Genomic DNA, 57,671 nt, shown 5'->3' with positions numbered 1-57,671 from the left:
ATTATCGCTGTTCCATTACACACGCCCGCAGCAAGCATCTGGTTCCAGCGCTTGAATATGCGCGCAAGGCGGTTGAACTGTCGCCAGGAACAGAAGAGTATATTTTGCATCTGCAGACGTTGGAAGCAAAAGAATTGACCTCCAGAGCGAAGTTGCTGTTGGAGCAGGCGGGTATTGCAACACAGGAGCGTTACGTGGAAGCGTCTACGCTTCTGCAAGAAGCGGTCAAACTTGATCCGCTCTCAGTGGAGGCTCATGTTATGCTTGCGCTGGCTTACAGTGATTTGAATGAATTTGACTATGCAATTCAGGCGCTGCGTGAGGCAATTTTGCTGGACCCGCAGAATGGGCAACTGCATCAGATGTTACAGGAAATCAAGCAACGTATGAAATCCATTCAATAAAGAATTCATTTTGCAAAGATTTCTTTCGAGTTGAAATGGATTCTACGATATGATCCAACATAGTGAGGAGATGCAGTCAATATGAGTGAAGTAATCAGAGTTGCCGTGATCGGAGCGGCTGGCCGTATGGGCCGTGAAGTTGTGAAATTGGTACTTCAGGACCCGGAATTGGAGCTTGCAGCGGCTGTCAACCGCTCCGGAGCAGGCACGGATGCAGGAACCCTTGTTGGTTTGCCAGCGTGCGGGGTGCTGGTGACTGATGATATCGAAATGGCTTTTGCCGAAACAAAACCTCAGGTTATGGTTGATTTTACAGTGCCGCAATATGCTTTTACACATACCGAAATCGCAATCCGTCATGGAGTCAGACCTGTCATGGGTGTTACCGGCTTTACGCCGGAGCAGATTGAACAGTTGGACAAGCAATGCCAGGACAAAGGAATTGGAGGGCTTATTGCCCCTAACTTCTCGATTGGTGCCATTCTGATGATGCGATTCGCAGCACAGGCTGCCAAACATATGCCAAATGTGGAGATTATCGAATATCACGGGGATCAGAAGCTGGATGCTCCTTCCGGAACTGCGATCAAAACTGCCGAACTGATTGCTGCCAATCGGGAAGAACTTCGTCAGGGTAATCCGAATGAGGAAGAAACGATTGAAGGATCACGCGGCGGTTATTACAACGGCTTCCGAATTCACAGTGTACGATTGCCTGGCGTATTCGCGCAGCAGGAAGTTGTTTTCGGAGACTATGGACAGTCTCTCAAAATTCGGCATGACTCCTATGAGCGCGCAGGTTATATGCCTGGTGTTAAGATTGGTGTGCAAAAGGTTATGGAATATACAGGAATGATCTACGGATTTGACCACTTTATCGACTAAAGGAGATTGTCATGTTGAAAATAGCATTTATCGCCCATGATCGTAAAAAAGAAGAGATGGTTAACTTCGTGACGGCATATGAGCCTGTTTTTACGGACCATCAATTATATTCTACAGGAACAACAGGCCTTCGTATTATGGAAGGAACGTCTCTGAAGATTCATCGATTCGAATCAGGCCCACTGGGCGGAGATCAGCAGATTGGAGCTTTGGTTGCGCAAAATGAGATGGATCTGATTATTTTCCTGCGCGATCCACTGATGGCACAACCTCACGAGCCGGATATTAATGCGTTGCTGCGTCTTTGTGATGTGCAGGGAATTCCACTTGCCACCAATATCGCAACCGCTGAGATTCTGGTTAAGGCTCTGGATCGTGGCGATTTTGCCTGGAGAGAGCTGGTACATAAATACAAGCCGGAGGCTGGATTGAATTCGGGTGATTCCGAATGAGTCTGGATATTCTCATCTTTGGAGCACATGCAGACGATGCGGAGATTGGTATGGGTGGAACGATTGCCAAACATACCGCTGCTGGCTTGAAAGTAGGCGTGTGTGATCTGACTCGTGCTGAGATGTCTTCCAACGGAACAGTAGAGCGCAGAACCGAGGAAGCGGAGCAAGCCTCCCGCATCCTCGGTCTTTCGTGTCGAACGAATCTGGGGCTTCCTGATCGTGGCTTGTATCTTACTCCTGAACATGTAGAGGCGGTAACGGCTGAGATACGGCGTCATGCCCCTCGGATGGTGTTTGCTCCGTATTGGGAAGATCGTCATCCGGATCATGTCAATTGCAGTAAGCTTGTGCAGGAGGCTGTATTTAACGCCAAGCTTCGGAACTACATGCCGGACATGCCTGCCGTGCAGGTGAAGGAACTTTATTTTTACTTTATTAATGACATCGGCCCTACGGATTTGATTGTCGATATTACGGAACACTATGGGCAAAAAGAAACATCATTGCTCTCTTATCGTTCCCAATTCGAACTGGGAGACGGAGCGGTCTCGACGCCATTGAATCAAGGGTATATCGAACGTGTAAGAGCCCGTGATTCCTTGCTCGGACAACGCAGTCTTATCCCGTTTGCAGAAGGTTTTGCTACAATTACGCCTTACGTGGTTCATCAATTTGGGCCGGGTGCCCAATGAACGATTTCACATTTTACGTTTAATGAAACGAAGGGTTTCATTATTCTGTTGTATTATATCAACCTGCATGAAGCGGGAGATCAAAGGAGCGTCCACAGGATGGATAAAAAGCTAAAAATCGGCATCACCTGTTATCCGTCCCTCGGCGGGTCTGGCGTTGTCGCAACGGAGCTGGGCAAATTACTTGCCGAACAGGGGCATCAGGTTCATTTTATTGCCAACAGTATCCCGTTCAGACTGGGTACGTTCCAGAAAAATATTTTTTATCATGAAGTTGAAGTAAATGATTATTATGTTTTCCGTTACCCTCCGTATGACCTGTCACTGGCAACAAAGATGGCTCAGGTGGCTAAGTCACAGCAGCTGGATCTGCTGCATGTTCATTATGCCGTGCCGCACGCAGTATGTGCTTTTCTTGCGAAACAGATGGTAGGAGACGGTCTTAAAGTGGTTACCACCTTGCACGGAACGGATATTACGGTTCTGGCTCAGGATGAATCTCTGAAGGATCTGATCCGTCTAGCCATTAATGAAAGTGACGCGGTTACTGCCGTATCACAAGATTTGATTCGGGAAACGGTCGAATTGCTGGATATTCAGCGCCCAATCGATCTAACCTATAATTTCATTGACAAACGAATATATTATCCGCGGGATGCTGCCAGTCTGCGAAGAGACTTTGCTGCGCCCGACGAAAAAATATTAATGCACATCTCCAATTTCCGACCGGTGAAGAGAACTCAAGATGTGGTAGAGGTCTTCCGTCAGGTCCAGGAGCAGGTTCCTGCCAAACTGTTATTTGTTGGTGAAGGACCAGATTTGCCGAAGATGCAATGGAAAATTAATGATCTCGGCTTGAATGATAAAGTTCATTTCCTTGGCAAACAGGATGACATTGCTCAGGTCATTTCCATGGCAGACGTGTTGATGCTTCCATCGGAGAAGGAGAGTTTCGGACTTGTGGCGCTCGAAGCAATGGCTTGTGGCGTACCGACGATCGGTTCACAGGCCGGGGGAATTCCGGAACTGGTCTTACATGGTAAAACGGGGTATTTATCCGCGATCGGGGATACACAATCCATGGCCGAGAACACCATCCGTTTGTTGACGGACGATCGTTTGGCTGCGGAGTTCAGGGAAGCATGTCTTCAGCGTGCGCATCACGACTTTTGCAATGATGCTATCCGGCATGAATACGAACAGATTTATTACCGGGTGTTGGGAAGGGAAGTTCCGAATCTGAAGCCGGTTTGTGGTTAATCATTTCTTTGACGAAATCATACTGTGCATACCACAACAGGCAAGAGAAGAGGTGATATGTGGTGGTTCAATGGACACAGGTAGATCATGAAATGGCAATGCAAAGTGAGAATGTACTCACAACATTAAACAAACATGGCTACAAGGCATATTGGGTAGGTGGTTGCGTTCGTGACGAATTGCTGGGACGAGTTGTAGACGATATGGATATCACGACATCTGCTTCTCCTGAGCAAGTCATGGAACTGTTTGACGATTGTATTCCTACAGGTCTGCAACACGGTACGGTTACCGTTCGTTCAGGCGGTTATTACTTTGAAGTGACCACATTTCGAACAGAATCCGAATATCAGGATAACCGCAGACCTGCTACGGTTCAATTTGTTCAGGATATCAAGGAAGATTTACAGCGGCGCGACTTCACGATGAACGCTCTAGCCATGGACGTCACTGGGACAATCGTTGACCCTTTCGGTGGGCAGGCAGATATCAAGGAAGAGCGAGTCAGATGTGTAGGTTCTGCGATGGAACGATTTGGTGAAGATGCACTGCGCATGCTCCGCTGTGTTCGGTTTGCTTCCGTATTTGATTTCAAAATTGCCCATAACACGTGGAAAGGTCTTGTAAGGCAGAAAGACCTGCTTCAACATATAGCAATGGAACGGGTACGTACCGAGATGGTAAAAATGATGTCTGGACCGCATCCTTTAAGAGGGTTGGAGCTGTTATACAGAAGTGATTCCCTTGCGCATATCAAAGCGCCGGTAAGCTCGACCCGATTTAACAAGATGTTGTTATCCAATCTGGAACAATTGTCAGGTCAGCATGTGTTGCTTCGTTGGTCACTCATCCTGATTGCTGGCGGTTATAGCAAGGATGAAGCAGATGTATTATTACGTCAGTGGACATTCTCCAATGAACATCGTTCTCGAATAACAGGGGTTCTTCAGGTGGAACAGTTGATTCATACTTCCGTTCAGGAGCAGAAGGATATGGTCAGTCTTCGTTCCGATTGGATCGTTACTGTTCTGGCTTGTGGCGTTCAGGCGGCGGATGATTGGCTTCGAATACAGTCTACATTGCCAGCAGGATGGCGGAATCAGTCCGAACAGGCAGAAATGCAGGTTGTTTTGGTTCAAGAGCTTGCAGGCGAATGGAGTCAATCGATCCCTGTGCATGACTTGAAAGAGCTGGATATCACAGGGGAACAAGTGTTACAAATGGTACAGCGCAAAGGCGGACCTTGGCTGGGTCAACTGATGAAACATTTGTTACGAGAAACAGCGATTGGAACGATAGAGAATCAGCATGCAGCACTAAGTGCAGAAGTGAAGCGGGTGGTTCAAGATGACCAAACATGAAGATCTGTTACATATGTTATTAAATGCAGAAGGACGATTCGTATCGGGTGAAGAGATCAGCCGTAATCTGTCCATCAGTCGGACCGCTGTGTGGAAACATGTGAACAAGTTGCGAGACATGGGTTATGAGTTTGAAGCCGTATCCCGCAAAGGATACCGTCTGGTAACGAAGCCGGATAGCATTGACGCTACTGCCCTCCAATTGGCACTGGATACAACCGTATTTGGCCGTAAGGCTGTTTTGTTGACTTCGACCCTGACTACGCAAGGGGATGTTCTCAAGCTAGCTGAGCAAGGGCAGGCAGAAGGTGCTGTGGTCGTTGCGGAAGAACAAACAGGAGGAAGAGGACGTTTTGGTCGACAGTGGTTCTCTCCTCCGGGTAAAGGAATCTGGATGAGTGTTCTGTTACGCCCTGATCTACCACTTCAGCACACGCCGCAGCTAACTTTATTAACAGGAGTGGCTGTATGTCGTGCCGTTCGAGCTTGTTCAGGAGCTGATGCAGGCATCAAATGGCCAAATGATCTGTTGATTGATGGACGCAAGGTATGTGGCATATTGCTTGAATCCACGGTGGAAGATCATGAAGTCAGATACTGTATTGCAGGTATAGGTGTTGACGTGAATTTTGATCCAGAGGATTATCCGGAAGATCTTACAACTATAGCTACTTCGCTCAAGATGGAGACGGGTCAACCCGTTGATCGCACCAAACTAACGGCTGCCATTTTGACGGAGCTTGAACAGTTGTATTATTTGTATCAAAAAGAAGGATTCGGCGTGATCTCAGCACTATGGGAGGCCCTGTCCGTATCGATGAATCGAGAGATTACTGTGACGAATCCTCATGGTGTCATTGAAGGGAAGGCCATCGGTCTTGACCCTTCTGGAGCACTTATCGTGGAGAAGCGCGATGGAGAACATACACTAATCATCTCTGGTGAGATTTCCTGGAAATCATAAACAATTTGTCGAATTTTCACTGGTAAAATGAACATAAGACGTGAAGTTTGAGCAGAACTTTGGTATACTGTGTTCGTGAGGCGATATCGGCTAATGCAGACCGAATTGCACTCCCGTAACAGTAACCTTTGTTCTGCTTGAATGGTTTTATATAAGCAGACCGCAGTGCAAGAATGAAATACGTTTAAGTGAGTTGTTGGATTCTGCTCTGAGCCGAAGAGGACCGAGACAGAAGGGACGATCGCAAGTGACTCTTTTTTGACTTTTCGGGACTTTTTAGTGGAAAACTAAAAGGTTTTTTTTGTTGCGTTTATTTGAAAAGAAGAAAGGAGCCATGAGAGAAAATGGCGAACAAACAAGCGTTGAATATTGTGAAAATGAAAAAATATAAGCAGGATGGCGTGCCACTTACCATGATCACGGCTTATGATTATCCAACAGCGCTCCTCGCAGAGGAAGCAGGTATCGATCTGATCCTGGTTGGTGACTCACTTGGTAATGTAGTACTGGGTTATAATTCGACGCTTCCGGTAACCATCGACGACATGGTGTACCACACACGTTCCGTAGTGCGCGGTGCTGAGAAGACGTTTATTGTGGCTGATATGCCTTTTATGACTTATCATGGCAGCGTGGATGAGACGCTTAAGGGTGTACGTCGACTGATGCAAGAGGGGCATGCCCATGCGGTTAAAATGGAAGGCGGAGTTGAGATAGCAGACACCGTCAGAGCAGTCGTGCAAGCAGGCGTGCCTGTTCTTGGACATATAGGACTTACACCTCAATCGGTTAATCAGATTGGTGGTTACCGTATTCAGGGCAAGGATGCAGCGGATGCAAAACGTCTGATGGACGAAGCCAAAGCCTTGGAAGCTGCAGGCGCGTTTGGCATTGTGCTTGAACTGGTTACGGAAGAAGTTGCACGGGCGATCTCGGAGGAACTGTCCATCCCTACTATAGGAATTGGAGCAGGACGAGGCTGTGATGGTCAGGTACTGGTATTCCATGATGTTGTTCAATACGCCTCTCCGTATACGCCCAAACGTTTTGTCAAAACCTATGGAGATGTGGGTACATTAATCAGAACCAGTATCGAAGCTTACGTAAAAGAAGTGAAAGATCGTTCGTTCCCGGCCGAAGAGCATGTATTCAATGCTGCGGATGGTGTTCTGGATCAACTGTACGGCGGACAACGCAAGGAAAAGGTGGGGAATAACTCATGAAAGTATTACGGACAATCGCAGAGTTAAGACAGGAACTAAGCTTGAAGCGTCAAGCGATTCGGTCCAGTGCGTCCGTTGTAGGTCTGGTACCAACAATGGGTTATCTTCATCAAGGTCATGCAAGCTTGATGCAGGCAGCCAGACAACAGAGCGATATCGTGGTATTAACCATATTTGTTAATCCAATTCAATTTGGACCTAATGAAGATTTTGACAGCTATCCGCGGGATGAAGCCAGAGATGTGGAGACAGCACGTTCACAAGGAGTGGATATCGTATTTATTCCCTCTGTTGAAGAGATGTATCCACAGGCAACGCAAACGACGGTATCTGTCTCCAAACTGACGGAGCGCCTATGTGGCGCTTCCCGTCCGGGGCATTTTGACGGGGTAACGACCGTAGTCTCCAAACTGTTTAACATTGTACAGCCACAGCGTGCATTTTTTGGAATGAAAGATGCTCAGCAGGTTGCGGTCATTCAACAGATGGTGAATGATTTGAATATGCCTGTAGAAATTGTACCTTGTCCGATTGTTCGCGAAGAGGATGGTCTTGCCCTCAGTTCACGTAATGTCTATCTTAACGCAGAACAGCGTAATCAGGCTTTAGTTCTGTCGAAGGCACTGTGTGCAGCTCAAGAAGCGGCAGATAAAGGTGTAGCTATAAACGCCGCAGATATCCGTCGTATTCTGCGCGAGCAGATTGCAAGTTCACCGCTTGCTGTTATCGACTACGCCGAGATTCAGGCTTTTCCAAGTCTGGAGCCGCTCGCAGATCAGGAAGAAGTTCAAGGACGTGACGATCTGCTCATCGCACTTGCGGTGAAATTTGGAAAAACAAGATTGATTGACAATATAAGGTTGCAAAAATCGGAGGTACTGTCCCATGTTTAGAACACTGATGAAATCCAAAATCCACCGGGCTACGGTAACGGAAGCCAATTTGAACTATGTGGGTAGCATTACCATAGATGAAGACTTGATGGAAACATCCGACTTGATGGAAAACGAAAAAGTGCAAATTGTGAACAACAACAATGGTGCACGTCTGGAAACTTATGTGATTCCAGGGCCGCGCGGAAGCGGGGTCATATGTCTTAACGGCGCAGCTGCACGTCTGGTGCAGCCTGGAGATAACGTCATTATCATTTCTTACGCCATGATGTCGCAAGAAGAGGCAAATACTCACAAACCAACCGTTGTATTTGTAGATGGACAGAATAAACCTGTACAAACGATGAAACAGGAAGTCCACGCAACAATTATGTAATCGACTGGTAAGGAGAATGAAATCGGACCTTGAAGCAAAAAATGAGTACAGGTCACTGCACTAATCCATTTTTTCAAGGGTGGGGATGCATCGATGTTCCAGCATGTTTTCGCAGAAATGAACGACATGTTAGATGAAATTATCAAGAGCTATCCTTCCGCTGAAGGCCTGAACAAACAGGAATTGCTGCAAAAGTGGAATTTGCTTAAGCGGATGAGTGACGGAATGCTGGATGAATGGCTGATGTTTGAAGAAAAGATGAGCCAGGTGAGGGAGCGGGAGATGGATAAGCCTGCTTCCCTTGAACCGGAACAGGAAGCTGTTACCGCTCTGCCTGAACTCCATCTGGAATGTTTCAGTCGAGGTCAGGGCTATTTCAAATTACAGATGTATCCGCAGGCGATCATGCAGTTCTCCCGGGTTGTGACCGACCATCCGGAGAGTGCATTGACTCGTTTTTACCTGGCGCTCGCGTATCTGAATCTGGAACAAATGGCGGAAGCCGGGACACATTTGCAGCAGATCATGTATCTTAAGGGTTCGCCTCGCTTAAAAGGGCTTGTATGTAACGCCCTGGGCTGTATTCAAGCCAAGCTTGCGAATCCCGAAGCTGCATGTTCACTCTTTGCACAGGCCCTTCAGTATGACCCGACATTGACCGAACCACTGTACAACATGGAAGCTTGCAGGTTGAACAGGGGAAAATTGCAATATGCTAATCAGCTGACGACCCTTCATTAAGCGGGAATTCGGCGACAAAAAACGGTGTTCCCTCCTTTGGCATAGCGGCGGGGACACCGCTTTTTTGTCAGTTAATTTTCAAATCCCCTTTTTTTTGCTATGCTGTAACATAGACTGGAATGGAAGGGACCGTACATTGCAATGAAATTTGCCGTATTGGATTTCGAAACAACCGGCACGCAGTCCGACGGTGAGATTATACAGGCCGGACTTGCCATCATAGATCATGACTACAGCATAACTCAAATATATAGTTCTTATGTGAACCCTGGTGTACCGATTCCCCCGTTTATTTCGGGGTTAACGGGTATTACCGATGAAGATGTGGCGGACGCTCCTTCACTCGAAGAGATGATGATGGAGATGGTTCCGCTGCTTAATGATGTGGTGCTTGTTGGACACAACGTCGCTTTTGATTTTCACTTTTTGCAGAATGCTCTCGACCGTTGCGGTTATTTGCCGTTCACTGGCCGCATTCTGGACACGATTGATTTTCTGAAGATTACATTCCCATCACTGGGTTCTTATCAACTCGGTTATGTGTCTTCCGAATTTGGATTTCAACATGACCGCCCTCACCAGGCAGACAGTGATGCACTGGCGACAGCCTATGTGCTTCTCAAGTGTCTGGATGAGTTAAAGGAATTACCGCTCATAACGATTCAGCGCCTCAGTGACCTGTTTGCACCAGAAGACAGTGACTTGGGTTGGTTCTTGGACGGAATGCGCAGTGAGAAGGAAGCAGAGCCGATTCAGGATCTGGACGGACATACCTATTATCGTCAGCTTGCTCTTAATGTAAGTGATTGGACCGATATTGGTGCACCACGCGATGAGCGGGAGGCTAACCCCCTTGATGGTGTAAGCTTCGAACAGTTTATGGACCAGGTTCGGGAGAACCTGAAGGATACACTGGATCATTACGAAGAGCGTGAAGCGCAGACTCAGATGTTCAGCAGTGTAAGGCAAGCCCTGGATGAAGAGAAACATCTCTTGATCGAAGCAGGAACAGGCACTGGTAAATCTCTGGGTTATCTCTTGCCTGCTATTTACGAAAGTGTGAAGCAAGAACAGAAAGTTATGGTTAGCACGCATACAATCAATCTGCAGGAGCAATTGAGAGAGCGAGACATTCCGATGCTGACCCAAGTGGTTCCGTTCCCGTTTAAAGCTGCTGTCTTCAAAGGGCGTGGACATTACCTGTGCCTGCGCAAATTTGAACACAAAATCAATAAACGTGAATTCGCCACACCTAAAGAGGATTATTTCACAGCAGCTCAGATGATTGTCTGGCTTACGCAGACCGAAACCGGAGATGATGAGGAGCTTAACCTTAGCGGACGCGGAGGGGACTTCTGGGAGACCGTACAGAGTGAATCCGAATCATGTCTGGGAAGATCCTGTCCATGGTTCCGCAAATGTTTCTACCATCGTGCCAAACATGAAGCAGGGTTGTCTGATATCGTAATCACCAATCACTCCAAATTATTTACGGATGTGAAAGCCGCGCATCAGCTGCTGCCAGCCTATGAGAGTCTTGTGATCGATGAGGCACATCATCTGGAGGATGTCGCTGGTAAACATCTTGGAATGCATATGAAATATTTCACCTTGGTTCATACACTGACCCGCCTATTTAAAGACAGTCGTAATGGTCAGCTGCCTATGCTTCGTTCCCAGTTATCCGGGCATGAAAATTCAGTGCAATGGGGCTCCATGGTGGATCAGATGTTCCCGCTGGCTGTTGAGGTCAAGGAACTGTGGGATCGTATGAGCGATGCCTTGTTCGGTCTGTTGCCTGAACGAAGTGATGCTTCACCGGGAGAGACGGGGCAATTTTCACTGCGTCTGAAAGCATCTCAGAAACCGGCAAAATGGGAGGAGCTGCAGGATCTGGAGAACCAGATCTATGTGACTCTGGGTGATTTGGTTCGCAAAGGGGACAAATTGCTGCTTGAGGTGAAAGAGGATCAGGATGATTATCAATCGGATAGTCTGATCACGGACATTACAGGATTGTTGAAAGATCTGACCACATTGAAGGAGAATCTTCGTTTCTTCATGCGCATGGATGATGCCAAAACGGTATACTGGATGGAAGCTAGCGGCCAGTTCCGCAGTAAATCTCTCCAGCTGTATGCCGTACCTGTAGATGTCAGTGCACAGCTTAAGGATTTGTTTTTTGACAAAAAGAAAAGTGTTGTGCTTACATCGGCTACGCTCTCTGTGGATAAGTCATTCCAGTTCATGATTGAACAGCTTGGCTTGCAGGAAGCTTCCGAGAATAATCGGCTGTTAACGTCGATGCTGCCATCACCTTTCAACTATCGCGATCAGGCACTTCTGGTGATTCCGCGTGATTTCCCGAGTGTGAAGGGAAGTGTGGGTGATGCGCACTTTGTTAATATGCTGGTGCAATCACTCGCAGAGACGGCAATTGCTACGCGTGGACGCATGATGGTTCTGTTTACTTCATACAAGATGCTGCGACAGGTCTATGATCCGCTGAAGGAGGCACTGTCTGGTAACGACATCTCGTTGCTTGGGCAAGGCGTTGACAGTGGAAGTCGTTCCAAATTGACTCGCAGGTTCCAAGATGCCAAAGCAACGGTACTTTTGGGCACAAGCAGCTTCTGGGAGGGTGTAGATATCCCGGGAGAGGCCCTAACCTGTCTCGCTATTGTTCGACTGCCTTTCCAGCCACCGAATCATCCGTTGGTGGAAGCCAAGAGTGAGCTGCTTCAGGAACAGAAGAAAAATCCGTTCATGAAACTGTCCGTGCCGCAAGCGGTCATTCGTTTCAAACAGGGATTTGGCCGGTTGGTGCGTACAGCGAAGGACAGAGGAATTGTCATTGTTTATGATACACGGGTGATTGAAGCGTACTATGGTAAATTCTTTTTATATTCATTACCTGGTCCCAAAATGGAACACATGCTCACGGAGCAGATGGTTCCACGAATTACCGAGTGGTTGGAAAAACCTGCTAATGAACAAAAATAATGGTTGTTTTGTTCGTTACATCATTGCATGACACTATTGTTTGGCGTTAAACTTTATTAGATATTTCCGTATCCGATTAAAGCAGTTGCACGTAAGAACTTATAACCTAAATTACAAGGAGCATTCTGTATAAAATGTCACGTTTATCTTTGAGTTTATACAGAATGCTCATCTTTTCATCTATTATTTTATCGTGGCCTTGGTAAGGGGGAGCAAGAATGAAATCGGATAAAATTTCGGAAGCGGTGGTACGACGTCTGCCTGTATACTTGCGTTATTTGAACGAGTTGCATCAGCGTGAGGTGGCTACTGTTTCTTCTCAAGAGCTTGGACAGAGGCTGGATCTGAATCCGGCCCAAATTCGTAAAGACCTGGCTTACTTCGGTGATTTTGGTCGTAAAGGGATCGGGTATGATGTATCCTATCTGATCGAGAAAATTCGTCACATTCTCAAGATCGATCAGCAAATTAATGTAGCTCTGGTAGGCGCGGGTAATCTAGGTCAAGCCTTGTCCAACTACAACGCATATCTGAAAGACAACATGAAGATTGTTGCTGTATTTGATGCATATGGACCGAAGATTGGTAGTCAAATCAACAGTTTGACGGTAAAACCAATGGATGAATTGACGGAAGCGGTTAAAACGGATAACATCCGCATCGGAATTATCACGGTTCCGGATACGGAAGCCCAAAATGTAGCCGATCAGCTTATTGAATCCGGAATCGAAGCGATCCTTAATTTTGCACCAACAATTCTAAAAACACCGCCGCATATCCGCATTCACCATGCTGACTTTACAACGGATCTGCTTAGTTTGGCCTATTACTTGGAGACTGGAAAGGACGACGAGGAAGATGACAACAAATAGATGGGTAATCCACAACGGCAAATTTGCCGTTAATGAAGGCGGCACAACATGGAACGTGGTCCAAGGATACATGGTTGTTGAGAATGACAAGATTGTGCATATTGGTGAGACATTGCCGGATGAAGACAAAAATAGTACCAAGGTAGATGGAAAAGGACTGTTCTTCCTGCCGGGTCTGATCAATACGCATGGTCATGCAGCGATGTCGTTGCTCAGAGGGCACGGAGACGATCTTGCATTGCAAGTATGGTTGCAGGAAAAAATGTGGCCGATGGAAGCGAAAATGACTTCAGAAGATGTATATTGGGGAACCTCGCTATCGGTGCTTGAAATGTTGAAAGGCGGAACTACAGCTTTCCTGGACATGTATGATCACATGGATCAAGTGGCCAAAGTTGTGGAGCAATCCGGCGTTAGAGCAGCACTGGCACGTGGTGTAATCGGGCTGTGCTCGAAAGAAGAGCAATTGCGGAAGCTGGAGGAGTCGGCAGCGTTTGCACGTGAGTGGAATGGACAGGCAGATGGTCGTATTACAACCGTAATCTCGCCACATGCCCCATATACATGCCCTCCTGACTACATAGAGAAGCTTGTACAGGTCGCGAATGACCTAAACCTTCCTCTCCATACACATATGTCTGAAACGCTTCGTGAGGTGGAGCAGAACGTGGCTGATTATGGACTGCGTCCTGTGGCACATCTAGAGAAACTGGGATTTTTCTCCCGTCCATCCCTGGTTGCACATGCGGTGCATCTGAATGATGAAGAGATTGAGATTCTGGCCCGTCATGATGTGGCTGTATCCCATAACCCGGGAAGTAACCTGAAACTCGCTTCCGGTGTTGCGCGGGTACCTGCGATGCTGAAAGCAGGAGTTACCGTGTCACTCGGAACAGACGGACCAGCAAGCAACAACAACCTGGATATGTTCGAGGAAATGAGACTGGCTGCATTGATCCACAAAGGTGTATCTGGTGACCCGACGGCAGTACCGGCAGGCGAAGCGTTACTACTCGGAACGTTATATGGTGCCAAATCCATCTTCTTGAACAATACCGGAGCGCTTCAGGTCGGCATGAAGGCTGATTTTATCGCCCTTGATATTGAACAGGCACATTTCTATCCACATACAGACCTGATCTCACATACGATCTACTCGGCTTCTGCCAAAGATGTTGAGCACGTATGGGTGGATGGAAAACAAGTGGTGAAACATGGCGAATGTCTGACGCTGGATGAAGAACGTATTTTGCGTGAGTCTCAATTGGCATTTGATGGTCTGCTTGCTCGTTAATTGCAGGACAGCATCATAGGGAAAGGAAGTTCGGCTTTTGAAGAAAAAAAAGAAGTGGATATGGATTTCGCTACTTGCACTGGTTCTGATTCTGTTTGGACTTCAGCGTTATTACGTCTATGTCACGCAGGACCAGCGCAAGGAAGAAGCGCTCGCTATAGAGGCAGCACAGAAGCAACTGGGCATTACATCCTATGATGAATTGCGCAAGTACATCTGGGGAGACAAAGAAGGCTCTGACAATATCTACTGGACCCTGATCGGCAAAAATAAGGATAACCAGGATGTTATGGTCTGGGTTAAATTCGATGCAAACAATCAACCGGCTAAGGGTGCAAACGCTGTACACAGTGAGCTGCTGCAGAATGGCATGTCCGAAGCGCAGATCCGCAATCGCTTCAGTTCTGAAGTTCCTGCCGGTGAGATTAAGCGAATCATGCCCGGAGTTGTGAATGGAATATATGTGTGGCAAGTGTATTATAAAGACGGTACGCATAACCACTATCGCTTTTATCGTTTTAGCAACGGAGAACAGGTGGACCTGGTCTACACCCTCCCGAACAGCTAGAACAAATAGAGTGACATAACTAGAGAATTTAAAGAAATGAAAGAACCGGCAGACGGATATCCGACTGAACCGGTTCTTTGTGTTGTCTGTAAACATTTTTGATTTAAATAGTTAAAATTAATAATTTATTCATATTTTCGCCTTCGAAATTGTATATACGATGTGATATACTCAGATATGTACTCAAAGTTACATTCAAAACAAATAAACCTGTCGAAATTATCGCAGGAGTCAATGTGCACATATTCGTATATACCAATAAGCCAGTAGGTTAGGCCAAAATCTGGGAGGGGTAATTCACTTGAAGCTAAAAGTATTGCCTATTGCTTTAACTGCCGTCATTTCAGCCGTTGTGTTGTTTGGAGGTTGGTTTGTATATCGTCAGGTGGCCGTGCAGAATCCGATTGAAAAGATGGTTACCCAGTACGATGGAGTCAATGACGTTCAATTAACTATTAACCGCAATGACGTACAATTGAAACTGGATCTGCAACCTGATGTTGATTTGGGCAGACTGGTACAATATATTCACAAAGAAGGACAGACGGTGATTGGTTCACGCTCGTTAAAGCTGGATGTTGTGGATCATTCCAACGAGGCGCTTGAGAACTGGTGGGGTGATGCCATGTTTACCGTAGCCCAGGCGATGGAGAACAAGCAGTACACCGAAATTACACCAACGTTGTCGAAGATGGCGACGAACGGGATTAAAGTGAATACAGCTATGGATGACAACAATGTATATGTCAGTCTCAGTGACGGAGATGCTAGCAAGTTTATAATTCTGCCGCGTGTGCCCGGTCAGATAGGAGTGTGGCCTAATGCCTAAATGGACAAAAGAAGTTGCCATCGGATTTTTTCCTGTGTTGATTATTTTCCTTGCGTTTACTGGTGTTAATATTGTTCCGATTCTTATTGCGGCGGCGGTTGTCGGTGGTCTGCTGTTCATGATGCAAATGCGTGGCGGGATTACAGTAGGCGCTGCACAGGAACGTAAACGTAAGAAAAAAGGACCTTCCAAGCTTACTTTTGAAGAAATTGGCGGACAGGACAGTGCCAAGCAGGAATTGCGTGAAGCGCTTGACTTTCTGATCAAACATGAAGAAATCCGGAAGTTCGGGATTCGCCCGTTAAAAGGGATCTTGCTGACGGGCCCTCCAGGGACAGGGAAAACGTTGATGGCGAAGGCTGCTGCACATTACACCGATTCTATTTTTGTAGCAGCATCGGGTAGTGAATTCGTGGAAATGTATGTTGGTGTGGGTGCCAGCAGAATTCGGGATTTGTTCAAGGACGCGAGAACCCGTGCCACCAAGGAAAATAAGGAAAACGCTATTATCTTTATCGATGAAATCGATGTCATCGGGGGGAAACGTGAGGGTGGTCAACAGCGTGAATATGATCAGACTCTGAATCAGCTCCTGACGGAAATGGATGGAATCTATTCTTCCGATACGCCAAGAATTCTGGTTATCGCTGCAACGAACCGTAAAGAGATGCTGGATAGCGCCCTAACGCGACCGGGACGTTTTGACCGTCACATTCAAGTGGACTTGCCTGACAAAAAGGGCAGAAAGCATATTCTGGAACTGCATGCGGTGAACAAACCTCTGTTGAAGGAAGTTAATCTGGAGAAAACAGCGGAAGAATCATATGGTTTCTCTGGTGCACAACTCGAAAGTGTGATGAACGAAGCGGCAATATACGCCATGCGGGATGGGCTGTTGAACATCGAACAGCGGCACTTGTCTCTGGCTATTGATAAAGTCATGATGGGTGAAAAGACAGACCGTGAGTCCAGTGTGGAAGAGAAGAAAAGGGTCGCTATTCATGAGTTGGGACATGCCATTATGGCTGAACTTGTTCGTCCAGGCAGTGTTAGTCAGGTGGCACTCAGTCCGCGTGGTCAGGCGCTGGGATATGTCCGTCATAACCCGCAACAGGAACAGTTCCTATATACGAAGCGCTTCCTGGAAGAGCAGATCATGATTGCACTCGGAGGAGCAGCTGCGGAGGAAATGTACTACGGTGGTCGTTCCACAGGTTCACGCAATGACTTCGATCAGGCAACCAATGTTGTGCAGACGATGATGGCTTCCGGATTGACTTCACTTGGGATTGTGAACATGGATATGGTGACAACCGAGGAACTGATGAGAGAGAATAAATTAATTCTGCAAGAACTGATGGAACAGACGAAGCGGTTGCTTGAAGAACAACGGACAATTTTCGACAATTCACTCGACATCTTGATTCGTGAGGAAGTTTTGTCTGGCGAACAATTTCGTTGTCAATTTCGTGACAGTGCCCTTCTACCAGCATAATTTATTTATGCTGGTTATTTTTTTTTACATTTCACTCGTGCTAAGATATTATTATATGTTGGGTCGAAATTTGTAATTTTCGGCGAACAGGGTACAATAGAGAAATAGAGAACCGAAAGGATGGAGCAGAACCATGTTTTTCAAAAAAATAGGAGTTGTCGGCGGCGGTACGATGGGACAAGGTATTTCCCAGATGCTCGCAGCCAAAGGACTTGATGTGCTTCTCGTGGAGCATACAACACAAAAGCTGGATCATGCATATGACATGATCGAAACCAATCTGGATAAACAACTGGAGAAATGGGCGATTACAAAAGCGGAGAAGAAATTGATTCTTTCCCGCATTACCAAGGTAGCTCATTTAGCTGAACTTGGAACTTGCGACATGGTCATTGAGACAATTTCAGAGGATCTGGATGCGAAAAAAGCAGTATTCAGCCAACTGGACCAAGTTTGTCCAAGCAATGTCATTCTGGCAAGTAATACATCCACGCTGAGTTTGACCGAGCTTGCAAGCTCGACCAAATATCCAGAGCGTGTTATTGGCATGCACTTTATTCACCCGGTATCCCGGGTTGATCTTGTAGAGATTATTCGTGGACTGAAAACTTCGGATACAACATTCGAAGAGACCAGACGTTTTGTTGAAGAAGTAGCGGACAAAAAAGGAGTCATGATTTATGAATCCCCTGGATTCGTAACTTCCCGTCTGATCTGCCTGCTGATTAACGAAGCGTTGCATGTATTGCAAGAAGGTGTTGCATCTGCTGAAGATATCGATGATGCAATGCGTATCGGATACAACTTCCAACATGGACCACTCGAAATGGCTGACCGTTTCGGATTGGATTCTGTTGAAGCTGCACTCGAAAGAATGTTCCGTGAATTCGGAGAATTGAAATATCGTCCTTCTACAGTCCTGAAGAAAATGGTGCGTGCAGGACACCTGGGTGCCAAAACAGGCGAAGGATTCTTCAAGTACGACAAGGATGGTGACCGACTGTGAAAGTACTCGTAATTAATGCGGGGAGTTCCTCGCTCAAATATCAACTGTATAATATGACTGACGAATCTGTACTGGCTAAAGGTTTGGTAGAACGGATCGGAATGGATTCCTCCATCCTGACACACAAACCGACAGGCCGTGAGGATGTTACAGAAGTTAGTGAGATTCTGGAGCATACAACAGCGATCCGTAAAGTCATTGATATTTTGACTCACAAAGAAAATGGTGTACTGGATTCTGTAAGTGAAATTCAAGCTGTTGGACACCGTGTTGTTCACGGTGGTGAAGCATTTAAAGAATCTGCATTGGTAGATGATGCTGCCAAAGCTGAAATTCGTCGTTTGTTCGACTTGGCTCCACTTCATAACCCTGCAGCAATGATGGGTATTCGTGCGGCTGAATTAAATATGCCTGGTGTGCCACAAGTTATGGTCTTCGATACAGCGTTCCATCAGACGATGCCTGAAAAAGCTTACCTGTATGCTATTCCGCGTGTACTTTACAAAAAATATAAAGTACGTCGCTACGGCGCACATGGTACTTCCCATGATTTCGTAAGCAAGGCAGCTGCTGAATATCTGGATCGTCCAGTGGAAGATCTGAAAATTATCACTTGTCACGTCGGTAACGGCGGTAGTGTAACAGCAGTTAAAGGTGGCGTATCCGTTGATACTTCGATGGGTATGACTCCGCTTGAAGGATTGATGATGGGAACGCGTTCTGGTGACCTTGACCCAGCCATCGTACCTTATGTAATGAACAAGGAAGAACTGAGCGTAAGTGAAGTGAACTCCATGTTGAACAAACACAGTGGATTGCTTGCGATCTCCGGAATCAGCAGTGACATGCGTGAGATTACGGAAGGTATGGAGAATGGCGATGCCAACTCCACGCTTGCTTTTGAAATGTACGAATACCGTCTGCGTAAATACATCGGCTCATATGCAGCTGCAATGAACGGTGTAGACGTGATCGTCTTTACGGCTGGTGTAGGTGAGAACTCCGTTGTACTTCGCCAAAAAGTATGTGAGCAACTCACTTATCTGGGTGTTGAACTGGATGAAGCGTTGAATGCCATTCGTTCTGGCGAACCACGCCGGATTACAACAGCGAACTCCAAAGTGGAAGTTCTCGTTGTGCCAACAAACGAAGAATTGGTCATTGCACGTGATACACACCGAATCGTATTGAATTCTCAGTAATCTAACTGTAAAGTAAATATAGAATGACAAGGAAGTGCAGGGGACAGGCATAAGCCTGCCCGCTGCATTTTCAAATTCAGGAACCAAGGGGAGATATGGGCATGAATACGAATTGTGTAATTCGTAATGTGAACGAGCATGTAGGCGAAACCGTAACAATCGGTGCCTGGATTAACAACAAACGTTCCAGCGGTAAAATTCAGTTTTTGCAGCTGCGTGATGGAACCGGATATATCCAAGGGGTTGTTGTAAAAAGTGAAGTTAGTGAAGAGATCTGGAACAATGCCAAGAGCCTGACCCAAGAAAGCTCTTTGTATGTTACAGGTATTATTCGTGAAGAACCTCGCAGTGCGTCCGGTTACGAGATGACTGTTACAGGGGTTGAGATTATTCACCTGACTGAAAACTATCCAATTACGCCTAAAGAGCATGGTGTTGATTTCTTGATGGATCATCGTCATCTGTGGCTTCGTTCCACGAAGCAGCGTGCTGTTATGGTGATTCGTGCAGAGATTATTCGCGCTGTTCAGCAGTTCTTTGATGGTAACGGATTCACACAAGTTGATCCTCCGATTTTGACACCATCGTCTGCGGAAGGAACAACGAACCTGTTCCACATCAAATACTTTGATGAAGATGCTTATCTGACACAAAGTGGTCAATTGTATATGGAAGCTGCAGCTATGGCGCTGGGCAAGGTATATTCCTTTGGTCCAACATTCCGCGCAGAGAAGTCCAAAACACGTCGTCACTTGATTGAGTTCTGGATGATTGAGCCGGAAATGGCATTTGTAGATCACGAGGAAAGTCTGCGTGTACAAGAGAAATTTATCGCTCATGTCGTTCAATCCGTGGTGAAAAACTGCCGTGCAGAACTGGAATCTATCGGTCGTGACGTATCCAAACTCGAAGGCATCGTAGCGCCATTCCCGCGTATTACGTATGATGAAGCTATTGAATTCCTGCATGGACAAGGCTTTGATATTCCTTGGGGAGAGGACTTTGGTGCACCGCACGAAACAGCAATTGCTGAGAAGTATAATACACCGGTCTTTATCACACATTACCCTGCTGGAATCAAGGCTTTCTATATGAAACCAGATCCAAATCGTCCTGAAGTTGTTCTCTGTGCGGATATGATTGCACCAGAAGGCTACGGAGAGATTATTGGCGGTTCGCAGCGTATCGATGATCCGGAATTGATGCAACAACGTTTTGAGGAGCACAATCTCTCGGATGAAGCTTACCAATGGTATCTGGATTTGCGAAAATACGGATCGGTTCCTCACTCCGGTTTCGGTCTGGGATTGGAGCGGACGGTAGCATGGATCTGTGGATTGGATCATGTACGTGAAACAATCGCATTCCCACGTATGCTCTATCGTCTGTACCCTTAATGTTTAACCGAGGAGCGTCTATGGAAGACACTACATCCAAAGCTTGGTTGGATGGAGCAGCTTATGGCATGACTTCGGGTACAGCCCATCTGCCGTATGCCTTGTTACGTTATTATCACCAGCTTGGCCTATCAGATGCAGAAGTTCTTCTTCTGATTCAACTGCTAGGGTTCCGTCAGGCAGAGTTCAATGAGTTTCCCACGCTTGAAGAGCTTGCGGCGCGCATGGGACTTGCACCTGAAGGCATTGCCAGAATGTTGCAACGTCTAATGAGGGATGGGTATATTGCTATTGACGAGCACCGTGACGAAGAACGGGACATCCAGTACGAGCGATATGATTTACATGGATTATATGCCAAGCTTGCAGCATGTACTGCTGAAGAAGTAGCCGCATTCCGTGCGGAGCAGCAGCGCAGCAATACAGCACGTCAAGATTCGAACAGTGTTCAAAAAGAAGAGGAAGAACGGAACATGTTCTCCATTTTCGAAAAAGAATTCGGACGTCCGCTCTCGCCAATGGAGTGTGAGACGATATCCGGCTGGTTGGATCAGGACCGTTATCAAGAGGAATTGATTCTCATGGCTCTGAAGGAAGCGGTGTTTGCAGGCAAAGTACATTTTCGGTATATCGATCGAATCCTGCTTGAGTGGAGTCGCAATCGTGTCAAGACCGTTCAAGACGCGAAGGCGTACACACAGCGGTTTCGTAATGGTGGACGTTAATTCCAGCGTAGACAGGGACAAGAAACAGGCCAGAAGTCATTCTGTGCCTGTTTTTTTTGGATTAAAGATTGGATGAGTGATCAGCAACATCAACCTTTCAGGCAATGATTTCATTTTGTTTTACAAAAATTTGATGGATCACGCAGGGGTTAACACACAAGCTGTCGTCTATAGTATTGGAGAGGAGGGGAGAGTTATTGATGAAGCGCGCGTAATCGAACAAATCCGTCAAGGAGATACATCCCAGATGCGTACTCTGATTGATAAGTATAGCCAGCATGTATACCATGTGGCCTATTCCGTACTCAGGAACGATCAGGAAGCACAGGATGCAGCTCAGGAGGCGTTCATACAGATGTATAAGTCTCTCCCCGACTACCGTTCTGAAGGTTTCAAAACGTGGTTAACCCGAATTGCCTTTCACAAAGCGATTGATGCCAAACGCAAGCTGGGCAGACGAGCTGCTGAGGATCCGGGTGGAGAAGAAAAAATAATCAATATGCCCGGACGGGATGAAGACGTTCTTACCCGTCTCGTTCGTGAAGAACGTCAGGATAAACTTCGCGAACGAATTAATCAGTTGCCTGCTCAGCATCGTGACATTATCACTGCGTATTATCTAAGCGAAAAAAATTATGAGCAGATTGCCAGTGATGCACAGGTGGCTGTGAAGACCGTGGAATCCCGCTTGTATCGTGCCCGGCAGTGGATTCGAAAACATTGGAAGGAGGATGAATGGCGTGAGTAAACAGGAGAAGTATACCGCTGCGCAATGGACTGATTATATTGAAGGCCATATGAGTGAAACTCAAGCGAACCAAATGGAACAGCTTCTGCTGGAAGATCCGGATGCGATGGACATATATTTGGAAGCGCTCGGTATCCATGGGGAACTGCCTCCGTTGTCTGACCCGGCAGGGTTTGCGGATTCAGTCATGCATCGGATTGAAGACATTCAATCCTCTAAGTCTCAACGTAAATCCCGCGCTGGACGAAACCGGCGCTGGCTTGAACATAAAGTGTTTCATTATGCGGTAGCAGCCTGTCTGACATTGATCTTCCTCTCATCTGGACTTTTTGACAAGGTAGCCCCTTATCACAAGTTCCAGGATGGCGACCACAGAGGGTCTTTCACCGAGAAATGGACGGAGACAGCCACTTCATGGCTGGATAACCTCAAGCCTAAACCATAAATGGTTTCGCATTGCCTGAAAAGAAAGGATGACGACTGTGCACTCAGATCGTAACAAATTACTCGCATTTCTATTAAACCTGATACCCGGTCTTGGTTTCATGTATTGGGGACGGGCTGCAAGAGCCGTGATTTATCCATTGCTTTTCTTCGGAACAGCTGTTGGTTCATTCATGTTAGCCATGGTCACTAATGAACAAGATTTATTGATTTTCGGTGCACTTTTTGCTGCTTTCTTCTGGGGGATCAGCATGCTGGATATGGTTATTGTTCTGCTCCGTACACCTTCTGCCCGAGAAGCACATTATAGGGGATACGGTGCGGCTTATGGAGCGCCTCCACACCAAGGGGCAGCCTACCAGGGAGCATACATGGGTCAGCAAGGGCCTATGGAGCAGATGAATGAAGATGAGCTGCATCAACATCCAGGTGGTGAATATGGCCATCCTGAGGGGCCCTATGGTCAACCCATGTACCAAAAAGGCAGTGAGGGTGAACGATTCTTCACTATTTTGCTCTCATTTGTTCCAGGATTGGGACATCTTCATCTGGGATTGTTGCATCGCGGGTTGTCCTTCCTGATGGCGTTCTTTGGTTCATTTGCCATGATGGTTTTTGTAGCTTCGATCACCAATGAATCGGTATTTTTGATGTTCCTACTCATACTGCCTGTAATATGGGTATACTGCATGTTTGACGCGGTACAGCATGTCCACCGTAAGCAGGCTGGTGAGATATTGCAGGATCGGACATTATTCGAAGAATTGGAGATGGGCAGAGTAGCCGGACGACGTAGCAAAGTGCTTGCAACGCTGCTATCTGCTTTTCCAGGTGCAGGTCATCTATATCTTGGATTGCAGAAAAGAGGCATGCAATTGATGTTCCTGTTCCTGGGCAGCATCTATGTTCTGGACCTGCTTCATTTATCGGTGTTTCTGTTCATGATTCCGTTGATCTGGTTCTACAGCTTCTTTGACGGGCTACAGTGCTCCAGTCGCTATGGACGCGAGCCTTTGGTTGATCAACCGATCTTCAAGGACTGGGCCCGCCATCAGCGTCTGATTGGATTCGGGATTGCCGCGCTGGGTCTATATTACCTGGCGATCCGTCTTGTCATTCCTCAGCTGAATGAACTCTTCCCTAATGCATTTATGACGTATGAGATACGTTCCTATTTAAATACCGTCATCGTATCCTTGCTGCTCATTTTTGGCGGTTTGAAACTGCTGTTTGGCAAGCAACGGGGGACGGGTATCCAAAGTGGTACTCATCGAAATGATGAGGGAGCAGACAGTCTCTTTTTATTCAAGGATCGGGATGATCGACTGTAGAGTGACCTAAAGATTATTTACACTGACACTACGATGACAGAGCAACCTTTCAATCGCTGTTATCCCACAACAAAAACACGCCAAGGGCTATGTATATCAGCCTCTGGCGTGTTTTTGGTTGTGCAGCTTTGATTTCGAATAAATGATTGCTATTTCGTAGCGCCCTTCAGCAGAAGTTGACGGTACATCACTTCGAACAGGAATTCGAACGCTTCCAGATGACGTTTCGCTTCAAAAGCATCTTTACCCCACGCATATATGCCGTGGTTCCGAAGTAAGATCCCTGGTACGTTGGCATCAAGTACACCTGGCACCAATTCAGCGATAGATGGAATATCTGCAAAGTTAGGAAGGACAGGTACACGAATCTCCGTATTTTCTTCCCAGATGTTGAAAGCCTTGATCAATTCAATACCTTGAATCGGTACGTGTCCATCTGCTCCAAAAAATTCGCTAATCAGGTTGTTAAACACGGTATGCACGTGGAATACAGCACCACAACCGGTCAAACGATAGATTTCACAGTGAATCAACGTTTCGGCACTTGGTTTCAACGTTGTTGTCTCAATCGCTTTGCCGTGTTTGTCCACAAAAAGGAAGTCTTCCGGTGTGCGAAGAGATTTGTCTTTGCCTGAGGCGGTAACCGCAAAATAAAATTGCTCCGGATCAAAGTCTCCTACACGCATCGACAGATTGCCACTTGTTCCAGGGAACCAGTTACGACCGGCAAACAACGCTTTAATATCAGCCAGTTCTTCCAGGACCTGACGTTTGTGTTCCAATGTAATCTTTTCAAAGCCCATCGTTTACAGCACTCCTTGTGTTTGCTTCTGTTTCATATCTTCGATGATATCGTAAAAGGTAACGAATGGCACATGGTCCACACCAAGTTCAATACATTTATCCGTCAAAATGGAGCGGGAGTAGACGAGATCGGCAATCTTTGCACCCTCAAAATCTGTCAGGCTGTCTCCAATAAGAATTCGATTATATTGACCTTCCGGGAAGGTACGAATCACTGTTGTTTTGCACATGCCGCAGCCATTCTCACAAGGAGGTTGACAGGGATTCGGCCATTCAATCTTAATGGTTTCACCCGAGAAGTCAGCTCCGTTGCAATAGACATGATCCTGCGGGATATGAAATGGTGCGAGTAACGGTTCAATGAAAAAGTCCATGCCACCACTGGTCACATTGAATTCGATCCCTTCGCTGCGAACGTAGTCAAGAAACTCGCTGAATCCTTCACGGATCCCCGCTTGTCCAAGCACGAATTCCACAATTTCTTCTTTCTGCGACGCAGGCAGAAGAGCAAACATAGCTCCAACACCTTCACGCAACGAGATGTTCTGCTCAATCGTATCTTTCATAATCGCTTCAATGCCCTCAGGCTTGAAATGTTTCATGATCGCTACGATGTTGTCCGAGAGGGTAATCGTACCATCAAAGTCACAGAAAATGACTGTTTTTTTATCACTTCTCATCGTTCGCCACCCCACAGGTCCAATGCGCTTTTCAGCTCAGGATGCTCGGTTGCATATTGCGCGAGTGGAATGGAACGCTGGGCTGCCTCAATCGCTTGCAGGAATGCACGTCCGCCTGCCTCAGTGCCCATCGGATGCCCATGTATACCGCCACCAGCATTAACGATGACATCTGTGCCAAAGTCGCGCAAAATAAGCGGTACAAGGCCTGGGTGTATACCGGCTGAAGGCACTGGCATACTGGTTCGTACTGGCAGATCAGCTGTCAGTAATTGCTCCGTGATCGCCATGTTTTCTTCCTTCGGCATCGTAACCGAACCATAAGGAGAAGGGAAGAGCACCAGATCGGCACCCGCAAGACGCATCAGCTGGCCAAGTACAACCGAAGCCGAGATGCCGTAATGGGGTGAAGGATACAGTGCACCTGCAAGAGCAGGGTGAGCCATAATCGGCACATTGATATCAGGATCACTGCTGAGTTCATGCAGGACATCATATCCGTATGACAATACGTTGAACAATAATGCATTTGCTCCAGCGCCAATGGCACGTTCAGCTTGTTGCTTCAGACGAGATGTAGGTCCTGTAAGATTGGTTGCATACAGAAGTTTCTTGCCGGTCTCCTTGCGTGCCTGTTCGGCAGCTTTCATGCAGACCTCGACTCTTTTTTCGATGGGTGTCAATTTATTCTCGAACAGAATTTCATCGTCCTTGATCAGATCAACGCCACCAAGAGCCTGACGAATAAATTGTTCACGCAGTTCGTCTGCATTTAGCCCAATAACTGACTTAAAGATACTCATTAACAGTGGACGATCATGCACACCAAGCAGATCACGAACACCATTCAGTCCAAACTTGGGTCCAGGGAATGCACTGAGGAAGCCATCCGAGAAACCAAGCTTTGTTAGTTTGATCCGGCCATCCATTGAGATTTTGCCAAAGACCGTCACGAGCAGGGCAGGGATATCACGGCTGAAGTTAACATCAGGATATCCAATGGTAATATCAGCGTAACGCTCACCCGCAGCCATTCCTTCAGCTTCATGGACTTCTACGCTGATGACTTCGCCCAGATGTTTCTGCATCGCTTCACGCTGGGCTTGTGGCAACTCCGTCCAGCTACCCACGGTCATGCCAATCGCGATGGACTGAGCTTTCTTGCGAAAGTCTGCATGATCATCATGCAGCCGATATGTGGCTGTACACATGTTATTCATTTTAAATCCCCTTCCAAAGCAGCTCCCATCTCCCGTGAGCGCTCTGCACAGCGGTTGACGGCTGCGATTACATTTTCAAAGAAATCTCCTTCGTCCAGCGTTTTCAGTGCTGCCTGGGTTGCCCCTCCCGGGGATGTCACATCACTACGAAGCTTCATCGGTTCCAAACCGGTTTGTTGTACCATTCGTGATGCGCCCAGCACCGTCTGAACAGTGAGATCACGAGATTGCTGGCTGGATAAACCACCACGAATACCTGCGGCAATCATAGCCTCCATTAAATAGTATACATAAGCAGGGCCGCTTCCGGAAATCCCTGTGAGCACTTCGAGTTTATCTTCAGGCACGATGGTCACGATACCAACCGCTTCAAACATGGTCATTACCGTACTGCGCTGATCATCCGTAATCTCCGCAGAGAAGGCAAGACCGGTTGCGCCAAGTCCGATGGTACTGGATGTGTTCGGCATGGTTCTGGCGATCGGTTGTTTACGACCGAGCAAGGAATGCATCGTGCGGATTGATAATCCGGCAATGACAGATACGATCAGTTGATCAGGTGATAACAGCGGACCCAGTTCGCGCAGTGCTGCGGCAGCATCTTTGGGTTTCATACAGAGTACAATGACTGGAGTGGAGGCAAGATGATCCAGAGATTGTGAAGCCGTTCCGGTATGTACTGCATAACGGGTGCTGAGCTCCTCCTGACGTTTCTGGTTGCTGCGGTTCAGCATCGTAATATCCTGAGGACGAACGACTAGGCGGGAGATCAGTCCGCGCACGATGGCTTCAGCCATCGCGCCTGCTCCGTGGAAAGTAATCTTCTGTTGTAGTAACGTCTGTTGCTCTTGACTCATATTTATCGTTCCTCCTATATAACTGGTGCTGGGATATTATTGACGAATCTGTCCATTGCCTGTAATCCGATATTTGGTTGATGTCAGTGCTGGTAGTCCCATCGGTCCACGAGCATGCAGTTTCTGAGTACTGATTCCGATTTCGGCTCCATAGCCAAATTCAAATCCGTCGGTGAAACGTGTGGACGCATTGTGATAGACGGCTGCTGCATCCACATCATGCATGAAGCGCTCTGCATGGGCTGTATCCCGGGTTACGATACACTCGGAATGTTTGGTTCCATAATGTGCGATGTGCTGCATCGCTTCGTCAAGGTTCTCGACCACCCGGATATTTAAAATGTAGTCGTTGTACTCGGTCGCATAGTCTTCCTCGGTTGCCTCAAGGGCAGAAGGAACAAGACGGCGCACCGTGTCGCAACCTTTCAAGACCACACTGGCCTCACGGAATTGCTCGGCAAGAGCAGGCAGATGCTCTTCCGCGTATGCGGCATGCAGCAGCAACGTTTCCATGGAGTTACATACGGATGGACGTTGTGCCTTGGCATTGATGGCAATTTCGGATGCCATAACTGGATCGGCTGATTCATCCACATAGGTATGGCAGATGCCAGCCCCGGTTTCGATGACAGGTACCGTTGCGTTGGCAACCACATTACGAATGAGGGAAGCTCCTCCGCGTGGAATGATAACGTCCAGCAGCCCGTTCAACTTGAGCATCTCATCTACGGAAGCACGATCTGCATCTTCAACCAGTTGCAAAGCATCAGCAGGCATGTCTGTCGTTGTGAGTGCCTGATGCAGCACCTCCACAATTTTACGATTGGAAGACAGGGCAGAGGAGCCGCCGCGCAGAAGCACCGCATTACCTGTTTTGAGACATAATCCGGCTGCATCCACGGTTACATTAGGTCGAGCTTCGTAGATGATACCGATCAGACCAATCGGCACTCTAAGTTTTTCAACATGCAATCCGTTAGGACGGGTAAATGTCTCCAATACTTCACCGACTGGATCAGGGAGATCCGCAATCTGACGTAATCCTTCAGCAATGCCAACAATGCGCTCTTTATTGAGGGCGAGTCGATCCAGCATGGATTCCGGCGTACCTTGTTCTCTGCCGCGTGCCAGATCTTCGGCGTTTGCCGTAATGATGGAATCTGTCTCCTTAATCAAAGCATTTGCCATGACACGCAGGGCTGTATTTTTCTGTTCTGTATTCAATCGGTTCAGCTGTGGAACCGCGGCTTGGGCCTTGATGGCTTTTTCTCTGACTTCACTCATCTTAATTCCTCCTCATATATATAAAGTTAAAATTTTAACCACTATATAGCTTCATAGTTATTTTAACGTAATCCATTCGTCTCTATGAATAACTTCAAGTCTGTGGATGCTAGAAAGTTGTTTCATCACTTCGCCACTGGGAAGTCCGGCAATAAGTCGAAGCTGGTCATCATCATAATTGACGATACCGCGACCGAGCAAGGTTTCATCCAAGCCAATCACCTCTACGACGTCTCCTGCATGGAATGTTCCCAGTACTCGCTTGACCCCTACAGGTAGAAGACTATGGCCCCCATGGACAAGTGCTTCTTCAGCACCATCATCCACAACGACGGTTCCCAGCGGTGTAGACATGAAGCCGAGCCACTGCTTTTTACGAGATAACGAAGCGAGTCGTGTCTCAAAGTAAGTTCCTTTGCCCGTGCCATCAACCGCCTTCTGCATATCTCCGGGTTCTTTCACACTTCCCACGAATACAGGTACGCCTCCACGTGTAGCAACCTTGGCTGCATCGACTTTGGATCGCATTCCGCCTGTACCAACCGTTGATCCTGAACCGCCGGCAAAAGCGTAGATCTCAGCCGTTATCTCGGGGATACGGTCGTAACGAACGGCAGAAGGATCTTTACGCGGATCTGCGGTATACAGTCCGTTGGTATCGGTAAGAATGATCAGATGCTGTGCCTTCACCAGGTTCGCAACCAATGCGGACAACAGATCGTTATCACCAAACTTCAATTCATCCACCGATACCGTATCATTCTCATTGAAAATTGGAATCACTCGCTGTTTGAGCAGCTCTTCTACGGTCATGCCTGCATTACCCATGCGTTTACGACTGTGAAAGTCTGTACGAGTTAACAGAATTTGCGCCGTAGTAACGCGGTGCGCTGCAAAAGCCTGTTGATATGCCTGCATCAGTAATGCCTGCCCAACGGCCGCTGCGGCTTGTTTCTCATGTAGTAGTTTGGGGCGCTGAGGATAACCGATCTCCCGGAATCCGGCCGCTACCGCTCCAGAGGTGACCAAAAGCACTTCATGGCCCTGATCAGCCAATGCTGCAATTTCTCCGGCAAAAAAAGTGATCGAACTGCGATCCAGACCGCCTTCTTCCGTTGTAAGCGAGCTGCTTCCAATCTTAACTACAATACGTGAAGTCATGGTTTCACTTCCTTAAACATGATTAATAAGTGCTTCTGGAGCAGGCTTTTGCGGGTACAAAAAAAACTCCCGCCCTTTAGTTAAAAAGGACGAAAGTTCGTTACTTCCGCGGTACCACCTTTATTGATGATTAAATCATCCGGCTTCATGCCCTGTAACAGAAGGCACTGTCCTGTACGTAACAGGCCGCTCAGGGGTAGGTTTCAGAGAAGAGTCACGGTAAATTCTTTCAGCAGGGTGGAATTTACTCTCTGGGCGCGACTGATATTCTCTTACTGGTCCCGTCATCACGTTTCGTTCAATATTTCTTATAACATACCATGGAAACTTGGCATATGCAAAGGGGTTATGGTCCTGTAAATTACTTGAATAAATTCAGCTTGCCAATCCGCTCCACAGCTTCGCGTAATCGGTTTTCATCACTTAGCAGTCCTGCGCGCACATAGCCTTCACCATGCGAACCAAAACCAATACCTGGGGCTACGGCCACCTTGGCTTCTCGCAGTAACAAGTCTGCAAATGAAGCGGAGGTATAACCGGCAGGTACAGGCAACCAACTGAAGAATGAACCTGCTGGTTTCGAAGCTTGCCAGCCAATGGAGGATAGAGCGTCATAAAACGCATTGCGACGGGATTCGTAACGTGAAACCAGCGAGGCAACACATTCCTGGGAGCCAGTCAGTGCTTCTGTTGCCGCAGCTTGAATCCCACCGAAAAGACTGACATAGATATGATCCTGAAGCAGATTGATTTTAGAGACAATCTCTGCGTTACCGAGTGCGAATCCAACACGCCATCCAGCCATATTGTATGTTTTGGATAACGTATAGAATTCAATGCCCACTTCTTTGGCACCAGGGGCTTGCAGGAAACTTACTGGACGATGTCCGTCGAATCCAATTGCACCGTAAGCAAAGTCGCTGGCTACTACGATTTGATTTTGAATGGCGTATTCTACCGTATCTTCGTAGAACGAAAGGGGCGCCGTTGCTGACGTTGGGTTGTTGGGGTAGTTCAGGAACATCAGCTTGGCCTTCTCCCGATCTTCCGCAGTAACGGCTTCGTAATCAGGCAGGAATGCATTGGACTCCAGTAAAGGCATAAATGACATGTTTGCTTTGGCAAGTGCAACACCAGACCAGTAATCCGGGTAACCCGGATCTGGAACGAGAACGGTGTCGCCGGGGTTAAGCAGGACCTGGGGTAACTGAACTAGACCTGTTTTGCCTCCGAACAGAATCGCAACTTCAGTCTCGGGATCCAGATCAACGTTGTAATCTTCCTTATAACGTTTGGCGACAGCTTCTTTCAGGAAAGAGTACCCTCTAAAAGGGGAGTATTTGTGGTAGAGGGGATTTTCAGCCGACTCTTGCAGTGTTTTCACAATATGGGCTGGTGTCGGTGTGTCCGGGTTCCCCTGACCCAGATTAATCACGTCATGACCATTTGCGATTTCACGATTTACATTTTGAACAAGGGTAGCAAAAAATTGCGTTGGCAGCTGTGCCATCACATCAGAAGTCGGTATCGTAAAGGCTGAACGAGCAGTTATATGGTCTGAATGGGTCATTATATTCATCACTCCGGTTATTAAAAATGGCAAATAGTTCTCATTAATTTATCACGCCAATCCCGAGCTGTATAGAGGGAAATCCACTTGAATATGCAGTACACGGGAGCAAAGAGCGGAGTATTGTACAAAATTGAAAGTGCTCATTTCGTTTTGTCCATTGAGCTGAGAGAAGCCATGTTTTATGATAATATCCGATAATGATAATCAATATCATTAATTCCTTACACTACGCACATGATATAGGGGGAGAAATAGAAATGAAAAAGGGCATACGAAATACGGGAGTATTATTAACGATCACATGGTTATCCATTCTGCTACTGGCTTGTGGAAATCAGGCTGCAACACCTGCTGCTGGCGCTGATGATTCCAAAGCAGCCACAGAAACAACAGAGACCACGACTGCAGTGGAAGAAACGAATGAGGGCGAGACCCGGATATTCAAAGACTGGACTGGCCATGAAGTTGAGATTCCTGTAAATCCGAAGCGAGTTATCTATCATGGAGAAGTTACAGGGGATCTGCTCGCGCTTGGTGTTGTTCCTGTCGGCATACTTCGTCAAGAGGGAACCGTATTTGATGATCAGGTTGCTCAGGCAGAAGATGTAGGATTTCCGATCAGTGTGGAAAAGGCGTTAGACCTGAATCCCGATCTGATCATTTTCTCTAACAGTGATGAAGCTCAATATGATCAGATCGCAAAGGTTGCACCCACAGTTACATTTGATTCGTTTGGTTTAATAGAAGATCGCATGCGTATCCTTGGCGATTTGTTGAATAAGAAGCAAGAAGCGAAGGATTGGATTACGGCTCATCAAAAAGCGACGGAAGAGATGTGGACGCAACTTCATGAGAACGGATTAAAAGAAGGGGAGACCGCTTCGGTATTCACGATGTATCCGGGGAATCGCCTGTTTGTCATGGCGGGTGCAGGATTGCCACAGTTGTTATATGGAAAGGACGGGCTGAAGCCAACCGCGGAAATTCAGAACGTATTGGATGAAGAAATGGGGTTCGTAGAGATTTCGACTGAAAAATTATCTGAATTTGCCGGTGATCGAATATATATTCTCGATCCTGTGACCGATGATGCCAAGCAATCCACCAAGGAATTGCTGGATAGTTCGATCTGGAAGAACCTGCCTGCGGTGAAAGAAGGGAAGGTATATCGCTTTGATATCGCAAAAGCTTCGAGCGATGCTCTTTCCAGAGAGTGGCTGCTGAAAGAGTTGCCAAAACAGATGATCCAATAATTGTTGATGAGTTAGCAAGGCATGATGAACACTATTTGCGGAATGCAGTTTCCAAAAAAGTAAGAGGGGCCTTCAACATTTCGTTGAACGCTCTTTTTTGCTGAATAAAGTCATATCTGGATTATTAACAATCGCTCGCTTATAATCAGACCATACAGAATGATTGATAATTATTCTCATTTTAGAAAAACGAGGTGAACCGACATGCAGGCTTTGGATGCCGATGGGGGAGCGTTGTTCTTTTCAGCATTCATGTTTCGGCTGGATCATCTGGTACGTCGAATTGAACCACCTGAACAGGTGATGCTGGAAGTTGCTTGCGAGAAACATGCCTTCCTGATCTGTGAAGAAGGGGATGGGCGTTTATATATAGGACATGAACAGTTTCCGTTTACTACGGGATGTGTTTATCCACTTTCTTCGGGAGAGGGGTACCAGATTGAACATCGTAATAACTCGGAATTGAAATATATCATAATGGCTTTTGATGTTATTAATGTGTTGACGGGTGATCCCGAGCTCTTTACCCGACCTGTATTTGAGCACAGAAACCAATTGAATGGTTATCCCTATGCTCCGTTAAGTGGGTTGCTTGAGCAAATGTATGTCCTTCGGAATTATAAAACAGATGCCGAATACAGTCATTTGAATGCACAGTTCCAAAAATGGATGGAGGTGATCATTACCCGGTACACTTCTCCAAAGACGGAACAGAGTATTGAAGCAAGACTACACAGTACGATTCAGTATGTGGACGACCATTATGCTGAAGAAATCACTGTACAGAAACTGGCACGTCTTGCGGAGATCAGACCTGTACAATATACGACTCTTTTCAGACAACTCACGGGTCACAAGCCGCTCGATTATGTGAATCATGTTCGCATCAAACATGCCAAGGACTGGCTTCGCAAATCAGATGAACCACTTCGGGATATAGCGAGTCGCGTGGGGTTTAAGGATGAGTATTATTTCAGCAGGCGTTTTCGCCAAATGACTGGTTTGTCTCCTCGTCAATATGACAGATCGATTCAGCAGCAGACATTAGTACAAGATTGGTTGGGTCATGATGTGAATATTCCAGTAAATCCGGAGCGAATGATGTATTACGGAGATTCCGCTGGGGATCTGATGATACTGGGCATTCAGTTACTGGGAGATCAGACATATGACGCGGTCGCTCCAGTTAATGTGGAAGCCGCTGTTATCATGAAGCCGGATTTGATTATTTTTGATAGCAGCAATGAACAACAGTATGAACAACTTTCCCGGATTGCACCGACGCTTGCTTACAATTCACATGCCACGTTGGAAGAACGAATGCGCAGATTGGGCAGCTGGTTTGACAGACAACCGGAGGCTGAACATTGGCTAACCTCCTATGCGGAGCGTACTGAGCAGATGTGGGCGAAGATCCATACTGTGATTGAAGAGGGGGAAACGGCATCCGTATTTACATACCATCGGGGTGCACGATTATTTGTTATGGGCAATATCGGTCTGGCGCCTATATTATATCATCCAATGGGATTCAGGCCAGTTACCAAAGTGAAGGAAGCACTTGCGGCAGGCAGAGCCTATAAGGAAATTTCGGCTGAAGCGGTACGTCAGTATGCGGGAGATCATGTATTTGTTATGCTGCCTGAGGAAGTTGTGGCAAGACAGGCTACAGAGATGCTGATGAAAAGTCCCAGTTGGAAGGTTCTTCCGGCTGTGCGGAATGGACGGGTATACCCTGTGGAGGAGTCAACATGGAATGTGGGTGATGCGCTCACGAGTGATCGATTGTTGACCCTGCTGCCTGAGTTGTTATGTGGAAGTTCATAACAAAAACAGGCTTGCAGTCTTCAGGAGGATCAAGCTATGATAGCAGGTATTACGGTTCAGAGGAGTGCTTGTCATGACAGAAAAACAACAGGGAGAAATGCGTGTAGCCCTGATTCAGGGCGATATTCAACTCGGAGACCCTGAGGCCAATCATAAACATATGCAGATGTTGCTTGAGCGTGCGGTAGAACAATATCCGGATCTGGGGCTGGCTGTGTTACCTGAGATGTGGAATACGGGCTACGCTCTGACGCAAATTCATGAACTCGCTGACCCGGAAGGCCAGAAATCTCGGGAATGGCTGTCTGCATTTGCTCAAAAACATCAAATTTCCATCGTTGGCGGGTCAATCGCTGAGAAACGGGATGGTCAAATATACAATACAATGTATGCTTATAATCGTGAAGGAAAACAGGTAACACGATACGATAAATTACATTTGTTCCGTCTGATGGATGAGGAGAAATATTTACAGCCAGGTGCGGAACCTGAAATTTTTGAATTGCAGAACGGTCTTACAGCGGGGGCTTCGATCTGTTATGACATCCGCTTCCCGGAGCTTGCCCGCACCCTTGCTTTGAATGGTGCCAAGGCATTGATTGTACCCGCCGAATGGCCGAAACCTCGTCTGCACCACTGGCGTACGTTACTTACCGCACGAGCGATTGAGAATCAGATGTATGTGATCGCATGTAACCGTGTGGGTAAAGGGGGAGAGACTGAATTTTTCGGACATTCCCTCATCATTGATCCTTGGGGTGAGATTGTGGCTGAAGGTGGCGAAGGGGAAGAGATCGTGACCGGAATTATTCGTCCATCTCTGGTAGATGAGGTTCGCGGAAGGATTCCCGTATTTGAAGACCGTCGACCTGGCGTTTATTTTGGCGAAAAATAAAAAAAAGCGGCAAAAAATTTTCGTAGAAGTGTTTATTCTTCCAGGACGCGGGTAATGATAACTATCCCGTCACCAAGGAGGATGATCAATCAATGGACAACCATGTGAAAGATAAGCTCAGGAGACTGGAACAGGATAACACAAGGGAAGATCACTTAAGGGCATTCTTAGAGAATGGAGCAGGAGGGCTATCACCCCCTGATTCAACTGTTCAGGACGAAGGCCGTGTAATGAATCAGCAAAACAGGCTGACAAGCGATCGTAATTTGCGTAAATAAACCGCCAGACATGGAGTTTTCTTATGTACGTTTCTACGTTAACATTATAAATTAGCACTGTAGCTAAACAGCTTAACAAGCAACATTGTACTGTAATCAGTTACTGTGATTGCAATGTAAGAACTCTATCCTGCGGATGCGGGAAACGAGTATATGACAAAGGCTTGGCCCATAAGGGTCAAGCCTTTGTTTTGGTTCAGTACCATATGTCTCCATACCCATAGGAGCAATTCCTTAGTCTCCCTTTGACAGTTCGGCCACGGTTTGTTGAAACGTATGGATGAATGCTTCGGCTGCCTTCGACAGTACTCTTCCTTGACGATAAGCGACAACAAGTGTTCTGCTGGGAGTAGGCTCAGCAAGTGGCACATATACAGGTACGAATTCACTGCGCGGTGCACGGGCAATAAAGCGTGGAACCAGGGTAATGCCCATACCTGTGGCCACGAGCGACTGAACGGTTTCAATATTGGTGCTCTCAAACACAACTTGGGGATCAAAACCGGCCTGCTCACAGAGATCAAATGTAAGTTTGCGGAAGCCCTGTCCTTTTTTCAATACAACAAAGGGTTCATCCCGAAGCTCTTCAATTCGCACAGGAATCGGATGTTCCGGATCTGCCCTGCGTGCCAAAGGGTGATTCGGGGGAACAGCCAGATCAATCCGTTCCTCTCCAATGGTTACATAAGACAAGCTTGGCTCTTGTAAAGGAAGAGATAGCAGACTGAGATCTGCTTTGCCGCTTGCTGTCAATTTCTCAAGCGTAAGACCGGAGTCCTCCAATAAGGTGACCTCAATCTCGGGATAAGCTTGTTGGAACGCTGGAAGCACATGTGGGAGCAAGTGTGAGCCCGTGATCGGCATGCTGCCTACAACGACTTTACCTTTGCGAAGCTGGGAGATGTCTGACATTTCCTGACGCAATAGCTCCATGGCATCTACGATCTTTTGGGCTTGCTCGACAAACGTAACACCCGCATGGGTTAACTCCACGGTACTTGTATTACGCTGAAATAGCAGGACTCCCAATTCTTTTTCCAATTTGGATAATTGCTGGCTTAATGAAGGCTGGGCAATATGCAGCTTCTCTGCTGCCCGGGAGAAATTGCGTTCGGCCGCAATTTGAAGCGTATATTGAAGTTGTCTGAATTCCATCGTCATTGGTCAGTCCTTTCGTTATGCCACCATTATATCATTACAGGTGAAGAAATCATTAATTTCGCTTAACCGCTTGCACTCCATCAGAAGAGTTGATATACTGATTTTGAAAACGCTTAATAAGAATCACTTACCCGGGTAAAACAAAATCAACGTTTTCATGCGTGCCAGTTTCAAATGTTAGTACGGAACCATTTCAAATGTTCATATTCTTTTTCGTTTATATAATTGAATAACATTCATCCAACGATGGCGTGTTACTGTTCGGCAGGCAAGACCTAGATTGGGTGGGAAGAGTTTCTCTTTTCCTACCCTTTTTAGGTCTTTTTTTGTTCCCATCAAGAAAAAAATGGCGGAGGTGCACCATGAATCACAAACAATTAGCCCAATCGATTATGGAACTGGTCGGTGGCAATGATAATATCAACACGTTAATTCATTGCTCTACCAGGCTCAGACTTACCCTGAAGAATCCGGATATGGCGAAGACCCAAGAAATTAAGAGCCTTGATGGTGTTATTGGCGCAGTGAATAGCGGCGGGCAATATCAGGTTATTATCGGTAATGACGTCGCGTACGTCTACAATGAACTTGCCAAGATGATGGATACTCGGCAATCAAACGAAACTCAGGAGAAACAAAAAGCGGATTATAGCCCCAAAGGACTGTTTAATACTTTTGCCAGTGTCATTGCAGGCATTTTCCAACCTATTATCCCAGCCATTGCTGCCTCGGGTATGCTTAAGGCACTGTTGTTACTGGCGACCGTGACCGGCCTGATGTCCAAAGAGAGCCAGACATATACCGTTTTGAGTGTCATGTCTGATGCTGCCTTTTACTTTCTTCCGATTCTACTGGCTTATTCCAGTGCAAATAGATTTAAAACCAACCCCTTTGTTGCCGTTCTGTTTGGTGGAATCATGTTACACCCGAATATGATTGGTCTGCTTGGTGGTGAAGATCCGGTGTCCTTTATTGGCATACCTGTTGCATCCGTTCAATATGCGACATCCGTAGTACCCATTATTTTAACGGTCTGGTTCATGTCTTACATTGAAAAGTTCGCGGACAAGATCTCACCAGGGCCGGTCAAAATTTTCCTTAAACCTTTGATTGTTATTCTCATTGTTGCTCCAGTTGCCCTGATTGTACTTGGACCTCTGGGGATGTATCTCGGAACGGGAATGTCCAACCTGATCTACTGGATTCAGGATAAGATTGGATGGTTGACCGTTGTCATTATGGCTATACTGATGCCTCTGATTGTCATGTTCGGTATGCATAAAGTATTTTATCCCATTATTTTCGCAGCCTTGGCTTCACCTGGATATGAAACACTGGTGCTGGTTGCGATGCTGGCATCCAATATGGCGCAGGGAGCAGGCGCACTGGCGGTGTCATTCAAAACCAAAGACATCAAGCTGAAACAAGTCGCTTTGTCTGCAGGAATTTCAGGTGTATTCGGTATCACGGAACCTGCTCTGTACGGTGTACATTTAAGGCTCAAGAAAACGCTGTTTGCCTGCATGATCGGCGCCGGAGTCGCTGGGTTGTTCGCAGGTATTGTGAATCTCAAGGCATATGCTGCCGTGGGTCCGGGGATTGCATCTATGCCTATGTTTATCAGTGAAGATCATATGAATATTATCTATGCGATCATTACCATGCTGATCTCTGCCATTGTCGCGTTTGTCGCCGTATATGTCATTGGATTTCAGGATGTTGTTCCAACAGCAGTGTCGATGGATGGCAGTCCTACAAACCAAGCGAGAGGTGAATCTGAAATCCAGCCATCTACAGGGATCAAATCGAAAAAGATCGTTTTTGCTCCTTTGGAAGGTAAAGTTCTGCCATTAAGTGAGGTGAAGGACGAGGCATTCTCGCAAGAAGCCATGGGACAAGGTATGGCGATTCAGCCAAGTGTTGGCAAGGTGTTTGCACCGTTTGACGGTACCGTTGAGACGGTGTTCCGCACTAAACATTCCATCGGTCTGAGATCGGTAGAAGGGGTTGAACTTCTGATTCATGTCGGATTGGATACGGTGAAACTGAAAGGCCAGCATTTTGATGTAAAAGTGAACGAAGGAGAACAGATCTCTCATGGTCAGCTCCTGATCGAGTTTGATCTTGAAGCTATACAAGCCGCAGGTTATGACACGACGACCCCTGTAATTGTGACCAATTCCTCCGATTATCTGGAGGTACTGGGCAATGAATCTGCAGCGATGACGGGACCGGGAAAACCATTAATTACGGTGTTATAAACCGCTGAAATATGAATGAAAGGCAGGCAGCCTGATATGGAAGTCATAAAAATACTGAATTCGAGCATTGTTCTTGCCAGACGTGGTGAGGATGATAAGGAAATTATTGTGATGGGAAAGGGCATCGGCTACAGGAGCAAACCGGGAGATGTCGTGGGCGAGGATGAGATCGAGAAGATCTATGTCCTTGAAAATGAAACGATCTCTTCGGATCTCACCGCTCTGATGAAGGAAACGCCAAAAGAATATCTGATTCTGGCTGATGAAATCATCTCTCACGCCAAACATACATTGTCCCGCCATCTGAGTGATCATCTCTATGTCGCATTAACAGATCACCTGTATATGGCCATGAAGCGATTCAAGGACAATATGACGATCCAGAACCGAATGTTGTGGGAAGTGAAAAAGTTCTATCCGCAGGAGTTCAGTATCGGGTTGCATGGTCTGTCTCTCATTCAAAAACAGCTTGGACTCTCCCTGCCTGAGGAGGAAGCGGCGAATATTGCCTTTCATCTCGTTAATGCGCAGCAGAATGATGACAATATGAATCAGGTCATGATGATGACCAATACAGTTAAGGATGTACTCAATATTATCAAAATTCACTATCAAGTGGAGCTGGATACACATAGCATCAACTATTCACGCTTTTTGACCCATTTGCAGTTTTTTATTCAACGGCTTTTTGAGCATAAAACATTAAACACGCAGGATCATGAGCTCTTTGAGCAGATCGCGAATAAATACCCGCAGGAAGAAGCCTGCGTACTACTAATCAAGGATTATATTGAAGCCCGGTTTGAACATACGATCTCCAATGAAGAGATGATGTATTTGATTATTCATATCAATCGGGTCATGAGTCGCAATTGAGCAAGAATGAAAGAGTCACAGAGATAATCCAAGGAGGAATACACAATGACCAATACAACAAGAACATTTCCAGAAGATTTTCTATGGGGAGGAGCGATTGCTGCCAATCAGGCAGAAGGAGCGTGGAATGTGGATGGCAAAGGTCTGTCTACAGCCGACATTGCTATCTATCGAAAAGGTGTAGCCAAGAGTGAGTATAAAAAACATAATGCGATCAATGAAGAGCAGATCAAAACTGCGATGGAGTCTACCTCGGATAGAGAATACCCGAAACGCAGAGGCATTGATTTCTACCACCGTTACGAGGAGGATCTTGCCCTGTTTGGGGAGATGGGACTCAAAACGTTGCGACTATCCATAGCATGGACCCGAATTTTCCCTAATGGCAATGAAACTGAGCCGAATGAAGCCGGTTTGCAGTTCTATGACCGCGTTATTGATGGCATGCTGGAACAAGGGATTGAACCATTGATTACGTTGTCGCATTATGAGATGCCGATGTATCTGGTGAATCACTACGGTGGATGGACGGATCGGAAAGTCGTCGAGTATTTTGTTCACTTTTGCAAAACCGTGTTCAGCCGTTATAAGGACAAAGTGAAGTATTGGATTACATTTAATGAAATTGACAGCATTGTTCGTCATCCGTTTACGAGTGGTGGTATTGTTCCGGAGCGTTTCGAAAATGTGGAGCAGGCTGTATATCAGGGGTTACACCATCAATTTGTAGCGAGTGCGCTCGCAGTGAAATACTGTCATGAGATCATTCCCGGTTCCCAGATCGGATGTATGCTTACCAAACTGACAACATACGCTCATACATGTAATCCCGAAGACGTACTCGTTGCTTCCCGGGATAATCAATTCAATCTTATGTTTACGGATGTACAGGTACGTGGAGCGTATCCGTACTTTACAAAGAGATTTTTTGCCGAAAAAGGAATTAACCTGGATATGCTTGAGGGGGATGAAGAGATTCTGAAAGTGCACACTGTGGACTTTATCTCATTCAGTTATTATATGTCCCTGGTATCAAGTGTGGATGGCGACCGATTGGAGCAGGTGAGTGGCAATACAACTGGAGGGGTGAAGAACCCGTATCTGCAAACGAATGATTGGGGCTGGCAGATTGACCCGGTAGGTCTGCGCATCTCACTGAATGAACTGTATAGCCGTTATGAGGTGCCCTTGTTTATCGTTGAAAATGGGATTGGAGCGGTAGACACGATTGAAGCGGATGGCAGCATTCAGGATGATTATCGTATTGATTATTTCCGATCTCACATTGAACAGATGCATGAGGCGATTCTGGACGGTGTTGAACTGCTGGGCTATACCAGTTGGGGAGTGATTGATCTGATTAGTTATTCTTCTTCAGAGATGGAGAAACGATATGGTTTTATTTATGTAGATCAGGATAATGATGGCAATGGAACACTGGAGAGAAAACGCAAGAAGAGTTTCTATTGGTACAAAGATGTGATTGCGAATAACGGTTTGTAATACAGTAGTCGGACAAGTACTCTATAGAAGGCGTTGATATGATAATTTTCATTTTATAACAGAAACTAACAAAGCAGCTCTGGATTCAGGGCTGTTTTGTTATGATCTAGATAAAAAGCATTGACAGCGAAGCAGCGGAAACGTAGTATAAGACTTATCTGATAATGATAATTGTTATCAATTGAAACCTCTGCGATGAGCATTGGTTTATTTGTCTTTCTTACATTATAGGTTAAACCTATTACATCTATAGATATTATATCTTGGAACAATGAAGGACGGGGTGATATATTTATGTCATTCAAGAGCTTCACTTTTTAAAGAAAACAGAGGCTCTTCCAAGGACCGAACTTATAATGAGGTGAAAATGATGAGTAAAAAAACGATGTTTGAGAAAATTTGGGAAAATCACGTAATTCATCAAGAAGAAGGCAAACCAAGCATTCTGTATATCGATCTGCATCTGGTGCACGAAGTAACTTCTCCACAGGCATTTGAAGGTCTTCGTCTCAGCGGACGTAAAGTTCGTCGCCCTGAACTGACATTTGCAACAATGGACCACAACGTTCCAACGAAAGACCGTTTCAACATTACAGATCCTATCTCCAAACAACAAATTGATACACTTTCGCAAAACTGCCGTGATTTCGGCGTGAAATTGTATGATCTGGACACGATTGATCAAGGCGTTGTACACGTTATGGGACCTGAACTGGGTCTGACTCACCCGGGTAAAACGATTGTATGTGGTGACAGTCATACGTCCACACACGGTGCGTTTGGCGCACTGGCATTCGGAATCGGAACAAGTGAAGTTGAGCACGTTATGGCAACGCAATGTTTGCAACAAGCAAAAGCCAAAACGATGGAAGTTCGTTTTGTCGGCAAACGTAACCCGGGTGTAACCGCAAAAGACATGATCCTCGCAGTCATCGCCAAATACGGTACAGACTTTGCAACAGGTTATGTTATTGAGTACACAGGCGAATCCATCCGTGAGTTGAGCATGGAAGAGCGTATGACGGTCTGCAACATGTCCATCGAAGGTGGAGCAAGAGCAGGATTGATCGCGCCGGATGAAACAACATTTGAATATCTGCGTGGACGTGAATACGTACCAGCGGATGCGAAGTTTGATGAAGCGGTAGAGGGTTGGAAACAACTTGTAACAGATGAAGGTGCCGAGTTCGACCATGTGGTTGAAATCGATGTGGAGACATTGATTCCGCAAGTAACTTGGGGAACAAGCCCAGGTATGGGAACCGACATTTCTTCGAAAGTTCCTGTTCCGGCTGAATTGCCTACAGAAAACGAACGCAAAGCGGCTGAAAAAGCGCTTGAATATATGGGACTTGAACCGGGAACACCAATCGCCGAGATTCCAATTGACTATGTATTTATCGGTTCTTGCACCAATGGACGGATCGAAGATCTGCGTGCAGCAGCACAAGTGGCTAAAGGTCACACGGTATCCAGCCAAGTTACAGCAATTGTTGTACCAGGCTCAGGACGTGTTAAGATTCAGGCTGAACAAGAAGGTTTGGATAAAATCTTTACGGAAGCCGGATTTGAATGGCGTGATGCGGGATGCAGTATGTGTCTGGCGATGAACCCGGATGTGTTGAAGCCAGGACAACGTTGTGCTTCGACTTCCAACCGTAACTTTGAAGGACGCCAAGGACGTGGAGGACGTACGCACCTGGTATCTCCGGCAATGGCAGCAGCAGCAGCGGTTAAGGGTCACTTTGTGGACGTACGGGATTGGAATTTCAAAACAGAAGCAGCGATCTAATCTATAACAGACAGAAGGGAGAACGTTTAATATGGAAGAATTCAAAACATTACAAGGCATCGTTGCACCGGTAGACCGGGTCAATGTAGATACAGACGCAATCATTCCAAAACAGTTCCTGAAACGGATTGAACGTACCGGATTTGGACAATTTTTGTTCTATGAATGGCGTTTCGATGAAGAGGGCAACAATAATGCTTCCTTCGAAATGAACAAACCTCGTTATGAAGGGGCATCCATCCTGATCTCACGTGCCAACTTTGGCTGTGGATCTTCCCGTGAGCATGCGCCATGGGCGATTTTGGACTATGGATTCCGTTGTGTCATCGCTCCATCTTATGCAGACATCTTCTATAATAACTGCTTTAAGAACGGAATCTTGCCAATCAAGCTGTCAGAAGAGCAAGTTGAAGACTTGTTCCAACGTACAGCGACACATGAAGGCTATGAGATGAATGTAAATCTGGAAAACAAAACGATTACTGATGCATACGGACTGCATATCGATTTTGATCTGGATGAGCATCGTCGTCAATTCTTGTTGCAAGGATTGGACGATATCGGTCTGACTCTTCAACATGATGATGAAATCGCTGCTTACGAACAACGCCACGCGGCAAAACTGTTCGGTTAATCGTTAAAGTATCGCATAGCAGAAAGCTTCTGCCTCGCCAAAGGGACCTTGTTCCCATCGGTGAGACAGAAGCTTTTTGTAAATTTTAGAAGCTAATTTAGCTTAATAAGTTAGCTATACATAGAACTCTTAATCCTTCTTGGCCGAACACTTCAACAGGTACAATAACAGCCGACGAAATAGAGAATCTAAAAATCCATTACTGGAGGTAACTCCAAAGGGTCGTTTTTTGTATTCTGAAAATAGACATAGATATAACAAGCCAAATGTACGAAATTCACAAATGACCATACGATAAGCCATATGATTGGAGTTGATAGGGTAGTCCAGATGCCAAACCAAGGCAGCACACGTCCTCCGCCGATGAATGTAACCAATGGGAACAGAAACAAGAGAATTAAAATCGGGATTAGTCTACCAACCGTGATCAGAATCAATTTGCTAATCGTTAGGCGGGGGTTGTTCCGAAGTATGCGAAAATAGGCGTAGATGCCCCATGCAAGCGTAGCGATGATCAGCGCAATCATGATCGTTTCCATATTCCGACCGTTTAAAAAAGAGGTTTGGGGTTCCTGCCCCCTCATAATATCCGCTATCCCATCAATAAATGCCGAGTAATTCACATAAGCGTTTATACCAGAATTAAACATTACGGCAATGCCCATTTGCTCGTTCAAATAAACCAGTTCTTCTGACTTGTAAGTCCAGAAAATGCCGCTGTGGGAGATCGTTTGGCCGCTAGATGCATCTTGGTTTGCAAGCCAGCCCATGCCGTACGGACCGATCGCTCCTGAGGCATGATATTGTTTCATCAGCACAGGGGAAACGAGGCGGACATTATATTGGGAAAGCATCCATAGGGACATGTCCTCTGCGGTTGAAACGATGCCGGCGGGGCCCTCAATGAACCAAAGCGGTTCGGATTGACTTATAGCGCGTCCCAAACTCAGGTAATGTCCTAGCGGGATAGTATTATTCTCATAGAATTGCTGCGTCGTGCTGACACTGAAGGTATGATTCATTCCTAGCGGTTCAAAAATATGTTTTTTCAGATAATCCGAAAAGCGCTCTCCGCTAACACTTTCCACGAGGTTCGCCAGCAGCACGTAATTGGGATTATGATAGCTGTAGGCTGTTCCGGGGATATGAGCAAGTTGAACCGTGTTTAATAATTGGTTCGCTTCAGCCAGCGATTGGAATTGCGGAGTCTTTGTCATATCGGGATTTATCTTGTCATTGAGACCACTCGTCTGATTCAGTAAATGACGAACCGTGATATCAAGAACGCGGGGGTCCTGTGGAGAAAGCTCTGGAAAATAGGAAGCGTAAGTAGCATCCAAGTTGATCCGACTCTTGTCCACTAGCTGCAGAACAGCCAATGCAGTAAAGGACTTGCTTAGTGAAGCAATGGGAAAAGGGGTGTTGCCCGTAACCTTCTTGCCGTCCGCGAATGTCCCGTAGCCTTTTGCGTAAAAGACCTCATCGTTATTGGCAATTGCTAGTGAAGCAGCCTTAATGTGATTGGCCTTCATGCTCCGATTCATATATTCGTCAATCTCCTGCAGAACTTCTGTCCTGTCTCTGGCTTCATTGGCGGATAAGGGGGACGCCCACGCGGTACATAACAACAAGCAGCTAATGGTGATATACATTCTTTTTTTCAGTTTTAGCATGTTAACACTCCTTGAATTCAAGATAAGGAGATGTTATCAGATCATTTTCAACTATTTATCAACTTGGGTCCCAATACTTGCCGTCACGCTTCCGCCACCGTTAGGACTGTTTGCAATCCGAAGACTACCTTCATGTTTTTCGCAAAACACCTTGCAAACGTAAAGGCCCAGCCCGCGATGTTCGCTCGCATCCCATACTTCGTCTCGGTAAAAAGGGAGAATAGCCTTACTCAGGGCTTCGTTAGAGAAACCAGGACCGTCCTCGGAGACGGTAATCTTCATAATGCCCCCCTGCACGTCATAGTGAACGTTTAATTGACTGGCTGCGTATCTTGCCCCATTAGCCACTATATTCTCGAAAATCTGCATGACGAAATAGGGATCTACATGTACTGAGGCATTATCATTTTCCACGGAAGAGACGAAACGTATACCGTACTGTTTCGCGATTTGTTCAGCGCTGCCGTCCAGCAAAACCGTCAATGAGATCGTATCCATCGATTGGATGTTCAACGGCACATCCTCCAGCCTCTGAATGGAGTTCATGGCCTCTGTATAACTCTCCAGACGCAAGATGTGAAGGTTCATGGTATGGATCAGGTCCAGCACCTTTTCTTCCGACAACTTCTTCTCGGGAAGATAGGTGGCGAGAAGCTCGGCGTTTCCTTTTAACACGGACAGGGGTGTTCTCAGATCATGGGCAAAAATAGCATTGATCTGCTTGCGCTCTTCAACCGAACGCCAAAGTGTCTTAAGGTTTTTTTCCAATTGTGAGCGCATGTTTTCAAATAGCGCGATCAGCTCACCCATCTCATCCTGGCTGTCATAGGAAATGCGGAAGTCTAGATCGTTGGCCGAAATGTTTTCGGATGCTCGTTTTAATAGCTCCAGCGGACGTTTTAGCTTCCATTTGTAAAATAGAACGGCCATGGTGACAATTCCAGTCGCTACGGTGAGCAGAACCGCCGTGACGAGGGAGGGCATCACCCAATCCGTTTCTCCGAAACGTAGCCGCAGCTTCTCCGCCCAAGCAAACTCCATAGTTATAACGGCCAGCACGGCAACGAGTGTGACCACACACAACAGCATAAAAGAGTGCAGTAAGGACAATCGCTTTAAAAACAGGAGTCTAGTCATGAACTTGGCCATTTGTAGCCTACTCCCCAAACGGTCTCGATTTGATTATCACAGCCGTATTCCTTTAATTTGTAGCGAATTCGCCGGATATGCTCTGCGATGACGTTACTGTCGCCTTGCTCGTCCATGCCCCATATCTTTTCGTATATGCGTTCCTTTCCAAACACCATATCAGGATGCGTGGACAGCAATTCGACAATATCAAACTCTTTTTTGGGCAGTGAAATTCGCTTATCCAGGTAGTAGAGCTCCCTGGCCGTATAATCAATGACCAATTCATTGCTAAACCTTACCGAAGATTTAGTTTGGATTCGTTGTTCCCTGCGTATATGTGCTTCGACCCTGGCGCCCAACTCGCGAATGCTGAAAGGTTTCAGAATATAGTCATCACCTCCGGCACGAAATCCCGCTATTTTATCAGCATCTTCGATTCGGGCCGTTAAAAATAAGATCGGGCAAGAGACGAAGTCCCGAATTTTCTCACATAATTGAAGGCCGTTCTGTTCAGGCATGTTGATATCTAACAAAACGAGATCGGGCTGTTTTTCCACTTTCCGCAGCGCTTCCCGGCTGTCCTTGGCCGTCATCACGGAATATCCGTTAATTTCAAAATAATCAGTCAGTAGCTTTCGAAGATCTGCTTCATCGTCCACAATCAGTATTTTAGGCATCAAGGCTCAATCTCCTGTATTCAAGTATTTGAACTCAGCATAGCAAAAATGGATGAGGAATGTAATTTCCATATGATTTTGGGAACTGGACTAATGAAGAAAGTAAGCTTTTCGCCACTCTGTTTCCGACTAAATATGACAACGTTGTAACCGGATGATCAGACAATATCTGATAAACTGATTAGTAGATTATGGAAGGTTACATATTGTCATTGATGTTACGCTGCAGAGAGTCAGGTCGGATGTTCAAAAGACAAAAAGAATGGTGGATGAGGTATGAAAAAATGGTCGGCAGCAGTCGTTTTTCTTCTGTTCCTATGTTTATTCCCAGTCTTGGCCCATGCAGACACCACTCCCTCGATTGTACTCGACGGTGTAACCATTAACCAGCAGACGGGTGCACCTGCAGAGAATATCGGGAAAACGGTCATGGTTCCAATTCGAATTGTATCCGAGAACCTGGGTTATAAGGTGAAGTGGGAGAAGGAAACTCAGTCAGTCCAGGTTCAAAAAGGAAACAGCATGATTCAAATGACGGCTGGCAAAGATGCAGCTACAGTGAATGGAAACGTGGTGAACTTGGATTCGCCCCCACTGATCAAACAGGGAACTACGCTTGTTCCGTTACGCTTTGTTGGGGAAGGCATGGGTCTGCGTGTTGGCTGGGACAATGGAACCAAGACAGTAAGCCTATTTAGTATTCCTCCCGTAGTTGAAACGGAAGGTGACAGTGACCCCGTCGAGGCACCTGTCCCGGATGGTTTGACAGAACTTCAAGGCATCAGCTTCAGCGGAGATCGCTTGATTGTAGCAACCAACGGTAATATTAGCCCCAAAGTATCCAGTATTGGTGGGCCAGACCGAATTATTGTTGATCTGCCTTCAGCGACATTCTCTCAGGAATTCATTCAGGGACAAGCCTCTAACCCGGATGGCAGTGGACAGATTCCCGTTACGGATTCATCAATAGTTTCCAAAGTCCGGTATGCAATGTTCAGTAAATCGCCTTCTACCGTGCGTGTCGTTCTGGATCTGAATCAGACGGCTACAGCCAAATGGTCTGTTGGAGAGAACAATGTCTTGCTCGTTGACCTGACCGCCACGAGTGGAGAACCGACAAGTCAACCGGCAGTACCTACGAATGATGGTAAAACGATTGTGGTCATTGATCCTGGACATGGTGGTCGTCAATCGGGTGCAGTGAGTTTGTCAGGAGCTTATGAGAAGGATTTCAATCTGGCTGTAGGACTGAAGGTACAGGCGATCCTTCAAAAATACCCAAATATTCAAACAGTCATTACACGCCAGGATGATACAGAACTTTCGCTCAAACAGCGTGTGGATATTGCCGAATTGAATCAGGCAGATGTTTTTGTATCCATTCATGGAAACAAATTCACTACACCGGTACCAAACGGCATTGAAACGCTCTACAGTCGTAAAGAAAGCAAGACTTTGGCTGACACCCTTCACAAATATGTGTTGCCGGTAACAGGACTCAAGGATCGTGGGGTCAAAACGGCTAGTCTGCATGTGACGCGTGAAACAACCATGCCTGCTGTGTTACTTGAACTTGGTTTTTTAAGTAACCCTACAGATGAAGCAGTCATGCTCACGGAAGAATACCAGGACAAATGTGCACAGGCAATTGTGGACGGAATTGTTGAATTTTTGGGACTGTAAATTGAATTGTGCGCAAATATGAAGGTTAGGGTAGTGCGTTGTTTAGAGATGTATATTTGATAAATAAGGAAAAAAGAAGACATTAAAATGTAAAAAAAGCTTGATCTGACAACGTTTTTTTTCTGTTATGTTGGAATATATTCGCAACTTTTGAGAGCGAGGGGCGTCTAATAGGTGTCTGGTAATGCCCAAGCGGTCAGTCGGAGTTGGAAAATGACAACATGCGGCAAAAAAATATGAGAATGGTAGGGGTGAAGGATGAAGAAGTTCGGTTTTTTGGTACTGTTATTTGTCTTTGGGCTCGTATTCCCGGGCTATAGTCACGCAGCAACAGACACGAAAATTATCCTAGACGGAAAAGAAATCGTACAGCCATCGGATACAAAAGCGGAAATTATCAACAGCAAGGTGATGGTTCCGATCCGGGTTGTGTCTGAAAATCTTGGGTATAGCGTGGAGTGGAAGCAGCAAACGCAAACGGTGACTATTAGCAAAGACAACACTGCCATGCAGATGATTGTTGGACAGAAGACGGCAACGGTGAACGGCAGTAACGTAAACCTGGATGCCCCGCCACTCGTGAAAAATGGTACTACGCTCGTACCTCTCCGATTTATTGGTGAGGAAATGGGTCTTAAGGTGGGTTGGAACAATACCACGAAGACGGTAACATTAGTTACCCAGAATTCAGGTTCCGGAAACGGGACAACCACACCTCCGAACTCTGGCAATGAAGGCGGAGGATCGGATCAAGAAGGTCTTGTACTGGTGAACGGCATCAGCTTCAGCGACAACCGCTTCATGATTGCAACAAGCGGAAGTACGAAGCCGAACGTCTTCACGATGACAGGACCAGATCGAATCGTTATAGACTTGCCGAATACCGCATTTGCTGATTCGTTCAGTGAAGGACAGGCTTTAGACAGCAACCAGAATGGACAACTCGTCGTTAGCGGTTATCCGGATGTGTCGAAGATTCGTTACTCGTTATACAGCAACAGTCCATCTACAATTCGTTTTGTAATCGATCTGTCCAGTTCAAAAGGGTACAGTGTGCAAAATGATTCCGGACTGGTTATGATTAACCTCGACAATCAAAGTGGTACACCTGCTCCTCCGGTTGGTAATAATGGCAAAAAAGTTGTCGTTATCGATGCAGGTCACGGAGATCATGATCCTGGGGCAATCGGTGTAACTGGTAAACGTGAAAAAGACTTCAATCTGGCAATGGCTCTGAAAGTGGAAGCCTTGTTGAAAAAAGAATCCAAAATTGACGTTGTGTTAACGCGCAGCGATGATACATTTTTGGCATTGAAAGAACGTGTGAAGATTGCACAAGACATAAAAGCGGATATTTTCATCTCTATTCATGCTAACAGTGGCCCTGCTGCTGCGAACGGTGTAGAGACATTCTATACACGCTCCAACAGCAAAGCACTTGCTACAGTGATGCACAAGTATCTTTTACAGTCTTCCGGACTGAAAGATCGTGGAGTGAAAACGGCAAGTCTCCATGTGACCCGTGAAACGACAATGCCAGCAGTTCTGCTGGAAGGTGGATTCCTTAGCAATAAGAGCGACGAAGCAGCCCTGTTCACGGAGAGTTTTCAGAACAGTGTTGCCAAAGGGATTGTTGCAGGAATCAAGGAGTATCTGGGAATTAAATAAGGGACAAGCCCTTATGTTGAGGAGGCGGAGTTAGAATGAACAAGAAAATATGGATTGCAGCCTTGCTGGTAACGGTTATGGCAGTTGCTGCTGGATGTGGAAGCAAGCCAACAGCTGCTCCGAATCAGACGCAAGGCGCAGGAACTGAAAACAATGTAACCGAGGTTGAAGGTGAAACAATTACCGAACCGGTAACTGCTGAGCCTGAAGAGAATACAACGCCTACAGAATCCACGGAGGAAGGCAGCTCAGAGGAAGCGACTACAACTACTCCGCCAAGCGAAACGTCTACGGAGAAGCCGGCAACTTCCGAAAGTAATGAAAAGAAAACGATCACTGTATTCTATACGGATGAAGAAGAACTGGAGTTGCACAAAGCTTCGGCAGAGATTTCATACGCATCAGATGATGCCAAATATAAAGCTGCCTTTGAATCACTGCAACAGAGCAAAGACGCTAAACTTGTTCCGCTGTGGTCTAAAGAAATTGAATTGAAGTCTGTTCAGTTCAAGGATGGCGCTCTTACGCTGGATATTCATATGCCAGATACGGCACGTCTTGGAGCAGGTGGAGAGTCTTATGCACTGGATGCTCTAAAACAAACGTTCTTCCAGTTTGATGAAGTAAAATCACTTGATTTACTGGTGGATGGTCAGCAGACGGAGAGTCTGATGGGCCATGTGGATCTTGAACATCCAATGACAAGATCCGAATAGGCTGTACAGCATGCTGTTGTACCGTGAATCCACGGAATATGGGTCGTTTTACATGAGAGAGGGGAATCATAGGTGACTTTTAAATATAACAATCCATCACACTCTAAAAAAGTAGTATCAGCCGTGCTTGCAGGCATGATGGCCCTTAGCGCCGGCGGAGCTGCCATGGCAGCAGAATCAACAGAAACGGGGCAGGGTCAGACTGCTGCAATAACAAATACGGCTGCACCAACTGGTTTGTTCAGTGACATCAAGGTCGGATACTGGGCTGAAAAACACGTCTACAAACTGGCATATCAAGGTATTCTTCTCGGTAACAACGGCCTGTTCCGTCCAGGAGATGCGGTAACACAGCAAGAAGCTGTAACGATGGCAATCCGTTTTATGAATCAAGAGGGCCAGTTGAATACCGACACGGCTGCGGCATTACCGACAAACATGGAAGTGGGAAATTATTTCAAGCCATATGTCGCGCTGGCACTTCAACTGGGACTGATTGACAAGACGGAAGAATCAACGGTGGATGTATCCAAGACCTCCTGGGGTCAAAAACCGGCTTCACGGGAATGGATTACCAAATTGTTAATCCGTTCATTGGACAAGGATGCTGAAGCGAAGGCACAAAACAATCAATCTACCGGATTTGCTGATAATGCAAGTATTTCCGAAAGTGGTAAAGGTTATGTTAATCTGGCTGTTAGCCTGGATCTGGCCAAAGGTGTGGAAGGCAACAAATTCAATCCAACCGGTTCCGTAACCCGTGCTCAACTGGCTACCTTCTTCAGTCGTGGTGAATCGTTAACGGATACAGCGTACCCGAACACATCCACGGGTTATGTGACAGGATTGAAAGATGGGCAGATCACGCTGGTTGTGGACGGCAAAGCCGTTAACTTCGCAGTGAACAGCAGTACACCTTACTTTACGAAAGACAGTGAAACTCGTGTTTCCTCCACAGATGTGAAGCTATATACGAAAGTTATGGTTGTAGGTTCTGCAGGTGTGGCTTCCTATGTGGAAGTTGTTGATGCTACACCGCAGGTGGAAAGTGTTGAAGGTACATTTGCACGTTCATTGTCTGGTAATAAAATTGGTATCTTTGTGGGCGAGAATTACGAAACGTACAGTTATGATGAGGCAACTGCATTCATCGATCAGAATGGTAATGCAATCAAACTATCCGATATTACGGCAGATAGCATCATCGAAGTACTGCGTGAGACGTTCTCGACTGACAAAAAAACAGTTGCTATTCGTGTGAAATCCGGCATTGTTAACAAGAGTGACAATGGCGTAGTTGCTGAAGTATCCACTTCTGGCAAAACGATCAAACTTGTCAATGCAGCGGGTGCAACAGAGCAGTTTGCATACAATGACAATCTGCTTATCACATATCAAAACCGTATCATGTCAGTAGCTGATCTTAAAGCCGGCAGTGCCGTGAAATACACTGTAAAGGACAGTGTTCTGCAAACTATCGCATTGTCTCAAGGTGTGGAGCAATCTGTGCGCGGAACATTGGTTGAGATCGGTGGCAACCAGTCCACGTTAACGTTCAAACGTGAAGGGGGTTCCCTTGAGGCGAAACTGCTGACTGAAAAGCCGGAAGTCATTATCAATGGCATTCAGGATGCAACGCTGAATGATCTCATCACGGATGCAACGAACGGGGATCAGGTGGAGTTGACATTGAACTCTGACGACCAGGTAACGCGTATTCAGGTGATTGGACGTCAAATGGAACCTATGAACGGAGTAAAGGTTGTATCTTACAACAGCAAAACAAAGGTACTTACCGTGTTGGACACCAACAAGAAACCGTTTGTATTTACATTGGATGAGAAAACCAAACTGGACTACAATACGACCAAACCTACACTCGCTGGTCTGGAGTCGATTTTAAATGATGGCCGCAAATTGGATCTGACCTATGTGGGAACACGTGCGTTGTCCGTTAAAGTGATTTACAAGTACGAAGGTACGATCAGCAACATTGACACATCGGGCAGAAAAATCAGTTTGTTGTCTGGTAATCAGACGATTACAGTGCCTTATACTACCGCACCTACGGTTGAGATCTATAACAAATCGGGCGCAAGTCTGGGAGATTTGAAGATTGGTGACAAAGTGACTGTAACGCTTGGGGCAAATCAGGATGTAGTGCAGAAGGTTGCACTGAACACTGTGGCTCAATTCGAAGTGGTTGCCTTGGAAGCAAATAGTCGTATTCGCGTAAAATCCGATCTGTTGACAAGTCAGTTCTACGTGGATCAAGCGGTACTGACAGGAGAGAGTGGTCAGACGATCACACCTTCACAACTGACAGCAGGCAACCTGATTAATGTAACGTTTGAAGGAGCTGCGCCAAAAGCGGTTCAAGTCGTGAAGCGTACGCTGGCTGAAGTTACAGCGGTGGATGCTTCATCTGTAACGCTCAAGCAGTTTAACGGCCAGACTGAAACCGTGCCTGTTAGCGGTTCGGTTAAAGTCGTAAAATCTGGCTCCATATTAACTTCATTGACTAGTCTTACGGTCGGAGATCGTGTGGAAATGACAAAAGATACGGATAATTCCACACGTTTCAGAGTACTGACTGTCATGAGCAAACAATTCTGGTCTTATGATGGCGTGGGTAACCAGATTTTGGTTAAACGGGAAACGACAACAGACACCAACTATCGTTTTGCACTCGGATCAAGTGTATTTGTTCACCAGGGTGACAATACTTTAAGCGTGCAATCTCTCAGAGATAATGATAATATTGTATTGTATCTCCTGAACAATGTTATTCTGGAGATTCAAAAACAGTAATCGTTTCTTTTCGAGGATCAAAAGAATGACCGTCTTGATACGGGATCTTTCCCGCATCAAGACGTTTTTTTTGCAAGCTTTTTGAGGTCCCCGCAAAGTACTCGGATGAAGCTTCGAAGTAAGGCTCCGCAGAGTGGAGTCATTTTGTGGGAGGTAGCTCTTCATGAATGCAGCGACGGTTAGACATATACTCGAAACTATGGAAGCAATGTTTCCTGATGCACATTGCGAATTAAATCACAGCAATGCATTTGAATTGACGGTAGCTGTCCTTTTGTCTGCCCAGTGCACCGATGAAACGGTGAACAAGGTAACCGCAGATTTGTTCCAGAAGTACAGAAGCCCAGCAGATTATCTGGCAGTTCCTCTCGAAGAGTTGGAACAGGATATTCGGCGAATCGGTTTGTACCGGAACAAGGCCAAGCATATTCAGAACATGTGCCGAATTTTAATAGAGCAGTATGGCGGTGATGTACCGCAGGAACATGATCAGCTTGTGACGCTACCAGGTGTCGGGCGGAAAACCGCGAATGTAGTTGTTTCCAATGCGTTTGGAGTACCGGCAATTGCGGTAGATACTCATGTTGAACGTGTATCCAAGCGGCTGGCGCTTGCGGGTTGGGATGACTCCGTACTTGAAGTCGAAAAGAAACTAATGAAGCGCGTACCCCGGGACGAGTGGACTTTAACTCACCACCGGTTTATATTTTTTGGACGCTACCATTGCAAGGCACAGAACCCTGCGTGTCATATCTGTCCATTGCTGGACATATGCAGGGAAGGGAAAAAACGTATGAAAACGTCCCAAATCAGGAAAGATAAGGAACGTGTCACCACCCGAAAACGAAAAATAAATTAATGAGTAGAAAAGGATGAATAATCATGAAATGCATTTCCGTGTACACTGACAATTTTGAGGCCTTCTCCGATATCTTTGAACAAATCGTTGAACAGGAAATGGCTGAAAATGAAGAAAAAGAAGTAGAAGGTATCACAGTAAGCCACTCTGGCGACGTGCCTGAACATTATCTGGAGCGTATGTCCGTTAAACCAGAAGTTGTTGTTATGAGAGACAAAGGCAGAGACATTACAATTCTGCAACATGGACAAGTATTTGAAATCTTGCTGCCTTCCATGGAGAACGCAGTTTCATAAGAAGTGATTACACTATTGTTTCTGTTGTATTAATGTCATGAGGATCGTTGTGGTTAAGGTGATCACATCGCATTCATGCAACAGACACTTGGCGTAAGCATTTGCTAAATACCGAGTATAAAACGTATTACAGATAAAACCGACTTGTTCGGTTTTATTTTTTTTAGATTATAGAACTTATACGTCCATTTATGTATATTCAATTCCAACCGTTCAAATTCAAACTTGATAATGTTAAAATAAATGTTGTAAAAGAGATAGACGTCGAAACGGATGTCAAATTAGAGGAGCCAGGGGGAAGGCCAGTCATGTCCAGAACAGATTACCCAAAAGAAATGGCCAAACCTCTGCTTCCGCTGCGTGAAGCGATGGAGCAGACAGGGGACCATACGGCTGTACAGGCTATAACGGATTTAATCAGCAAGGCTGAAATGAAACATCTGACGATTGCGTTCTGTGGTCATTTCTCTGCAGGCAAATCGAGTCTCATCAACAGTTTATGCGGTAAACGGGTCCTGCCTTCAAGTCCCGTGCCAACAAGTGCAAATGTGGTATCCATACGTAATGGTAAGCCAAGAGCGCTTATTTACACTACGCCAAACGTAAGCGCTGACAATGGAGCAGGAACACTTGAAGTTTCTCCAGAGGAATTGGAGGCGTATTGCAAAAATGGTGGAGCTTACAGCTCGATTGAGGTATGGGATGATATTCCTCTGCTGAAAGATGATGCTGTCCTGCTGGATACACCAGGTGTGGATTCAACAGATCGCGGACATAGTCTCGCGACCCATTCCGCGCTTCATCTGGCAGATGTGGTCTTCTATGTCATGGACTATAATCATGTTCAGTCCGAGACAAACCTTTCATTTGCCAAGAGTCTGTCGGATTGGGGCAAACCGTTGTTTTTGATCGTGAATCAGATCGACAAGCATCGGGAGCGTGAGCTTTCCTTTGACCAATATACCGAAGGTGTCGAAGCTATATTTGCGGCCTGGGAAGTCAGATATGACGGACTATTGTTTACTTCCTTACGCGACAAGCAGCATCGCTACAACCAGTGGGATATGCTGCCGGAACTTATTGGACACATGATGCAAGAGAAGGAAGCGTTAATTACGCACAGTTTGGCAAGTTCGGCCAGTCATGTAACGGAGCAACATCTGACGAGAGAAGCGGAGAAACGTGAAGACGAAGAGAATTCCCTGCTGGATGAGATTGGTGGCAAGGAAGGAATTGAACGCTTGGAACGAGAGTTGGAGCTTCTTGATATACAAGCAACAGACATTCGTACTGGGCCTTCGCGAGTGCGTGAGAAATTCCGGGCGGAGCTTGAACCTCTTCTGGCAAATGCAAATCTTACACCTGCGGATATTCGTGCGTCGGCTGCTGCCTATTTGGAGAGCCGCAAACCAGGTTTCAGGGTAGGTTTATTGTTCTCAGGTGGCAAAACCGAGCAGGAGAAACAACGCCGAGCTTCTGAGCTGGTCAGACTGTTACAGGATCAGGCTTCCGGACAAGTTGAGGTACATATTCGTACGATGCTTAGACAGCTGGGTGAGTCCCATCAGCTATGGGGAGCGGAGTGGGAGCAGGCGCTTAATACGGAGCTGCCTGCTGTAGATGAAGCACTATTGGAGATGAAACGCAGTGCCAGTGCAGAGGTATCTCCAGAGTATGTGATTCAGTTCAGTAAAGATGTGCGGGGCGAGATTGAGGCCCGCTATCGCAGATCGGCCATGATGCTGGCCGACCGCATGCTGGAAGCGCTGGCAGCGCAAGGCGAAGCCGCGCTCCAGGCGCTGGACGCCAGCCGCGCAGCGCTGCTGGCGCAATCCGCGGCGGCGGCGCGCTACACGGCGCTCCAGCGCAGCGCCGCCGCAGAGGCAGCAGGGCTGCGCAGCCTGCTGCCTGATGCGGGCCCCCTCCCCTC

The 57,671-nt window shown here is 46.4% G+C and carries 51 protein-coding genes and 1 other annotated feature (1 of these 52 running past the window's edge); of the genes, 40 read left to right on the top strand and 11 right to left on the bottom strand.

Annotation, left to right across the window (positions count from 1 at the left end):
* The 24 genes from ACE04G_RS03105 to ACE04G_RS02990 form a co-directional block, all read left to right on the top strand.
* Positions 1-404: the 3' portion of a tetratricopeptide repeat protein gene (locus ACE04G_RS03105; protein ID WP_091028965.1), read on the top strand. 121 nt of this gene lie to the left of the window's left edge; the window shows 404 of its 525 coding nt (coding positions 122-525); the start codon falls outside the window, past its left edge; it ends in the stop codon at positions 402-404.
* 81 nt (positions 405-485) lie between these two features.
* The gene (gene dapB / locus ACE04G_RS03100; protein WP_076209932.1) at positions 486-1,289 is read left to right on the top strand and encodes a 4-hydroxy-tetrahydrodipicolinate reductase; all 804 of its coding nucleotides are present in this window, start codon (positions 486-488) and stop codon (positions 1,287-1,289) included.
* Positions 1,290-1,300: 11 nt separating this feature from the next.
* Entirely contained in the window at positions 1,301-1,741 is a 441-nt protein-coding gene (gene mgsA / locus ACE04G_RS03095; protein WP_017687735.1) for a methylglyoxal synthase, read from the top strand.
* Positions 1,738-2,436 carry a bacillithiol biosynthesis deacetylase BshB1 gene (gene bshB1 / locus ACE04G_RS03090; RefSeq protein WP_221820342.1) on the top strand — a complete coding sequence of 233 codons (699 nt, stop codon included), beginning with the start codon at positions 1,738-1,740 and terminating at the stop codon, positions 2,434-2,436. The genes mgsA and bshB1 overlap by 4 nt, the downstream gene beginning before the upstream one ends.
* A gap of 99 nt (positions 2,437-2,535) precedes the next feature.
* Positions 2,536-3,696 (top strand): N-acetyl-alpha-D-glucosaminyl L-malate synthase BshA, encoded by a 1,161-nt coding sequence (gene bshA / locus ACE04G_RS03085; protein ID WP_076209934.1) that lies wholly within the window; start codon positions 2,536-2,538, stop codon positions 3,694-3,696.
* 62 nt (positions 3,697-3,758) lie between these two features.
* Positions 3,759-5,057 carry a CCA tRNA nucleotidyltransferase gene (locus ACE04G_RS03080; RefSeq protein ID WP_313771432.1) on the top strand — a complete coding sequence of 433 codons (1,299 nt, stop codon included), beginning with the start codon at positions 3,759-3,761 and terminating at the stop codon, positions 5,055-5,057.
* Positions 5,044-6,021 carry a biotin--[acetyl-CoA-carboxylase] ligase gene (locus tag ACE04G_RS03075; RefSeq protein ID WP_221820345.1) on the top strand — a complete coding sequence of 326 codons (978 nt, stop codon included), beginning with the start codon at positions 5,044-5,046 and terminating at the stop codon, positions 6,019-6,021. Before ACE04G_RS03080 ends, ACE04G_RS03075 begins: the two co-directional genes overlap by 14 nt.
* A 344-nt stretch (positions 6,022-6,365) precedes the next feature.
* On the top strand, positions 6,366-7,244 hold the full coding sequence (gene panB, locus ACE04G_RS03070) for a 3-methyl-2-oxobutanoate hydroxymethyltransferase (RefSeq protein ID WP_339304799.1): 879 nt from the start codon (positions 6,366-6,368) through the stop codon (positions 7,242-7,244).
* A complete protein-coding gene (gene panC / locus ACE04G_RS03065; RefSeq protein WP_221820350.1) occupies positions 7,241-8,137 on the top strand; it encodes a pantoate--beta-alanine ligase in 897 nt (298 codons plus the stop codon). The genes panB and panC overlap by 4 nt, the downstream gene beginning before the upstream one ends.
* Complete coding sequence (gene panD / locus ACE04G_RS03060) at positions 8,130-8,513, top strand: aspartate 1-decarboxylase (RefSeq protein ID WP_017687742.1); 384 nt, start codon at positions 8,130-8,132, stop codon at positions 8,511-8,513. The genes panC and panD overlap by 8 nt, the downstream gene beginning before the upstream one ends.
* Positions 8,514-8,606: 93 nt before the next feature.
* Positions 8,607-9,254, top strand: a complete 648-nt coding sequence (locus tag ACE04G_RS03055) for a tetratricopeptide repeat protein (protein WP_036607621.1) — start codon at positions 8,607-8,609, stop codon at positions 9,252-9,254.
* Between the two features lie 141 nt (positions 9,255-9,395).
* On the top strand, positions 9,396-12,257 hold the full coding sequence (gene dinG, locus ACE04G_RS03050) for an ATP-dependent DNA helicase DinG (RefSeq protein WP_221820352.1): 2,862 nt from the start codon (positions 9,396-9,398) through the stop codon (positions 12,255-12,257).
* A 218-nt stretch (positions 12,258-12,475) separates the two neighbouring features.
* Entirely contained in the window at positions 12,476-13,129 is a 654-nt protein-coding gene (locus ACE04G_RS03045) for a redox-sensing transcriptional repressor Rex (protein ID WP_076209939.1), read from the top strand.
* Complete coding sequence (locus ACE04G_RS03040) at positions 13,116-14,423, top strand: amidohydrolase (RefSeq protein WP_221820354.1); 1,308 nt, start codon at positions 13,116-13,118, stop codon at positions 14,421-14,423. The genes ACE04G_RS03045 and ACE04G_RS03040 overlap by 14 nt, the downstream gene beginning before the upstream one ends.
* 37 nt (positions 14,424-14,460) lie before the next feature.
* Entirely contained in the window at positions 14,461-14,991 is a 531-nt protein-coding gene (locus ACE04G_RS03035; protein WP_076209941.1) for a DUF5590 domain-containing protein, read from the top strand.
* A gap of 301 nt (positions 14,992-15,292) precedes the next feature.
* Positions 15,293-15,820: a hypothetical protein gene (locus ACE04G_RS03030; protein WP_091017992.1), complete on the top strand. Its 528-nt coding sequence runs from the start codon at positions 15,293-15,295 to the stop codon at positions 15,818-15,820.
* Positions 15,813-17,315, top strand: a complete 1,503-nt coding sequence (locus ACE04G_RS03025; protein WP_221820356.1) for an AAA family ATPase — start codon at positions 15,813-15,815, stop codon at positions 17,313-17,315. Before ACE04G_RS03030 ends, ACE04G_RS03025 begins: the two co-directional genes overlap by 8 nt.
* A gap of 133 nt (positions 17,316-17,448) precedes the next feature.
* A complete protein-coding gene (locus tag ACE04G_RS03020) occupies positions 17,449-18,321 on the top strand; it encodes a 3-hydroxyacyl-CoA dehydrogenase family protein (protein WP_017687750.1) in 873 nt (290 codons plus the stop codon).
* A complete protein-coding gene (locus ACE04G_RS03015) occupies positions 18,318-19,523 on the top strand; it encodes an acetate/propionate family kinase (RefSeq protein WP_036671987.1) in 1,206 nt (401 codons plus the stop codon). The genes ACE04G_RS03020 and ACE04G_RS03015 overlap by 4 nt, the downstream gene beginning before the upstream one ends.
* 101 nt (positions 19,524-19,624) lie before the next feature.
* Positions 19,625-20,920 carry an asparagine--tRNA ligase gene (gene asnS / locus ACE04G_RS03010; protein WP_017687752.1) on the top strand — a complete coding sequence of 432 codons (1,296 nt, stop codon included), beginning with the start codon at positions 19,625-19,627 and terminating at the stop codon, positions 20,918-20,920.
* 20 nt (positions 20,921-20,940) lie between these two features.
* A complete protein-coding gene (locus ACE04G_RS03005; protein WP_221820358.1) occupies positions 20,941-21,645 on the top strand; it encodes a DnaD domain-containing protein in 705 nt (234 codons plus the stop codon).
* Between the two features lie 247 nt (positions 21,646-21,892).
* Complete coding sequence (locus ACE04G_RS03000) at positions 21,893-22,393, top strand: RNA polymerase sigma factor (protein ID WP_256704174.1); 501 nt, start codon at positions 21,893-21,895, stop codon at positions 22,391-22,393.
* Positions 22,386-22,838, top strand: a complete 453-nt coding sequence (locus ACE04G_RS02995; RefSeq protein ID WP_221820360.1) for a hypothetical protein — start codon at positions 22,386-22,388, stop codon at positions 22,836-22,838. The genes ACE04G_RS03000 and ACE04G_RS02995 overlap by 8 nt, the downstream gene beginning before the upstream one ends.
* A 28-nt stretch (positions 22,839-22,866) precedes the next feature.
* Positions 22,867-24,168: a multi-tm2 domain protein gene (locus ACE04G_RS02990; protein ID WP_221820362.1), complete on the top strand. Its 1,302-nt coding sequence runs from the start codon at positions 22,867-22,869 to the stop codon at positions 24,166-24,168.
* A 149-nt stretch (positions 24,169-24,317) separates the two neighbouring features.
* On the opposite strand, the gene mtnB is transcribed toward ACE04G_RS02990, so the two are convergent.
* From mtnB to ACE04G_RS02955, 7 genes are all read right to left on the bottom strand, one after another.
* Positions 24,318-24,971: a methylthioribulose 1-phosphate dehydratase gene (gene mtnB / locus ACE04G_RS02985; protein WP_221820364.1), complete on the bottom strand. Its 654-nt coding sequence runs from the start codon at positions 24,969-24,971 to the stop codon at positions 24,318-24,320.
* A gap of 3 nt (positions 24,972-24,974) precedes the next feature.
* Complete coding sequence (locus ACE04G_RS02980; protein ID WP_221820366.1) at positions 24,975-25,652, bottom strand: 2-hydroxy-3-keto-5-methylthiopentenyl-1-phosphate phosphatase; 678 nt, start codon at positions 25,650-25,652, stop codon at positions 24,975-24,977.
* Complete coding sequence (locus ACE04G_RS02975; protein ID WP_221820368.1) at positions 25,649-26,872, bottom strand: 2,3-diketo-5-methylthiopentyl-1-phosphate enolase; 1,224 nt, start codon at positions 26,870-26,872, stop codon at positions 25,649-25,651. Before ACE04G_RS02975 ends, ACE04G_RS02980 begins: the two co-directional genes overlap by 4 nt.
* Positions 26,869-27,729: a pyrroline-5-carboxylate reductase gene (proC, locus tag ACE04G_RS02970; protein ID WP_221820371.1), complete on the bottom strand. Its 861-nt coding sequence runs from the start codon at positions 27,727-27,729 to the stop codon at positions 26,869-26,871. Before proC ends, ACE04G_RS02975 begins: the two co-directional genes overlap by 4 nt.
* Before the next feature lie 36 nt (positions 27,730-27,765).
* Positions 27,766-29,013, bottom strand: a complete 1,248-nt coding sequence (locus tag ACE04G_RS02965; RefSeq protein WP_221820373.1) for a glutamate-5-semialdehyde dehydrogenase — start codon at positions 29,011-29,013, stop codon at positions 27,766-27,768.
* Positions 29,014-29,070: 57 nt separating this feature from the next.
* On the bottom strand, positions 29,071-30,174 hold the full coding sequence (gene proB, locus ACE04G_RS02960; protein WP_221820375.1) for a glutamate 5-kinase: 1,104 nt from the start codon (positions 30,172-30,174) through the stop codon (positions 29,071-29,073).
* An 82-nt stretch (positions 30,175-30,256) separates the two neighbouring features.
* Positions 30,257-30,471, bottom strand: a binding site (T-box leader).
* Positions 30,472-30,535: 64 nt separating this feature from the next.
* Positions 30,536-31,744, bottom strand: coding sequence for a pyridoxal phosphate-dependent aminotransferase (locus tag ACE04G_RS02955; RefSeq protein WP_449003581.1), 1,209 nt, complete (start codon positions 31,742-31,744; stop codon positions 30,536-30,538).
* Positions 31,745-32,004: 260 nt separating this feature from the next.
* On the opposite strand from ACE04G_RS02955, the gene ACE04G_RS02950 reads away from it, so the two are divergent.
* The 4 genes from ACE04G_RS02950 (at position 32,005) to ACE04G_RS02935 (ending at position 36,000) form a co-directional block, all read left to right on the top strand.
* Complete coding sequence (locus tag ACE04G_RS02950) at positions 32,005-33,000, top strand: ABC transporter substrate-binding protein (protein ID WP_449003582.1); 996 nt, start codon at positions 32,005-32,007, stop codon at positions 32,998-33,000.
* Positions 33,001-33,204: 204 nt separating this feature from the next.
* Positions 33,205-34,827: an ABC transporter substrate-binding protein gene (locus ACE04G_RS02945; protein WP_449003583.1), complete on the top strand. Its 1,623-nt coding sequence runs from the start codon at positions 33,205-33,207 to the stop codon at positions 34,825-34,827.
* A 73-nt stretch (positions 34,828-34,900) separates the two neighbouring features.
* Entirely contained in the window at positions 34,901-35,722 is an 822-nt protein-coding gene (locus tag ACE04G_RS02940; RefSeq protein WP_449003584.1) for a carbon-nitrogen family hydrolase, read from the top strand.
* A 92-nt stretch (positions 35,723-35,814) separates the two neighbouring features.
* Complete coding sequence (locus tag ACE04G_RS02935) at positions 35,815-36,000, top strand: hypothetical protein (protein ID WP_449003585.1); 186 nt, start codon at positions 35,815-35,817, stop codon at positions 35,998-36,000.
* Positions 36,001-36,234: 234 nt separating this feature from the next.
* Here ACE04G_RS02935 and ACE04G_RS02930 read toward each other — a convergent pair whose 3' ends face one another.
* Positions 36,235-37,155 (bottom strand): LysR family transcriptional regulator, encoded by a 921-nt coding sequence (locus ACE04G_RS02930; RefSeq protein WP_221820383.1) that lies wholly within the window; start codon positions 37,153-37,155, stop codon positions 36,235-36,237.
* Between the two features lie 368 nt (positions 37,156-37,523).
* Here ACE04G_RS02930 and ACE04G_RS02925 point away from each other — a divergent pair, with 368 nt between their 5' ends.
* The 5 genes from ACE04G_RS02925 to leuD all read left to right on the top strand — a co-directional run bounded on the left by ACE04G_RS02925 (position 37,524) and on the right by leuD (position 44,227).
* Positions 37,524-39,422: a beta-glucoside-specific PTS transporter subunit IIABC gene (locus ACE04G_RS02925; RefSeq protein ID WP_449003586.1), complete on the top strand. Its 1,899-nt coding sequence runs from the start codon at positions 37,524-37,526 to the stop codon at positions 39,420-39,422.
* A gap of 36 nt (positions 39,423-39,458) precedes the next feature.
* Positions 39,459-40,298 (top strand): BglG family transcription antiterminator LicT, encoded by an 840-nt coding sequence (gene licT, locus ACE04G_RS02920; RefSeq protein WP_221820387.1) that lies wholly within the window; start codon positions 39,459-39,461, stop codon positions 40,296-40,298.
* 45 nt (positions 40,299-40,343) lie between these two features.
* Positions 40,344-41,801: a glycoside hydrolase family 1 protein gene (locus ACE04G_RS02915; RefSeq protein ID WP_221820389.1), complete on the top strand. Its 1,458-nt coding sequence runs from the start codon at positions 40,344-40,346 to the stop codon at positions 41,799-41,801.
* Between the two features lie 370 nt (positions 41,802-42,171).
* Positions 42,172-43,593: a 3-isopropylmalate dehydratase large subunit gene (leuC, locus tag ACE04G_RS02910; RefSeq protein ID WP_036607575.1), complete on the top strand. Its 1,422-nt coding sequence runs from the start codon at positions 42,172-42,174 to the stop codon at positions 43,591-43,593.
* A gap of 31 nt (positions 43,594-43,624) precedes the next feature.
* The gene (gene leuD, locus ACE04G_RS02905; RefSeq protein WP_036607574.1) at positions 43,625-44,227 is read left to right on the top strand and encodes a 3-isopropylmalate dehydratase small subunit; all 603 of its coding nucleotides are present in this window, start codon (positions 43,625-43,627) and stop codon (positions 44,225-44,227) included.
* A gap of 188 nt (positions 44,228-44,415) precedes the next feature.
* Here the strand turns inward: leuD and ACE04G_RS02900 are convergent, their stop codons facing one another.
* From ACE04G_RS02900 to ACE04G_RS02890, 3 genes are read right to left on the bottom strand one after another with little or no spacing between them, the layout of a single operon-like run.
* Complete coding sequence (locus tag ACE04G_RS02900; protein WP_449003587.1) at positions 44,416-45,900, bottom strand: serine hydrolase domain-containing protein; 1,485 nt, start codon at positions 45,898-45,900, stop codon at positions 44,416-44,418.
* A gap of 51 nt (positions 45,901-45,951) precedes the next feature.
* On the bottom strand, positions 45,952-47,049 hold the full coding sequence (locus ACE04G_RS02895; RefSeq protein ID WP_339304776.1) for a HAMP domain-containing sensor histidine kinase: 1,098 nt from the start codon (positions 47,047-47,049) through the stop codon (positions 45,952-45,954).
* Entirely contained in the window at positions 47,034-47,708 is a 675-nt protein-coding gene (locus tag ACE04G_RS02890; RefSeq protein WP_221820393.1) for a response regulator transcription factor, read from the bottom strand. The genes ACE04G_RS02895 and ACE04G_RS02890 overlap by 16 nt, the downstream gene beginning before the upstream one ends.
* 276 nt (positions 47,709-47,984) lie before the next feature.
* Between ACE04G_RS02890 and ACE04G_RS02885 the strand changes: the two genes are divergently transcribed.
* The 7 genes from ACE04G_RS02885 to ACE04G_RS02855 form a co-directional block, all read left to right on the top strand.
* Positions 47,985-49,391 carry an N-acetylmuramoyl-L-alanine amidase family protein gene (locus ACE04G_RS02885; protein WP_221820394.1) on the top strand — a complete coding sequence of 469 codons (1,407 nt, stop codon included), beginning with the start codon at positions 47,985-47,987 and terminating at the stop codon, positions 49,389-49,391.
* A gap of 258 nt (positions 49,392-49,649) precedes the next feature.
* Complete coding sequence (locus ACE04G_RS02880) at positions 49,650-51,059, top strand: N-acetylmuramoyl-L-alanine amidase family protein (RefSeq protein WP_036607564.1); 1,410 nt, start codon at positions 49,650-49,652, stop codon at positions 51,057-51,059.
* Positions 51,060-51,094: 35 nt separating this feature from the next.
* The gene (locus tag ACE04G_RS02875; protein ID WP_036671957.1) at positions 51,095-51,775 is read left to right on the top strand and encodes a GerMN domain-containing protein; all 681 of its coding nucleotides are present in this window, start codon (positions 51,095-51,097) and stop codon (positions 51,773-51,775) included.
* 72 nt (positions 51,776-51,847) lie between these two features.
* Positions 51,848-54,586, top strand: a complete 2,739-nt coding sequence (locus ACE04G_RS02870) for an S-layer homology domain-containing protein (protein WP_221820396.1) — start codon at positions 51,848-51,850, stop codon at positions 54,584-54,586.
* Between the two features lie 163 nt (positions 54,587-54,749).
* Complete coding sequence (gene nth / locus ACE04G_RS02865; protein WP_036607558.1) at positions 54,750-55,445, top strand: endonuclease III; 696 nt, start codon at positions 54,750-54,752, stop codon at positions 55,443-55,445.
* A 23-nt stretch (positions 55,446-55,468) separates the two neighbouring features.
* Positions 55,469-55,741: a hypothetical protein gene (locus ACE04G_RS02860; protein WP_017687779.1), complete on the top strand. Its 273-nt coding sequence runs from the start codon at positions 55,469-55,471 to the stop codon at positions 55,739-55,741.
* 308 nt (positions 55,742-56,049) lie between these two features.
* Positions 56,050-57,671, top strand: a 1,622-nt coding sequence (locus tag ACE04G_RS02855) for a dynamin family protein (RefSeq protein WP_486094140.1), incomplete at its 3' end; no start/stop codon positions are given.

The organism is Paenibacillus sp. AGC31 (assembly GCF_057334655.1).
This window is presented reverse-complemented; position numbering and strand designations above follow the sequence as displayed.

What these genes read in the sequence shown, in the direction of transcription:
- ACE04G_RS02890 (WP_221820393.1), bottom strand. Translation starts at nt 47,708, where the DNA reads ATGCCTAAAATACTGATTGTGGACGATGAAGCAGATCTTCGAAAGCTA.
- ACE04G_RS02875 (WP_036671957.1), top strand. Translation starts at nt 51,095, where the DNA reads ATGAACAAGAAAATATGGATTGCAGCCTTGCTGGTAACGGTTATGGCA.
- ACE04G_RS02975 (WP_221820368.1), bottom strand. Translation starts at nt 26,872, where the DNA reads ATGAATAACATGTGTACAGCCACATATCGGCTGCATGATGATCATGCA.
- ACE04G_RS03040 (WP_221820354.1), top strand. Translation starts at nt 13,116, where the DNA reads ATGACAACAAATAGATGGGTAATCCACAACGGCAAATTTGCCGTTAAT.
- ACE04G_RS02945 (WP_449003583.1), top strand. Translation starts at nt 33,205, where the DNA reads ATGCAGGCTTTGGATGCCGATGGGGGAGCGTTGTTCTTTTCAGCATTC.
- ACE04G_RS02955 (WP_449003581.1), bottom strand. Translation starts at nt 31,744, where the DNA reads ATGACCCATTCAGACCATATAACTGCTCGTTCAGCCTTTACGATACCG.
- ACE04G_RS02930 (WP_221820383.1), bottom strand. Translation starts at nt 37,155, where the DNA reads ATGGAATTCAGACAACTTCAATATACGCTTCAAATTGCGGCCGAACGC.
- proB (WP_221820375.1), bottom strand. Translation starts at nt 30,174, where the DNA reads ATGACTTCACGTATTGTAGTTAAGATTGGAAGCAGCTCGCTTACAACG.
- mgsA (WP_017687735.1), top strand. Translation starts at nt 1,301, where the DNA reads ATGTTGAAAATAGCATTTATCGCCCATGATCGTAAAAAAGAAGAGATG.
- ACE04G_RS03045 (WP_076209939.1), top strand. Translation starts at nt 12,476, where the DNA reads ATGAAATCGGATAAAATTTCGGAAGCGGTGGTACGACGTCTGCCTGTA.
- asnS (WP_017687752.1), top strand. Translation starts at nt 19,625, where the DNA reads ATGAATACGAATTGTGTAATTCGTAATGTGAACGAGCATGTAGGCGAA.
- nth (WP_036607558.1), top strand. Translation starts at nt 54,750, where the DNA reads ATGAATGCAGCGACGGTTAGACATATACTCGAAACTATGGAAGCAATG.
- bshB1 (WP_221820342.1), top strand. Translation starts at nt 1,738, where the DNA reads ATGAGTCTGGATATTCTCATCTTTGGAGCACATGCAGACGATGCGGAG.
- panD (WP_017687742.1), top strand. Translation starts at nt 8,130, where the DNA reads ATGTTTAGAACACTGATGAAATCCAAAATCCACCGGGCTACGGTAACG.
- dapB (WP_076209932.1), top strand. Translation starts at nt 486, where the DNA reads ATGAGTGAAGTAATCAGAGTTGCCGTGATCGGAGCGGCTGGCCGTATG.
- ACE04G_RS02880 (WP_036607564.1), top strand. Translation starts at nt 49,650, where the DNA reads ATGAAGAAGTTCGGTTTTTTGGTACTGTTATTTGTCTTTGGGCTCGTA.
- leuC (WP_036607575.1), top strand. Translation starts at nt 42,172, where the DNA reads ATGAGTAAAAAAACGATGTTTGAGAAAATTTGGGAAAATCACGTAATT.
- ACE04G_RS03075 (WP_221820345.1), top strand. Translation starts at nt 5,044, where the DNA reads ATGACCAAACATGAAGATCTGTTACATATGTTATTAAATGCAGAAGGA.
- ACE04G_RS03000 (WP_256704174.1), top strand. Translation starts at nt 21,893, where the DNA reads ATGCGTACTCTGATTGATAAGTATAGCCAGCATGTATACCATGTGGCC.
- panC (WP_221820350.1), top strand. Translation starts at nt 7,241, where the DNA reads ATGAAAGTATTACGGACAATCGCAGAGTTAAGACAGGAACTAAGCTTG.
- ACE04G_RS02895 (WP_339304776.1), bottom strand. Translation starts at nt 47,049, where the DNA reads ATGGCCAAGTTCATGACTAGACTCCTGTTTTTAAAGCGATTGTCCTTA.
- ACE04G_RS02925 (WP_449003586.1), top strand. Translation starts at nt 37,524, where the DNA reads ATGAATCACAAACAATTAGCCCAATCGATTATGGAACTGGTCGGTGGC.
- ACE04G_RS02950 (WP_449003582.1), top strand. Translation starts at nt 32,005, where the DNA reads ATGAAAAAGGGCATACGAAATACGGGAGTATTATTAACGATCACATGG.
- ACE04G_RS02965 (WP_221820373.1), bottom strand. Translation starts at nt 29,013, where the DNA reads ATGAGTGAAGTCAGAGAAAAAGCCATCAAGGCCCAAGCCGCGGTTCCA.
- ACE04G_RS02935 (WP_449003585.1), top strand. Translation starts at nt 35,815, where the DNA reads ATGGACAACCATGTGAAAGATAAGCTCAGGAGACTGGAACAGGATAAC.
- dinG (WP_221820352.1), top strand. Translation starts at nt 9,396, where the DNA reads ATGAAATTTGCCGTATTGGATTTCGAAACAACCGGCACGCAGTCCGAC.
- proC (WP_221820371.1), bottom strand. Translation starts at nt 27,729, where the DNA reads ATGAGTCAAGAGCAACAGACGTTACTACAACAGAAGATTACTTTCCAC.
- leuD (WP_036607574.1), top strand. Translation starts at nt 43,625, where the DNA reads ATGGAAGAATTCAAAACATTACAAGGCATCGTTGCACCGGTAGACCGG.
- ACE04G_RS02980 (WP_221820366.1), bottom strand. Translation starts at nt 25,652, where the DNA reads ATGAGAAGTGATAAAAAAACAGTCATTTTCTGTGACTTTGATGGTACG.
- ACE04G_RS03055 (WP_036607621.1), top strand. Translation starts at nt 8,607, where the DNA reads ATGTTCCAGCATGTTTTCGCAGAAATGAACGACATGTTAGATGAAATT.
- ACE04G_RS03005 (WP_221820358.1), top strand. Translation starts at nt 20,941, where the DNA reads ATGGAAGACACTACATCCAAAGCTTGGTTGGATGGAGCAGCTTATGGC.
- ACE04G_RS03020 (WP_017687750.1), top strand. Translation starts at nt 17,449, where the DNA reads ATGTTTTTCAAAAAAATAGGAGTTGTCGGCGGCGGTACGATGGGACAA.
- panB (WP_339304799.1), top strand. Translation starts at nt 6,366, where the DNA reads ATGGCGAACAAACAAGCGTTGAATATTGTGAAAATGAAAAAATATAAG.
- ACE04G_RS02940 (WP_449003584.1), top strand. Translation starts at nt 34,901, where the DNA reads ATGACAGAAAAACAACAGGGAGAAATGCGTGTAGCCCTGATTCAGGGC.
- mtnB (WP_221820364.1), bottom strand. Translation starts at nt 24,971, where the DNA reads ATGGGCTTTGAAAAGATTACATTGGAACACAAACGTCAGGTCCTGGAA.
- licT (WP_221820387.1), top strand. Translation starts at nt 39,459, where the DNA reads ATGGAAGTCATAAAAATACTGAATTCGAGCATTGTTCTTGCCAGACGT.
- bshA (WP_076209934.1), top strand. Translation starts at nt 2,536, where the DNA reads ATGGATAAAAAGCTAAAAATCGGCATCACCTGTTATCCGTCCCTCGGC.
- ACE04G_RS02990 (WP_221820362.1), top strand. Translation starts at nt 22,867, where the DNA reads ATGACGACTGTGCACTCAGATCGTAACAAATTACTCGCATTTCTATTA.
- ACE04G_RS02915 (WP_221820389.1), top strand. Translation starts at nt 40,344, where the DNA reads ATGACCAATACAACAAGAACATTTCCAGAAGATTTTCTATGGGGAGGA.
- ACE04G_RS03025 (WP_221820356.1), top strand. Translation starts at nt 15,813, where the DNA reads ATGCCTAAATGGACAAAAGAAGTTGCCATCGGATTTTTTCCTGTGTTG.
- ACE04G_RS02885 (WP_221820394.1), top strand. Translation starts at nt 47,985, where the DNA reads ATGAAAAAATGGTCGGCAGCAGTCGTTTTTCTTCTGTTCCTATGTTTA.
- ACE04G_RS02860 (WP_017687779.1), top strand. Translation starts at nt 55,469, where the DNA reads ATGAAATGCATTTCCGTGTACACTGACAATTTTGAGGCCTTCTCCGAT.
- ACE04G_RS02900 (WP_449003587.1), bottom strand. Translation starts at nt 45,900, where the DNA reads ATGCTAAAACTGAAAAAAAGAATGTATATCACCATTAGCTGCTTGTTG.